Source organism: Bacillota bacterium (assembly GCA_012518215.1).
Lineage (GTDB): Bacteria > Bacillota > Dethiobacteria > DTU022 > PWGO01 > JAAYSV01.
In genome coordinates this window covers 1-55275 of the sequence record JAAYSV010000055.1, presented here as the reverse complement: position 1 = coordinate 55275, position 55275 = coordinate 1, and the positions used below count along the sequence as shown (strand labels likewise).

The following is a 55275-nucleotide window of genomic DNA, read 5'->3' as shown; positions in this document are numbered from 1 at the left end:
GGACAACGCGCCTCCGCCCTCGTTTTGTTTATTCTCTCGCAAAATGATAATGATGTAGTTATTATCGACCAACCAGAAGATGACCTCGATAATCAAGTGGTTTACACAGAATTTATTAAAAAGCTTAGGGGAAAGAAATATGATACACAATTCATTTTTGCAACACATAATGCTAACATTCCTGTATTAGGAGATGCGGAAAGAATAGTAGCTGCAGAAAGTAGCGATGGGATTATGCACATTTCTTCTGGAACAATAGACTCTGAAGAAACACACCAGCAAATCGTTGACATTATGGAAGGAGGATATGAAGCCTTCAAACGACGTAATGTTATTTATTCTACATGGGAAAAGAATCAGTAACTATATCCTGCTTATTACGAAAACCCGCTGTCAACTGAAAATGGTGCTTTGTACCAAAGTAGTATAGGAAACACTCCGGAGATGGCAGGAATCAAAACTCATATGTCGACTTGTTCCCACGAACAGATAAAAACTGTTGACCTGTTTCCGCGGACAGATAATATACATGAAAACCATGGTCGGCCTATTCCCTTGTACGGAAAATTAGTAAAATACATACCAGACATCAATCTGATAACTCCGTGCCACGTCGAGACGGTGGTATTGATGTCAAGGGTAGATATCGGCCAGATGAAGAAATAGCATAAGAAGCCATCTACAATGCCTATGAAAGGCAAAATAGATAACTGACTGTTTGCTTCTCGATAAATTACGGGGCAATTTGCGATAATACTGAGTATATGGAGATATTTTTAATCCAACTTGAGCAAAGAAAGGGAAAGAATATATTTTAATAAAGGTGGATTATAGTCTTGCTTGGCAATCGTTAAGTGCGAATATAAAATATTTTATTATAGAGATTTAGGAGGATGTAGATGAAAAAGATTGATTGGACTAAAATAACATATAAAGATGTTCTAGAAGCTATAAAAATTTTCAATAGAGACAATCCAGAATATCCTGAACCAAAGGTTACTTTTCTTATACATAATAAACAGAAACTACCTGCCAAACATATTAGGGGAATGGCATACAAGATAGCATATGGCAAGGAAATTAAAAAAAGTGATTATGGTGGTGGAATGGAGACAGTAAATTTTTTTGAAAGACTAGGATTTGAAGTAGATTACAAAGGGAAGTCAATAAGGGAAACAAAGATCAATATGGCAGAGATCCAGCAGATAAATAATGATGAAAATAGAACGGGAGTTAGTGAAAATAGAAATAGCTACTTGGATGAAAATGTTATTAAAATACCTACGAAGGGTGTTATAGAACAAAAAAATGCACTGCAATTATTGCTTAACAAAATTTACAAGGGAGATGTTGTGTGTGAGAAGACATTCCCATGGCTAAAATCACCTAAGGAAATAAATGGAGCATACATAGACATATATGAGGACCTAACAAATTATAGGGGAGATAACACTTTTGCTAAAAAAAATGTAACTTTAAGGTGTGACTTTGTATGTGAAAAAGAAAAAAACATAATTGAATATGATGAAAGGCAGCATTTTACAGAGGCTAGGAGAAGAGCCTTACTATCATACAAGGATATTAGGCTGGATTATGACAAAGAATTATGGATTAAGGCTTGTAAGGATATACAGGCCAAAGATAATCACCCATTTAATAGAGATGAAGCAAGAGCCTATTATGATAGTGTAAGGGATATAGAGGCGGGCAAAAATGGATATAAGTTATTTAGAATAATGCATGGTCAAATAGATTTTGAATCTGATGATGCAGAATTAGCCTTGAAAAAAATATTAGGTTTAGATGATGTTAATAAAACAAAAGAATTAAAGGAACGAAGCAAAGATGGCCTTAAGTTGGGCTTATATTTGCAAACAGATGAATTAAAAAACAAGGATGATTTCAATAAGGCTATAGAAAAAGTAAAAAGTTCTGAATTTGATATATTTGTCTTACCAGAATTCTCTTATTTTCCTTTTGTTTCTATGGTTGTAGAATCAGATGTTGCAAACAAAGAAGATGTAGATAAAATCTACGAAGCAAGTCTTGACTTAAGTGAAGAAATAGGAAAAGCAATTATAATTAGTAGTGTAGATAAATTTGGTACAATCTTTAGTCTATATGCCAATGCTTTTGCAGATGAAAATGAAACAGAAGTAGCTCTATATATAAAGCATACAATGACATCCCACTCTGCCTTTGATTTTGAGAAATATGATGAATTGGCTAAAGCTATGTTTGAGCCAATATTGTTCAAGGGCCATAGGATTGGAATGACTATATGCTATGATTGCAATCATTCTCTATTTAGTAGAGTATATGGATTGCAAAATATAGATCTTATCATTAATAGTACAGGTGGGAATGTAGTTTATGACAAATGGTACAAGTATAATAAGGTTAGAGCCATAGAAAACTACTGCTTTAATTTCGTTACAATGGGTGGAGATGGACTAGCAACAAATCCTAAGACATATGTCTATGGATTCAATCCAAATGGTAAAGAGTTAACAGCTATTAATGGAGATGAAATAAGCACAAAAGATAATTGTCCAGGTAGTATATTTATTTATGACATAGGTTTAGATGATGGAGAATCAAGTAGGGAACTAAGCATCAATCAAAAGAAATCTATAAATAAAAATTATCAATTGAAATTTCCTGTTGGAAGGTCATCGGAAATTTTGAAGGACGCAAAGAAGTTAACGGAAACCATATATGTGCAAGAAAAAGGAAATTTAAATATCATTTATGTTTTAGTAGAAGGAGATGATATTTTCAAACCTGAAAAAGTATTGTCTTTACTATACTCTAAGAAGCTCAGGGAGTTGCATAATAAAAGATATATTATAATTAATAGATATGAGACTATAGATGAAGAATTTTTTCAAAACAAGCTTTCTGTTGTACTTAAAGTACGTTCAATGGAAAATTTTTGCGGAGTAATATTGGAATCAAAAAATATAAATAATTGCTATCAGTCAGGTAAAAATAGAACAGCACAGGTCATAGATACTATTGATGGAGAGTATAGGATAGATTTAAGCAGAACAACAGGTCCAGAAGCGATTTGGAAAAATAAAGATGGAATGAGAGCTTCCTGGAGAAATAATTTTGAGTGGTTGATAAATAAGATTTCCAAGGAGAATATGTTCCAATTGTGGTTCAATGTCGTAAATGTTTCTACGATAGCAGAAAAAATATATGCGACAGATGATTTACATTTCTGGTATCGTAGAGAATTTGGGGACTAAAGAAAATAGACTGACTTATTTCCACATACTGATTTTCAAAAAGTGGCGAGGACTTATTTCCCATTACCAATATAGTAAGAGAATGAAAAATACAGTGAAAAAGCTATAAGATATCAATCCGACGGGGTCGGTGCTGATCCACGGGGCATGCCCTTGCCAGCCTCGTGATGTCGAAGACGGCCTGCGCCAGCAATTTTTCTGTTCCGGCCATTGCTTCTTCCAGAGTCATGGCGTTGTTGATGCAGCTGAATGCTGCCGTGATCCCATGTTTGTAAATTTCTTCGAACCCATCGCCCAGCCCACCGGAAAGACAGATCACGGGGATGTTGTATCTGTTGGCGATGGCGGCTACACCGACGGGGACTTTTCCGTATGCCGTCTGGGCATCGGTCTGCCCCTCCCCGGTGACGACCATGTCAGCCGCCGCGATTTCTTTTTCCAGGTTGCAGATCTCGCTCAGGATTTCCATACCCGGCTTCAAAATTGCACCGGCGAAGGCAAGCAACCCGCCGGCCATTCCACCTGCTGCACCACTTCCGGGAATATCCTGCAGATCGATCCCCATTTCACGGGCTATCACCCCGGCGAATTTTTTCAATCCCCGATCAAGGAACCGGACCCCATCTTCATCGGCCCCTTTTTGCGGGGCAAAAACAGAAGCGGCACCTTCCGGCCCGTAAAATGGATTGTTCACGTCACAGGCGCCAACAATCCGCGTCTCCTTCAGGCGCGGATCGATATTGTCCATGCTCATGGTTGCAACCTTCTCCAGATCCTCTCCCCTCCCGGAGCCGATCTCTGCACCGCATCGGTCATGAAACACAACACCGAGAGCGCGAGCCATCCCCATGCCACCGTCATTGGTGATACTACCGCCCAGCCCCACGATGATTTCCGAGCATCCTTCATTGAGGGCCTCAAGGATGAGTTCACCCACCCCGTGGCTGGTGGCCAGAAGCGGGTTTCTGCTTTCCCCGGGAACCAGCCCCGGGCCGGCAGCGGCGGCGATTTCGATTATGGCCGTTGGGCCGTCTTCCAGTACTCCGAAGAAAGAAGGGATGCGTGTACCCAAGGGGCCGGTAACCGAGGTCTCGATAATTTTCCCCCCGGCTGCTTTCAGCACGGCTTCCACCGTTCCTTCTCCACCGTCGGCGATGGGAACCATCCTGACCTCGATCTCCGGGTCGGCTTTTTCGATTCCCGCCCCGATACATTCTGCCACCCGGGTGGCCGATAGACTGCCCTTGAAAGAATCGGGCGCCACGACTATCTTCATCTTCTACACCCCCGGCATCGTTCACATTTCCCTTATTATAAACGTAATTTCCGCCATGATCCATGTATGGAATAAAGAATTTGGCCCTGTACAGGCAGGCAAAAAAATCTTTTACGGGCTGGATGGACAATATGGTCGGAAAATATGGGGGGCAGGCCGGGTGCAAAAAAATATAGAAAACGGGAGGAAAAAAATATATAATATAGAGTGGGAATAGGTAACTGGCTTGTTTGCCCGTAAATTCTCCTGGAATGTAACGGGTCAGTTCTACATATCGTCATATGAAAATGGGGGTGGGCGCCGATGAAACCATCCAAGAGAATTCTTCTGTTGTTCTTTCTGACCCTGGCATTTTTTTTGTTCGTGGGTATCGGCGGCCTGCCGGCGGAAACCATGGGCGACGAGCCGGACGAATTTCTGCTCTTCACTTCCCTGGGCCCAACGGAAAGCCCATCGGCAGACATGATCTGCCCTTCGGCCATCTCCCCCAAACAATCGTGGGTGGTGGAAATGAATGAATTGCTGTTCACCGGCAAGGTCAAGAAGGGTGACCGCCTGATCTTTGATTTGCCCGGTGAAGCTGCGCATTCTTTCAGCGTGGACCGCATCAATGTTGACATCAACGGCACGTCGACCATCCGGGGCAGGCCCGCGGATGATGACTTTGGTTACCTGCTGTTGACATGGGATGAAGGCAGGGCCCTCTCTTCCATCAGAAACTATGGTGAGCAGAGGGAATATACCATCAATTACGACCCCTCCCGTGACCGGCATCTGCTCCATGAGGTGGCCTCCCGCGATGCCGATGTCATCGAAAACGGCCCGCCCCTGATCCCTCCCGGGGAGATAGGTCCGCAATCTGTGACCCCGACCCTCCCGGAGATCGACGAGGAGGTAACCATCGACGTGATGATCGTTTACACCCCCGCGGCCAGAGATCATGCTGCGGAAAGTACCGGTATCAATACCTTCATCGCCCAGGCGATGGAACTGGGCCAGCTGGCCCTGGACAACAGCGATGTGGGGGTTCAGTTGCGGCTGGTTCATTCCGCGGAAGTTGAATACACCGAGTACAAAAACGGTATGGGAACAAGTACCGATCTGGCACGTTTGAAGGGAAAGAATGACGGCTACATGGATCAGGTCCATGCATGGCGTGATCAGTACGGCGCCGACCTGGTCAATCTTTTCACCCTGTGCGAAGATGTCGGAGGCCTTGGTTACATGCTTACCAGTGAGACTCCCAGGCCGGAGTCCGGTTTTTCCATTTCCCGTGTACAGCAGGCCTGCTCCTGGACTACCTTGCATGAATTCGGGCATAACTGGGGGTTGCACCACAGCAAAGAACAGGGGAACGCTCCCGGGCCGGGGATCTATTCCTATTCTGCAGGGTGGCGCTGGACAGGAAATGATGACGAGTTGTACGCCTCGATCATGGCCTACGGGGAAGGGGTATATGAAATCGTGCCCCATATCTCCAACCCCGATATCTGGTACCAGGGGGCACGCACGGGAGACAAGAAGAATGGCGATAATGCCAGAACCACCAGGCAGACCAAAACTATCGTTGCCGGTTACCGTCCCGCCGTTATGGAACTTATTACAAGTTTCAGCTTCCCCGAGCAGACAGGCCCGGCAGTTATCGATGCGGAGAATCGAACGGTGTGTATCGAGGTAGAGCGCGGAACCGATCTTGCCGGGCTGAAAGCCGAATTTACTCTTTCCGAAGGCGCGACGGCCTATGTGAATGAAATAGAACAGCAATCCGGTGAAACGGAAAATGATTTCAGCAATCCCGTAATATACACGGTGAAGGCGGAAGATGGCAGCACTGCCGACTGGGTGGTCACGGTAACGGAGAATTATATTCCGGTAGAATCCCTGCACCTGAATGTGGACAGGATCATCATCAGGGAAGGGGAGACCGTGGAACTGATGGCCACGGTGGAGCCCGGGGATGCCAGTGATCGCGGGGTTACCTGGTCTTCCGATGAAGATGGCATAGCTGAAGTGAATGAAACAGGCGAGGTTTCTGCCCGGAGCGAGGGAGCGGCGACGATCACCGCCTGCACCGTGGATGGCCATTTCACGGCGGAATGCGAGGTTCTGATCATCGGCCGGGATTGGGATCTGGAGGAGTCCACCGAGGTCCAGAGGATCATGCCCGGTGAAGGGGGGATGGCTACCGCCAATTTCCCGGCACTGCAGGCCCTGTTGCGCATCGAGACCGCGGATCATGCCGGAGTGGCTGCCCTGACCCCTTTCGACAGCGGCCATCTGGACTTGCCCCCTGCGCTGCTGCCCATCGGGTCCTATATTGTACCGGAAATAAGTGACAATGTGAATTACACGGCCGTGGAGCTGGGAATGAGTTACGTCCTGCAGGAACTTCCCGAAACGGCCGTGGAAAGCGAATTGCGGCTCTTTGCCGATAATGACCGTTCCGGAATATGGCAGGAGGTTCCCGATCAGCACATCGACACCGGGAAGCGGACGATTACAGCCCGCCTGGAAGGTTTATCTCCGCTGGCCATATTCGATGAGGTGCTCTTCGGTGATGCCAATCTTGACGGAAAGGTGGATGTTGCCGATGCGATCACGATCCTCCAGGCAATAGTCGGGCTTCTGGACCTCTCCCCGGCCGGGATGAAACGTGCCGATGTCAGCACGGGTGACGCCTCCTTTCCGAATGTAGCGGATGCGATCCTGGTATTGCAGAAAATTGTCGGCCTGATAGGCGACTTCCCGGTGGGGCTGAACCAATGACCGGGCTAAAGCCTTGGCTGGTGCGCCCTGTTTCTTGAGCGGGCGATGGCCCCGATCACCATTCCCATCAGAAAGCCGCCAACATGTGCCCACCAGGCTACCTGCTGGGCTTCCAGTGCCATGTTCTGTGCCATCAGGGCATTGAATAGCTGAAGCAGAAACCAGAGGGCCAGGAAAAGGACGGCGGGGACATGAACAAAAGTGATGAAAAACCCCAGGGGAAGAAGTGTCAGTACCCGCGCACGCGGATAGACGAGGAAGTAGATTCCGAGGACTCCGGCGATCGCCCCGCTGGCACCGATGATCGGTACGGTGGAATGAGGGTTGAAAAGAATATGTGCCAGGTTGCCCCCTGCCCCCATGAGCAGATAGACCACCAGGTAGCGCCATGATCCCAGGCGCTCTTCCACATTATCGCCGAAGACCCACAGGTAGAGCATATTACCCAGAAGATGCAGCCATCCCCCGTGGAGGAAGATGGCCGTGAACAACGAGGCGAATGTGCCCGGAACAGGCCCCGCCAGGTTTTGCACCCCATTCAATGGATAGAAGATGTTCTGCAAAAAATCCTGCGGTATCAGGCCATAAAGATAAACAAAACGGTAGGCTTCCTCGGACGGCAGCCGGATCTGGCAGAAAAAAGCCCAGAAGTTGGCGATGATGAGAGCGATATTGACAAGCGGGAACTTGCGCCTGCGGATATTGTCCTTCAAGGGAATCATGATTGACGATACCTCCATGTTAAATTATACCCTTCTTTTTTGGAACCTTCCATCTGTTGATGCTTTCAAAAGAAATATTCTCGTTGTAACTCATTGCTTTTACAATAATGGCCGGTGGCCGGGCAAAAAAGTTGCGTTTTGCAGTAGATGTACAAGAAATGAACAATATGCTCTTTTTATATATTTTCTGTTTCATGAAAATAGACCCGGTGCAGAAAGGCAATTCGGCTGCCGTTGCGTTGGAACAGGGTCTTTTTTTGCTGTACAAACAGGGGTAAAATGGGAAAAAGGATGCAAAAAAAGTATTTTGCAGGGAGGATTATAAACAATTTAAAGAGAATATTAATAAATCGGACAAATTCGCCTTTTGAGAAATTTGTATCATTATGTCAACAATATGTTTTCAAGAATTAGGAGGAGGTAAGTATGTGGGTTGAGAGGCTTGACGAAGGGTTGCAAGAAATTTTCAGCAGGTTCGAGGGGAAACAGGACAATCTGATACCGCTGCTTCAGGCCACCCAGGATTATTACGGTTACCTGCCCATGGAGGCGATGCAGGCGATCGGCAGGTATGTTTCTGTTTCTGAAAGCAAGGTTTACGGGGTGGCCACCTTCTATGCCCAGTTTCATTTTTCCCGCCGGGGTAAACACGAGATCAAGGTGTGTTATGGCACGGCATGCCATGTCCGCGGAGGGGGCGGAGTGCTGGACGCCTTTGAACGGGAACTGAAGATCAGTTGCGGGGAAACCACGCCGGATTACGAATACAGCCTGGAGAGAGTGGCCTGCGTTGGGTCCTGCGCACTTGCGCCGGTCGTGGTCGTCGATGAAACGGTGTACGGCCAGATGGAAGCGGGAAAGGTCAAGAAGATCTTTTCCGATGGCGAGAAAAAGAAGGAGAACTGAACAATGTTATCATGCATTGTTTGCGGAACCCGCTATTAAACAAGGAGGTAGGGATTTGATGCAGATTAAATCACCGGAATCACTGGCGCAGATCAGAGAAGATTACAAAAAAGCCTTTAAAAGACAGAAAAATCGTTTCCTGGTCTGTGCGGGAACGGGGTGTGTGGCCAGCGGATCTCTGGGAGTCTTTCAGGAATTTGAAAGGATCTTGAAGGAGAAGGGCCTCTACGGCGACGTGGAACTGGTATTCGAGGGGAAAGAAGTCCAGACCGGCGTGGCAAAGAGCGGCTGCCACGGTTTCTGTCAGATGGGACCCCTGGTGCGCTTCGAACCCGATGGAATTTTTTATACCAAGGTGACGGTTGAAGATGTTGCGGAAATTATCGAAGCTTCCCTGGAAAAAAATACCGTTGTGGAGAGGCTTCTTTACGAAAACCCGGATGGTACGCATAGCCAGACCGAGCATGAAGTTCCTTTTTACAGCAACCAGCTGCGGATCATTCTCGGCAGATGCGGAATGATCAACCCCGAGGACATCCGCGAATACATAGCTGCTGACGGTTATCAGGGGTTGGCTGACGTGTTGAGCGGTTTTACACCCAAAGAGGTGGTCGAGGCGGTTGAAAAGTCGGGCCTGCGTGGCCGGGGTGGCGGCGGTTTCAGTACCGGCAAGAAGTGGTCCTTTGTTTTCGAGGCGACCGGATCTCCCAAGTACGTTGTATGCAACGGAGACGAGGGAGATCCGGGCGCATTTATGGACAGGTCCGTCCTGGAAGGGGATCCCTGCGCCGTGCTGGAGGGGATGACCATTGCCGCCTATGCCATCGGCGCCAGCCGCGGTTTTATCTATGCCCGTGCCGAATATCCCCTGGCCATCAAACGTCTCAAGATTGCCATTGAACAGGCCAAACAGTACGGCCTGCTCGGCAAGGGGATCATGGGCACCGATTTCGACTTCGATATCGAGATCTTCCAGGGTGCGGGAGCTTTTGTGTGCGGAGAGGAGACGGCATTGCTGGCATCCATCGAGGGTAACAGGGGGATGCCGCGTCCCCGTCCCCCTTTCCCGGCGCATGAGGGGCTCTGGGGCAAACCAACCCTGCTGAACAATGTAAAGTCCTTTGCCTGTATCCCTCAGATTATCAAAAGAAGCCCGGAATGGTTTGCCTCGACCGGGACCGAAGGGAGCCCCGGCACGGCTGTTTTTGCTCTGACCGGAAAGGTCAGGAACTGCGGCCTGATAGAGGTGCCGATGGGAATCAAGGTTAGAGATATTATCTTTACCATCGGAGGGGGCATGTTGGACGGCGGGGAATTCAAAGCCGTGCAGACGGGGGGGCCCTCCGGAGGATGCCTTCCGGCTGCCCGCCTCGATATGGAGGTGGACTTTGATTCGTTGCGCAGTGCCGGCGCGATGATGGGCTCGGGTGGTATGGTGGTCATGGATGAAGGTTCATGCATGGTCGATATCGCCAGGTATTTCCTGGAGTTCACGGTGGATGAATCATGTGGAAGATGTGTTCCCTGCCGGGAAGGTATAAAGCAGATGTACAACATTCTGGTCAATATCACCAAGGGGAAAGGAAGGCCGGAGGACCTGGATCTGCTTGAAAGTATCGGAAACAATGTGGTGAAGGGCGCCATCTGCGGCCTGGGGAAAACTGCTCCCAATCCGGTGTTGAGCACCCTGCGATATTTTCGCGAGGAATACGAAGCCCACGTCCGGGACCATGCCTGCCCGGCGCTGGTCTGCAAGGAACTGATCGCCTATTATATCGATCCCGAGAAATGCAAGGCCTGCGGAAGATGTCGCAAGGAGTGCCCCGAGGGGGCCATTTCCGGTGAGAAGAAGGTTCCCCATGTCATTGATCAGTCAAAATGCAGCAAATGTGGAATCTGTTTGGAAACCTGTCCGGACAGGTTTGCCGCGGTGACGCGCGTAACCGGAGAGCAAAAAATGATCTTGGAGGGGAAAAGTCAATGATACGCATGACGATAGATAACCGGGAGGTCATGGTTCAGGAAGGGACCACGATACTGGAAGCTGCCAGGGAGGCGGGCATTTACATACCCACGCTCTGTTACCACCCGGATCTTACTGTATTTGCCGGATGTCGTGTCTGCATGGTGGAGGCAGATGGGAAACTGGTGACCTCCTGCAACACCGAGGTTGCAGAAGGGATGAATGTTCTGACCGACACCCCGGAAGTATCCGAATTGCGCCGGGTGCTCGTGGAGATGATCCTGGCCAGTCACCATCCCGATTGCCAGAGCTGTGCCGCCAACAACGACTGTGTATTGCAGGAAGTAACCGCCTATGTGGGAATAGACGAGGACCGACTTGAACTGCTCGGGCGAGATTATTCAAAGGTTCCGCCCGACACATCCAATGCTTTTTTCAATGTTGATCATTCACGCTGCATTCTATGTGGCATCTGTGTGCGCACATGCAATGAAATCAACGGCGTTGCGGCCATTGACTTTACCTTCCGTGGAACCAACACCATGATTGCACCGCTGGGGGCCATGCCCATGGCAGAATCACAATGTGAATCCTGCGGGGAGTGCGTGGAACGTTGTCCTACCGGTGCCCTGACACGCAAGAGCAGGGAGATTCCCTCGCGGGAAGTCAAATCCATATGCACCTATTGCGGCGTGGGCTGCGGAATCATCCTGGGAACCAAGGGCGACAGGGTCGTCAAGGTGACAGGAAACCGCGAGAGTCCCGTCAACCGGGGACACCTGTGTGTCAAGGGGCGCTTCGGCTTTGAATTCATCGATCACCCCGACCGTCTGAAAATGCCACTGGTGAAGAAAGACGGTGAATTCAAGGAAGTGAGCTGGGACGAGGCCCTTGAAGTGATCGTTGACAAATTGAAATCGATCAGGGAAAAGAATGGGGCCGATGCCATCTCCGGGCTTTCCTCGGCGCGGTCATCGAACGAAGCCAATTATCTTTTTCAGAAAATGCTTCGTTCCCTCGGAACAAACAATGTTGACCATTGTGCACGTGTCTGACACGCCCCCACCGTGGCCGGTCTGGCCAGAGCATTCGGCAGTGGGGCAATGACCAACAGTATCGGAGAGATTCCCGGGGCTGACACCATACTGGCCCTCGGTTCCAACGCCACGGAAGCACATCCGGTCATCGGATATCGAGTTCGCGAAGCGGTTCGCAAGGGCGCCAAATTGATCGTTGCCGATCCGCGGGAGACATGGTTTGCCAGAGCGGCCATGATCCACCTTCGGTTGAAGGCGGGGACCGACATCGCCCTGCTGAACGGAATGATGAACGTGATCATCTCCGAAGGGCTGGCCAATGAAGATTTTATTGCCACCCGCACGGAGGGTTTTGCCGATCTCAGCAAGACCGTGGCCAGGTATACCCCGGAGTATGCGGCGGAGATAACCGGTGTCCCCGCGGAATTGATCCGTGAAGCGGCCCGGGTCTATGCCACCTCGGAGAGGGCTTCCATCCTCTACACATTGGGAATAACCCAGCATATCTGCGGAACGGAAAACGTCATGGCCGTGGCCAATCTGGCCCTGGCCACCGGGAATATCGGCAAACCCTCGACCGGTGTCAATCCCCTGAGGGGGCAGAACAACGTTCAGGGAGCCTGCGATATGGGAGCCCTGCCCGACGTCTACACCTCCTACCAGAAGGTGGAGGATCCTGCCGCCCGCGAAAAATTCGAGAAGGCATGGGGGGTCGAACTCAATCCCGAACCCGGCCTGACTTCGCCGGAGTTTATCGATGAAGCATGTCAGGGCAAGGTCAAGGCCATGTTCATCATGGGAGAAAACTCGATCGTTACCGATGCCGATACGAATCATCTCATCAAAGCACTGGAAAACCTCGAATTGCTGGTAGTTCAGGATATATTCCTCACGGACACGGCAGAATACGCCGATGTGGTTCTGCCGGCGGCCTGCTTTGCCGAGAAGGAAGGAACTTTTACAAATACCGAGCGCCGGGTCCAGATCTTCGAGAAGGCCGTCACCCCTCCCGGGGAGGCCCTTCCCGACTGGCAGATAGTGACCATGCTGGCTCGGAAACTGGGGCTTCCATGGGACTACAGCAGCGCGGAAGAGGTCTTTGCGGAAATGGCCTCACTGTCGCCTCTCTATGCGGGGATCTCCTACGAACGGTTGAGGAAAGAAGGGCTGCAATGGCCCTGCCCGGATGCGGATCATCCCGGGACGCCCTATCTGCACGTGGATCGGTTCAGCCGGGGCCTGGGTCTGTTTCACGCCCTGGAATACCGTCCGCCGGCAGAGTTGCCGGATGAAGAATATCCGTTTCTTCTCAACACCGGGCGTCACCTTTTCCATTACGGGACGATGACCCGTTTCTCGCGTGGGCTGGATCTGAGCCGCCCCGAGGAACTCCTCCAGGTAAACAGTGCCGATGCCGCCCGGCTGGGAATAAAGGAAAAGGATATGGTCAAGCTGACTTCACGTCGCGGGGAAGTGGATGTCAAGGCAACGATAACAGATATAGTTCCGCCCGGCACTCTCTTCATGACGTTGCATTACCGTGAATCGATGGTCAATCTCCTTACCATCAGCGCTTTTGACTCCATTACCAGAACCCCGGAGATGAAAGTCTGTGCCGTGAAGTTGACCAGGAACTGAAATTGAATGACAGGAGGTAAATAATAGATGATATCAGCGCAGAAACCATGGCTCAAGTATTACGGAGATGTACCCCATGAGGTGGATTTTCCCCGTTGTACCATGTACGAGGCCGTGAAAAAAACAGCTGGAATCTATCCGGATCGGATTGCTTACGACTTCATGGATTATACGGCCACCTACCGCCAATTCCTTGAGCAAATTGATGGCTGCGCCGATGCTCTGGTGGCGCTGGGGTTGAAAGAAGGGGATCGGATGACGATTTCCATGCCCACTTCCCCTCCGGGAGTCATCTGCTTCTATGCTCTCAACAAGATAGGGGCCGTGGCCAGCATGATTCACCCCCTTTCCACGGAGAGCGAGATCGAATTTTACCTTGAGGTCAGCCGAAGCCGGTTTGCCCTGACCATGGATATTTTCTACGATACATTCAAGAAGGCGGCGGATAAAACCGGCCTGGAACTTCTGCTTATCGCCAGGATCCAGGATTACCTGCGGCCGATCAAGAGCATCCTTTACTGGGCTGCCAAAGGGCGGAAGGCACCCAGGATTCCTTCGAGCCAGAAGGTTAAATCGTGGAAAGATGCAGTCTTGCGCGGCCGTTATCCCCGGGCTCCGCAGGGCAAAGCAGGCCCCGATGATCTGGCCGCAATACTTTACAGCGGGGGAACAACGGGAACGCCCAAGGGTATCATGCTCTCCAACTACAATTTTGTCAGCCAGGGCATGATGTGTGCGGAATGGGTGGGTATGGATGAAAACATCTCTGATATCCTGGCCATGCTGCCCATCTTCCATGGTTTTGGCCTGGGGGTATGCGTCAATGCTGCATTGATGAACGGAGGCAAGAGCATCCTCGTGCCACTCTTTGAAGCCGATATGGCGGCGGATCTGATCAAAAAAAGGCCCAACTACATCATCGGGGTGCCTACCCTTTTTGAAGCATTGAACAGGAATGAGAAGTTCAACCGATCCGATCTCAGTTGCCTGTATGCCTGTTTCAGCGGTGCCGACACTCTACCGCGCACGGTAAAGGAACGTTTTGAAGAGATCGTGCAACGGCAGGGGGGAAAAGTGAAACTGCTGGAAGGTTACGGGCTCACCGAGGCGGTAACGGCCATCATGGCCCTGCCCCTGGGAGAATATCGGGAAGGAAGCATCGGCATCCCCTTTCCCAATATGCTGGCCAAAATTGTAAAACGTGGCACCATCGAGGAAGCCGATATCGGGGAAGAAGGGGAAATATGTGTCCATGGGCCGGCGGTGATGATGGGTTACCTTGACCAGCCCGAGGAGACAGCTGACGTGCTGAAGACTCATGAAGACGGAAAGATATGGCTACATACGGGAGATATCGGAACCATGGACGGGGATGGTTTCTTTTATTTCAAATTGCGGGAAAAACGCATGATCAAATCCTCGGGCATGAACGTATACCCTGCCCAGGTGGAAGCGCAGCTTTACAAACATCCCGAGGTACTGGAGGCCTGTATCATCGGTGTTCCGGACAGGGATCAGATAGAACGGGTCAAGGGTTTTGTTGTCCTCAAGGATAAAGCCAGGGCCGGCCCCGAAATGGAAAAAGAACTGATCGATCATTGTCGCAAGGATCTGATCAAATGGAGCTGCCCCCGCGAAATAGATTTCATCGATGAGTTGCCCAAAACCAGGGTGGGGAAGATCGCCTTCAAGGTGCTGGAAGAACAGGAAATAGCGCGGCTCAGGGCCGAGGGCAAATATACCGGGGAAGAAGCAGGTTGAAACCGGGCATCCACAATAAAAACCGGGGCTCTGTTCCTGAACGGCATCGGCCGGGGCGATGGTTGTAAAAAGAGGGCGGATATTGTATCCTAGCTCCGGAAACGGAGCTTTTTTTTCAAGAATTGCCGGAACGGACGGTGGGCTGTTGAAAGAATTCAGGAAGAAAACGGTGCTGATGCTCAGGGACGGGAATACAGACGAAACTGAAGACAGGGTTGTCTGCGAGCAGCCGATTACGATCTATCTGAATGAAGAGGAGCTGGTGACCCTTCTTTGCACGCCGGTGAACCTTGACTGCCTGGCCCTGGGATTTCTGCGAGCTGAAGGTTATATAACGACCAAGAAGGATGTGAAGGACCTGCAGGTTGATCTTCAGCGAAGTGCGGTTTCGGTCTTGCTTGAAATCCCCCCCGGGGGAGTGCCGGCAGCGACAGGCAGCCGAAGCGGAACCATTGCCACGGGCCCCGGTGGCGGCGCTGCTCCTATCAATGCCCTGGATTCATTGCCCCCGAGGCCTGCTACCGACAACTTCCGGATCGCTTCATCCCGGATCCTGATGTTGATGCAGCAGATGCAGGAGAGGGCTCAGATCTTCAAGCAGACCGGGGGTGTCCACAGCGCCTCGCTCTGTGACCGTGACAGAATCCTTTTTTTCTGTGAGGATATCGGACGTCACAATGCCATCGACAAGATAGTCGGGGAGAGCATCCGGCACGGGGTTGACATAAAGGACAAGATACTGCTTACCAGCGGCCGCCTATCGGCGGAAATGATGTTGAAGGCAGCCAGACTGGAAGTGCCACTTGTCGTTTCGCGCTCTGCTCCAACTACCCTGGGAATTGAAATAGCGGAGAGAACATCGATCACCATGATCGGTTTCGGCCGCGGAAGCCGTTTCAATGTCTACACCTGCCCCCGGAGGATCATCTTCGATTCGCAGTGAAACAATCTGGCGACCGGGGTGGGTGAAATTTGTTGATGGCTGGATGTCAAGTTTGGAACTTTCCCCATTTTTCGGCATTTGGCCGAAAAAAAACAAAAGTTATTGTTGACGAAACGGGGATAGATAATTTATGATTGAAGTTAGTATATTTTTACACACGGATGGCAATCGCGGTACTGGACCAAATATTGAAGGGAGATAAGCCATGGGCAGGATCGTATTTGATATTGAACGTTGTAAAGGATGCGGCTACTGTGTTCAGGCATGTCCCCGAGGGCTTATCGTTATCAACAATACCTACAATCGCAAGGGTTACCCGGTGGCTGCATTCAAGGGAAAGGGCACCCAGGAATGCAAGGCATGCAAGCTTTGTGCCGAAGTTTGCCCGGATGTGGCCATAGAAGTTTACAGGGATTACGAGTACAAAGAAGAGCGGTGATCATTGATTGCCCTCCTTCATCTTTTGATATTTTATTCAGATCTATGATGCAAACGAAATGTGGGAGTGAATCCATTTTGGAGGGAGAAAGGCTTCTTTTGACGGGCTGTGTAGCTCTGGCCCGTGGGGCAATCGATGCGGGATGCCGTTATTATTTTGGATATCCGATTACACCCCAGAATGATATCCCCGAGTATCTATCCGCACATCTGCCCGATGTGGGCGGAGTATTCATCCAGGCGGAGAGCGAGCTTGCCTCCATCAACATGCTGATGGGCGCTGCTGCTGCCGGAGCCAGAGCGATGACTTCATCCTCGGGCCCGGGGATTTCCCTCATGCAAGAAGGCATTTCCTACATGGCCGGGTCGGAGCTTCCCGGCGTGATTGTCAATATCACCCGCAGCGGTCCCGGGCTGGGGGGGATCGCGCCTACCCAGGGAGATTACAAGCAAGCTGTACATGGTGGCGGGCATGGTGATTATCGCCTGATCGTCCTTGCCCCGAACTCCGTCCAGGAGATGTACGACCTGGTCGGCGAGGCCTTCCGGCTTGCCGACACCTACAGAAACCCGGCCATGATCCTTGGCGACGCTATCCTGGGCCAGATGAAGGAACCGGTGATAATAGATTCCTTCCCGCTGGAAATCCCGCCGAAACCGTGGGCATTGAAAGGGGCCGAAGGAAGGCCCCCGCAACTCATCAAATCACTCTATCTGGGTGACGGCGAGATGAATGTGCATAACTGGAAACTCCATGCCAAGTATACCGAACTGGCGCAGAAAGAGGCCCGCGCCGAAGTCGATCTTCCCGATGATGTATCCCTGGTGCTGATCTCTTTCGGTTCGTGTTCCCGCATTGCCCAGACGGCATTGAAAAGGGCAAGGGAGAAGGGGCTCAAGGTTGGCCTGGTCAGGCCGATCACCCTCTATCCTTTCCCGCAGGAAGAGATCGGCAGAGCGGTGGAAAAAGCCGGACGCGCCCTGGTGGTGGAGATGAATACAGGCCACATGCTGTATGACGTACGCCTCGCTGTGGATGGCAAGGGGGAAGTGTTCTTTGCAGGGTATCCGGGCGGAGCCATGCCCACCCCTGCGGACATCCTCTTCGAGATAAAGAAAATATATGAAGGCGGGGATAGAAAATGACACCGATCACCGAGAAAAAAATATTTGGCAAACCATCCTGTTTGCTGCCCAACCCCTTCCATTTCTGTCCCGGTTGTCACCACGGAGTGATACACCGTCTCATTGCCGAGGCGATTGACTTTCACAACATTGCTTCCAGAACCATCGGAGTGGTAGGAGTGGGCTGTGGTGTCTTTCTTTATGATTACATTGCCGTGGATTGCTGCGAGGCGTCCCATGGTCGGGCCCCGGCGACGGCAACGGGGATCAAAAGGGTTCTTCCCGACCGGATCGTCTTCACCTACCAGGGGGACGGCGATCTGGCAGCGATCGGCACTTCCGAGATAATTCATACTGCCAACCGCGGAGAGAATATCACCGTCTTCTTCATCAACAACAGCGTCTACGGGATGACCGGCGGACAGATGGCACCGACCACCCTTCCCGGCCAGAAGACGACGACCACACCCCGGGGGAGAAAGCCGGTCGGGGACGGTTTTCCCATGAAGATATCGGAGATGGTCTCCCTGCTCGAAGGAACCGCCTACGTGGAAAGGGTTGCCTGCCACACGCCCGCACATGTCCGCAAAGCCAGGAAAGCGGTTTTCAGGGCCTTTGAAATGCAGATGCAGGGCAAGGGGTTCTCCATGGTTGAATTTGTCTCTGCTTGCCCGACCAACTGGAGGCTATCACCCGTGGAGGCGGCGGAAAGGATCGAACAACAATCTTTGAAAGAATATCCGTTGGGGGTCTTCAAGGAACCGACGGGTGATCGATAAAAGCTGTACGGAACGGTATCATTATTGCAGGACGATGATCGTATTACCGTTCCCGTTTTGCAGAAGCAGAAGTCTGGGGGGCACCGTTTCATGTACTATTCTGTAATCATGTCCGGTTTCGGTGGGCAGGGGGTCATGCTCATCGGGGAACTTCTCGCTCATGCGGCCATGAAATCCGGCCTGAACGTAACCTGGATGCCTTCTTACGGGGTTGAGATGCGCGGGGGCACGGCGCGCTGCACCGTGGTGGTTTCGGATGAAAAAATAGGTTCGCCGATCGTGGAAGAGCCTTCGGCAGTCATCGCCATGAACATGCCCTCGCTGGAAAGGTTCCAGAACCGGATTGTAACCGGAGGACTGCTCATGGTCAACAGTACAATTGTGCAATCTTTTGACCCCTCGCGGGAAGATATCGAGATCATAAACGTGCCTACACAGGAAATCGCCAGAAGTGTGGGCAGGGAGAGGATGGCCAATATCGCCATGCTGGGCGCTTTCCTGGCGCGGAGTGGAATACTGCCCCTGGACCTGGTTGAAGGATCTCTGGACACATTTCTCATCCCGTCCCGCAGGAACCTGATCCCGGAATTTCAGAAGACACTCCGTGCCGGCAAAAAATTCATCGAAGAAAATCTCGGGGCCTGATCAGAATCCCCTTCCCGGGGCTGAATACGGCGGGTATCAAAAACAGGAGCATCTGGATATGCTCCTATTTTATTTCGGGGAATAGAATAGTATCAATGAGAAAGTAAAAAAGGGGGTTTCATCTTGCCCGGAATGCTGGACGGTTCCGATATTCTGGCCCCGGTTTCCAAGGTTGCCACCCTGGGAAGATATGTGCCGCAAAATCTGGTTCCGATCCCCTCATTTTTGACCTTGCGGAAGATCTATCTGCGCGATGATGTCCTGCCCCCCCTGGTAAAGATGTGCTGCCATGCACGGGCGGACAACATCAGCCTCCTTGTTTTATCTGCATACAGAAGCTATGATTACCAGCGGCACCTGTTCGAGCGCCAGACAGAACGGTATGGCAGCGAGGCGGAGGCCAACAGGTTCTCGGCCCGGCCGGGGCAATCCGAACACCAGCTGGGTACGGCGATGGATTTTGGTGGTACAGATCATGACTGGACGCCTGAATTTGTCCACACCCGGCCGGGGCAATGGTTGCTGCGCCACGCTCCCGAACATGGATTCGTGATGAGTTATCCACGGGGGGCGGAGGAGGTCACCGGGTATGCTTTCGAACCCTGGCATTACCGCTATATCGGGGTTGATGAGGCAGCCGGGTGGCTAACCAGCGGGTTGGTTCCGGGCGAATATCTTCGGCGGAGAGCACTGCGGGAAGAATGACAGCCGGAACGTTGTTCACTCTTTTGTATCGGGAAGATCCAGGGCCAGTTTTGAAGCGCTCACGTTGATCCGATTCATGTACAATCCGGTCATGTATTCTACATTATCCTTGAGCATCGACTGCAGAGCGGCCAGGGAACTCTTCATGTTGGGTTGCAGAAGCATGGTCAACTCGAGATCCATGGTCACGCCGAGGCGGTCCGATTTGATCTTTACCTTGTTGACCCTGCTGATTCCCGGCATGTCCTGGCACAGATGGGTGACCAGGTTGATGACCACATTCTCGGCGATGGAGAAGTTCCCCAGGGAGCTGTAGATGGGGCGGACGATGGAACGTTCCATCGTTATTTTTTTCTGACCGCCGCCGGAACGGGCGAAGATGGAGTAAAGAGGGGCGACAAGATAGCCCGGGAAATCTTTCTTGATGGCAAATGTGGGCAGGGGCACGACGTGGCGGTTTTTTTCCTTCCTTGCTTTCAAAGCCTTCCTGATCACCTCTTTGGGGACAATATCTTCTATCAAGATATAGTGTTCGGGTTGGGGGATATCAAGGATCTCGGAGAGTCTTTGCACCATCCTGCGGGAAGTTCCGATCAGCAAGATCTTCTCCGGGCCGAATTCCCTGATCTTCTCCCTCAATGCCCTGGCATGATCCGGATCGGTCAGCAGGGCACGTTTGGCTGCCCCGATCTTGGTCAGTTCGCGTTTGGCCGACCGTCCGGCGATGACGCGGTGGTTGTGGATGAGCAAACCGTCATCGAGGATCATACGGATGTCATTTTCGAAGGCCAGAAGCGATGCATGGTGGCTTTTGCCCGTGCCGCTTGCACCGACCAGAGCATAGACGATCATGTTATCAATATCCCTTCTCCGCGCTGGAAGCAGTTTTTCCTGCCTTGCGGCTCCGCCTGTTTACCGGTCTTTTATTATAGCATACTCCCGAAAACTTATCTGCAACAGGGCCGAGGCAGTGCTTTGTTCCCCGGTGGTAATAAAGGTTTTTACGTTGTCATTCAGAACAAGCGGTGCTTCGTGGGTACACGGGCATTACGCTTCGGGGAAAAAGAAATGCGGGAGCGCCAATACCTGTTGGTACAAGTAGCGCAGCGTGGAATCCATTTTTTTATATGTTGGCATTGGCGACTGGGCCAGGGGAAAACAGGAACCAGCTTATGGCAGTGGTGGGGTGTGTATGAGGAGGGGATTCTTCGGTCGCCCTAAAGAACAGGGCTCTCTCAGAATGGACAGGCAATGCACTGTCCACATCACGTCGGCAGTCCCGTTTCGCTTCCTCGCCTTCACCGGCTATGGCAACCATTCACTCTACGTCGCATACGCCAACATATCGGTACGAGGAAAAGATAAAAGCTAGGAACCAGTTTATGCCGAAAGTAAGGTGTGTACGAGGAGGGGATTCTTCGGTCGCCCTGAAAAGCAGGGCTCCCTCAGAATGACAGGTTGTACTTCCTTTTTCCCTTGCAGCGGGGGGTGTGAGGAGGGGATTCTTCGGTCGCCTGCAGTTCCCTCTGAATTTTCACGCGTTACCCGCACCTCGAAAAACGGAAGCTATTCCTTCCGGGTGCATATTTATGCTGGAGTTCATTTATTTCCATAGCAATGACAGGTAGACCACAATGTCAGGGGCTCCGGGGTTCCCATCTTTGCTTTTTATGCACAGTTGTATAATAATATTACAAGATTGTCCATACACTGGAGAGAATAAACAGATGAATCTGTACGAATACATGGGCAAGGAACTCCTGGCCCGTTACGGCATCCCCATTCAATCCGGCCGGCTTGTCGAAACGCCTGCCGAAGCCATCGAGGCCAGCCGGAATCTGGGAGGGGAGGTGGTGCTGAAGGCGCAGGTTCTGTCGGGGAAGAGGGGCCGCGGTGGAGGCATTGCCTTTGCCACCGATCCGCCGGAAGCAGGGAACGAAGCGGAACGCCTCCTGGGGTTGGAGCTCAACGGTGAGAGAGTGAAACGGCTCCTGGTGGCTGAAAGAAAAGAAATTGACCATGAATTCTACCTGGCAATCACCATCGATCAGCGCAGGCGCTCTCCCCTCGTTCTTGCTTCGGCGCATGGCGGTATCGATGTGGAAGACTTTCCGCCCGGGAAGATGATCCGGTTGCCGGTTGATCTGGCCATCGGCTACCATGCCAATATGGGCAGGGAGGCCGTTTCTGCTATCGGTTTGCCGGAAAAAGTGGCCGGGCAATTCAGCCTTGTTCTGGATCGTCTTCTGACCATGTTCAGGGAGATTGATGCCGAGCTGGTCGAGATAAATCCGCTGGCCCTCTGCGGGTCGGAACTGATCGCCATCGATGCGAAGGTCACCATCGATGACGATGCGCTTTACCGCCAACCCGACCTTCCCCGGGTTGAAGAACGGACGGGGCTGGAGGGGAGGGCATACCGGAAGGGCATTGTTTATCTTTCTCTGGGAGGGGACATCGCCGTCATGGCCAACGGAGCGGGCATCACCATGGCCACCGTGGATATGGTGCAGCATTTCGGAGGCTCGCCGGCCAATTTTATAGATCTGGGGGGAGGGGCCGGTATGGAGAAGACCTTGCAGGCCCTGGAGATACTGCTGGCTGCCGATCCCGAAGTCATCCTCATCAATATTTTCGGGGGGATCACGCGGTGTGACGATGTCGCCCGTGCCCTGGCAGAACTGAAAGAATCCGGCAAAATTGACGTTCCATGCTTCGTCCGGCTGGTGGGAACGAACGAGGAACGTGGGCGCGAGATCCTCCACGGGCATGCTGTGGAGGTTTATCATTCCATGGAGGAGGCGGTCCACCGGGCGGTGGAAGCTTCGCCGAAAGCGGGGAAATAAGCGATGGCCATCATCATCGACGAGGAAACGCCGGTTCTGATTCAGGGCATTACCGGCAACCAGGGTTCTTTTCATACAGCGCGGATGTTGGAATATGGCACCAGGGTGGTGGCGGGGGTCACCCCCGGCAAGGGGGGGCGGCGCGTGGAAGGGGTACCCGTTTACAATACCGTCGCCTCTGCCCTGAGGGAACACGAGGCCGGGGCAACGATTCTGTTCACACCGGCACCCTACACCCTGGATGCGGCCATGGAGGCATTGGAGGCCGGTATCGGGATCATGGTGGTGATAACGGAGCATATCCCCGTGCACGACGCCATGGAAATCCTGGCCTGTGCCGACAGAAAGGGGACCATGGTTGTCGGCCCCAACACATTTGGCCTGGTCTCCGCGGGTAAAAGCAAGATCGGCATCATGCCCAACCATATTTTCACCCCCGGCCCGGTGGGGATCATCTCCCGCAGCGGGACTCTCTGCTACGAGGTTGCCGCCCGCCTGAAAGACGATGGGTTGGGAACGAGCACGGTGGTCGGCCTTGGAGGAGATCGGGTGGTGGGACTGAGCTTCACGGATGTTTTGAAGGAGTTCGCATCGGATCCACAGACCGAAGTGGTGGTCATGATCGGGGAAATTGGCGGCAGTGCGGAAGAGGAGGCGGCTTTTTTTGTACGCGATCATATTGCTTTTCCGGTTATCTCCTTCATCGCCGGGAGAACGGCGCCCCCGGGCAGAAGGATGGGGCATGCCGGCGCCATTATCGAGAGAGGGCGCGGCAGTTACGAGGGGAAAGTTGAAGCTCTTTCTTCCTGCGGGGTGAAGGTGGCCCGTTTTTTTACAGAGATTCCGGCCCTGGTCAGGAAAGAAATGGGCCTGAACGGAAAATGAGCGTAAATGTGGTATAATATTCTCATTAGCCCAGGAGGTGGCAGCTGTAAAAATGGATAACAAGCTATCACAACTAGAAAAACGTCGTAAAATAACGATCATGGGCGGCGGTGATGAAAGGCGCCGCAATCAGCATGAAAAAGGTAAAAAAACGGCTCGTGAGCGTCTTGATAGAATCCTTGATGAAAACAGTTTCGTGGAACTGGGGGTCTTCTCCCAGGGAGGCCTTACCGATGCAAGCTTGCAGGAGATAAAGAATCCCGGCGAGGGGGTGGTGACCGGTTACGGCACCATCGATGGGCGTACGGTCTATATCTTTGCTCAGGATTTCACGGTGGCCGGCGGTTCCCTGGGCGAGGTGCATGCTGCCAAGATATGCCGCGTGCTTGATCTGGCTGCCAAAAACGGCACTCCCGTCATCGGGCTCAACGATTCCGGCGGAGCGCGTATCCAGGAAGGCGTCCATGCTCTCAACGGATATGGAGAAATTTTTTACCGCAACACGATCTATTCCGGGGTCGTGCCCCAGATATCGGTCATTCTGGGGCCTTGCGCCGGCGGGGCTGTCTATTCTCCCGCTCTTACCGATTTTGTTTTCATGGCCGAGAAAACAAGTTACATGTTCATCACCGGCCCGCAGGTGGTCAAGGCGGTGACCGGTGAAGAAGTCAGCCAGGAGGAGCTCGGCGGGGCGGAGACCCACAACCAAACCAGCGGAGTGGCGCATTTCTCTGCCGGGACAGAAGATGAATGCCTTCAGAAAGTAAGGAATTTGCTGAGCTACCTGCCGTCCAACAATATCGAAGATCCTCCCCGGTGTGAACCGGAGGAACCGCAGCTCGATTCTGCAGAACTGGATACCCTCGTCCCCGGGGACGTCAACAAGGGATATGACATCCGCGAGGTTATCGGAAGGATCACCGATGGGAGCAGATTCCTCGAGGTCCACCAGGATTATGCCCGCAACGCGGTGGTCGGTTTTGCCCGCATGGGGGGGCAGTCGGTGGGCCTGGTTGCCAACCAGCCCCTGGCGATGGCCGGTTGCCTGGACATCAATTCCTCGGACAAGATATCCCGTTTTGTTCGTTTCTGTGATTGTTTCAACATCCCCCTGATAACCTTCGTCGATGTGCCCGGCTACCTGCCGGGGGTGGAACAGGAATGGGGTGGCGTCATCCGCCATGGGGCCAAGATACTGTATTCCTACGCGGAAGCCACCGTGCCCCGGATCACAGTCATCCTGCGCAAGGCATACGGCGGGGCCTACCTGGCCATGGACTCAAGGTCTCTGGGTTCTGATATATCCCTGGCCTGGCCCACCGCGGAGATAGCGGTCATGGGACCCGAGGGGGCAGTGAATATCATCAACCGCAAGGAAATAGAGGCGGCTGCAAACCCCGCGGAAGAAAGGCAGCGGTTCATCGAGGAATACCGCCGGAAATTTGCCAATCCCTTCATAGCGGCGGGGAAAGGCTGGGTTGATGATGTGATCGAACCGCGGCAGACACGCTTGCATCTTCTCCGTTCCCTCGAGGCGCTGCGCTCGAAAAGGGAGAGCCGCCCCCTGCGCAAGCATGGAAACATGCCGCTTTAGACCCCGGAAGTCGAACAAGCATGAACCGGGATGCGATCGATGTTCCCCGGAAGAAGATGCCTGCGTGTTACGTGGCAACGGTTGCCTGCCTGACAGGGGGGGTGAGCCCTTTTCTACTACTATCTTTCCAGCGAGCGGCTGCGTTTCTACTACCTGTCATTCCTGTCTGTTATTGCTATGGAAATAAATGAACTCCAGCAAAAATATGCACCCGGAAGAAATAATTTCCGTTTATCGTGGTGCGGGTAACGCGTGGAAATTTAGAGGGGCCGCAGGCGACCGAAGAATACCCTCCTTGAACACCGCTTACTACCTGCCTGATAAAAGTGGTCTACCTGTCATTCAGAGGGAGCCCTGCTTTTCAGGGCGACCGAAGAATCCCCTTCTAGTGACTTTCCACCTTGCAAACGGAGCGGGTGAAATGTTCAGATCGGGCTTGCAATCTGCAGACACAAGTGATAAAATGTTTTACATCTTTACATTTTAAAATAATAAAAAAACATCAATGACGGGGAGAGTAGCATCCCCAGACGGGCCAAGCGAGCCGGGGAGGGTGGAAGCCCGGTGCCTGTCCGGATGTCGAAGCGCACCCCCGAGTAACTCTGCCGAAGCCATCACGGTGTGTAGGCAGACGTCGGCGCTTGCCGTTATCAAGTTTTATCCGCCGCTATCTGTGGCCGGGTAAAATCGAGGGGGTCACGGGGGAAGTCATCTTCTCCCGGGCCAATAAAGGTGGTACCGCGAGCAAGTCTCTCGTCCTTTGCAGGAGAGAGGCTTTATTTTTATTGCAGGAGGAATGAGATGGCTGAAGAAAAAATGATCGGGAAGAAAAAAATAGCGGTGCTGGGGGTAACCGGTTACACGGGTATGGAGCTCATGCGCCTGCTCCTTGCTCACCCCGGCGCGGAAGTTGTCTTTGTCAGTTCGGAGAGATTCAAAGGGCAGAAGCTTGATGCTGTTCACCCCCATCTGTCGGGGGCGGCGAAACTGACCTGCTCGGGATTGAAGGTCGATGATATTCCGGCCGAAACGGATCTGGTCTTCTGTGCCCTGCCACATGGCAAATCCATGGAAGTGGTACCTGCCCTGCTGGAACGCGATTTCCGCGTTGTCGATCTCAGCGCCGATTTCAGGCTCAAGGACGCGAGTCTCTATCCACAATGGTATGAGCGAACGCATCCCTGTCCCGAGTTTCTGGAAGAGGCCGTTTACGGGATGCCGGAGCTTTACCGGAAAGAAATTGCCGCGGCGAGGCTGGTGGCCAACCCCGGTTGTTATCCCACCGGGATCATCCTGGCACTGGCCCCGTTGATGGCCGCTGATCTGATCGGCACGGATGATATTATCATCGATGCCAAATCGGGTGTGTCCGGAGCGGGAAGGTCTCCCCGCCAGCCATTTCATTATCCCGAGTGCAACGAGAACTTCAAGGCTTACCGCATAGCCACTCACCAGCATACGCCCGAGATAGAGCAGGAACTGGCCTCTGTACGTTTGAACGGGAAAGATATTGACGGGGGTGCCTCTCCGGATGGGCGCGGGCCGGTACAGATCCTGTTTACCCCCCATCTGGCCCCGATGAGCAGGGGGATCCTGTCAACCATCTACGTTACCCCGCGCGGGGAAGACGATCCGGGGAATTTCCTTGACGGCTACCGTTCATTTTACCGCGGGGAACCGTTCGTGAAGGTGATGGAGCCGCCCCTGTTGCCCGAAACCCGCTGGGTGCAGGGCAGCAATTTCTGTTTTCTCTCCCTGTGCAAGGACAGCCGCACGGGGAAACTGATCCTGGTTTCAGCCATCGATAACCTGGTCAAGGGGGCCTCCGGGCAGGCGGTGCAGAACATGAATATCATGTGCGGCTGGCCCGAGGAAAGCGGTTTGCGGAACACGGCATTGACCCCCTAGCGGATGTCCGGTTGTGTCCCACACCGTGAAAGCGAGGAGAAGAAATGAACGCAGACTTCAAAATCAAAAAAATACCTGACGGGGGGATCACCTCTCCCCGGGGATTCAAGGCTTCCGGTATTTACTGCGGCCTGAAGAAAGACAACGGTTCCAGCAAGGATCTGGCCCTCATATTTTCGGAGAAGCCGGCGGCGGCAGCCGGTACCTTTACCCGCAATCTTTTCAGGGCGGCACCGGTGGAGATCAGCCGGAGCCGGATCGGTAATCCCATCAGTGCCGTGGTTGTAAACAGCGGCAATGCCAACGCCTGTGTGGGCGATGCCGGTTACCGCGATGCCGAGGAGATGGCGGCCCTCGCTGCTGCGGAACTTTCCATACCTGCAGATGCAGTGCTCGTTGCCTCCACGGGGGTTATCGGCCAGCGGCTGCCCATGGAGCGGATCCGGGAGGGGATCGGGCATGCGGTTGAGAAATTGAATGCCACCACCCGGGGCGGGGATGATGCTGCCCGGGCCATAATGACCACGGACAGGGTGGAGAAGAAAATGGCTCTGCACCTGCAGATCGGTGCAAAAAAGGCGGTTGTCGGAGGGATGGCCAAGGGTTCGGGGATGATCTGCCCCGACATGGCGACCATGCTTGCTTTTATCACCACCGACATCTCCATGCCGGGCGGCCTGCTGCAGAAAGCCTTGCTGGAGGCAGTGGAGCGCACTTTCAACCTGGTTTCGGTTGATGGAGATACCTCTACCAACGATATGGTTCTGCTTCTGGCCAACGGCGCTGCGGGCATCAATATTGAAACCGAAGGCCCGGAATATGATCTTTTCCGCGAGTCATTGCTGCAGACCTGCCGCTCCCTCTCCTATCTCATCGCCGCCGATGGCGAGGGGGTTACCAAGGTGCTGGATCTCACGGTGAAAGGGGCGGCCACATTTGAAAATGCGCGTGCCCTTGCCCGGGCCGTGCTCAATTCCCTTCTGGTCAAGACCGCCTTTTTCGGGGAAGATGCCAACTGGGGCAGGATCCTGGCGGCGATGGGCTATGCGGGAGTTGATTTCAATCCGCGGGAGGCGGAACTGTATATCGGGCCTTTCAAGGTCGCTGCCGCCGGGCAACAGGCGGATTTTGACGAGAAGGAACTGATCGGGTATCTCCGAAGAAAAAAGATCGCCATGACCATAGACCTTCATGCAGGTTCGGAGGAGATCCGCACCTGGGGCAACGATCTCAGCCACGAGTACGTCAAGATAAACAGCTGTTACCGAACCTGAATGATGTGGAATCATGTCGGGGAAGGATTGCCGAATGGGATGCAAGATAAAACGGAGGGATGGAATAAAGATGGTGCCTGTGGAGAAACTCATTGCCAAAGCCGAGGTGCTTGTGGAGTCGCTGCCTTACATCCGTAAATTTGCGGGAAAAACCTTTGTGATCAAGTACGGCGGCCATGCCATGATCAATGAAGAACTGAAAGAGAAGGTGGCCGTGGATATCATCCTGCTGAAATACATCGGGATCAACCCCGTCCTGGTGCATGGCGGGGGGAAGGAAATAAACAGGTGGAGCAGGAAAATAAACAAGGAATCCGTCTTTGCAGGGGGGCTGCGGGTCACCGACGCGGAGACGATGGAACTGGCCGAGATGGTGCTCAGCGGCAAGGTGAACCGCGAGATCGTCAGCCTGATCAACAGCCATGGTGGCAAAGCCGTCGGTCTCAGCGGCCGGGATGCCAACATGTTTGTTGCCGACCGCCTGCCACCGCAGAAGATCACCGTGAACGGAGAAGAGGAGCTCGTCGACCTGGGCCTGGTCGGGGAGATCAGCACTGTGAATGCAGATATCATTGATGCTCTCATCCGCCAGGACTATATCCCCGTGGTCTCCTCCATCGGGGTCGATAGCAAAAGGCACGAAGGATTGAATATAAATGCTGATTGCGCCGCCGGCGAACTGGCGTCGGCATTGAAAGCGGAAAAACTCATACTGTTGACCAACATCGAGGGGATCATGGCTGACCCCAACGGGGAACACCAAAACCTTATCTCCATTCTTGACAGGAAGTCCGCCACACAGATGATCGCCGACGGCCGTATCAACGAGGGGATGATCCCCAAGGTTCAGGCATGCTTGAGGGCACTGGAGAACGGTGTTTTGCGCACTCATATCATCGATGGCCGCACGCATCACTCCCTTTTGCTGGAGATCTTTACCGATGAAGGGATCGGCACCATGGTGGTAGGAGAAAAGCACGGAAAGGATGAAGAATTGTGATGAAAAACAAATTGTCTGCGATCAAGGATCTGGAAGCCCGGCATATGATCAATACATATCGGCGGGATCCGGAACGAAATATCCTCATTACCAGGGGTCGCGGAAGCTATGTATGGGACGAATCCGGCCGCAAATACCTTGATTTTGTCAGCGGGCTGGCCGTCAATTCGTTGGGTCATGCTCATCCGGCCATCGTCAAGGCCTTGCAGGATCAGGCCGGAAAACTGATCCACACTTCCAATCTCTACTACAGCGAGCCCCAGGTTGAACTGGCAGCCTTGCTGGCAAAACATTCTTTTGGCGACCGCGTTTTCCTGGCCAACAGCGGGGCGGAAGCCAACGAGGCGGCCATCAAGCTGGCACGAAAGTACAGCAAGAAAAAGTGCGGCGACCACAAATACAAAATCATCACCGCGGAGCGTTCTTTCCACGGGCGCACCCTGGCCACGGTCACTGCCACGGCCCAGGATCGCTATCATGAAGGTTTTCATCCGCTGCCCGGCGGCTTCATGTATGCCCGGTTCAATGACATCGCCTCGTTCGAGCAACTGGTAGATAAAGACACCTGCGCAATAATGATCGAGCCGATCCAGGGCGAGGCGGGTGTATATCCGGCGGATGCCGATTTCCTGGGCAAGTTGCGCAAACTGTGTGACAATGAAGGAATTTTGCTGATCTTCGATGAAGTGCAATGCGGCATGGGGCGTACCGGTTCTCTCTGGGCTTATGAAGGTTACGGGGTGGAACCGGATATCATGACCGCGGCGAAGGCCCTTGCCGGAGGTGTTCCCATCGGGGCCATGATCGTGCGCGAAGATCTGGCGCAGGGGCTGGGGCCCGGCGATCATGCCTCCACTTTTGGCGGCAATCCTCTGGCTTGCCGGGTGGCCGTGGCCGTCTTGCAGACTATGCTGAAGAAAAACTTTTTGCAGGAAGTTACCCGGATAGGGGGGCTCTTGCAGGAATACCTGCACGGGCTCAAGAAGAAAAATCCCGATCTGATCGCGGAAACAAGGGGGAAGGGCCTGATGTTGGCCATGGAACTCACCGTTCCCGGGGCGGTGCGCATCCAGAGGGAGTGCCAGGAGAAGGGGCTGCTCATCAATGCTATCGGGGAATCGATCATCCGCCTGCTTCCCCCCCTGATCATCGACGAGGAAGACCTGGCACTGTTCATGGATATCTTCAACGGTGCCCTTGCGGCCATAAAGTGACGGGAGGAGATGGAAAGGATGTCTTATCATGAATATCGGGTGCAGTTGCAGGGCCGGGATTTTCTCAGCCTGCAGGATTTCTCCCCGGCGGAGATCGGCGGGATACTCTCCCTGGCTGCAGATCTGAAAAATGAGCGAAAGAACGGGATCCCTCACCGCTTTCTTGAAGGCAGAACGCTGGGTATGGTCTTCCAGAAACCATCAACCAGGACACGTGTGTCATTCGAGGTGGGCATGTTCCAGCTCGGGGGTTTTGCCCTTTTCCTGAGCACCCAGGATCTGCAGATGGGGCGGGGGGAACCCATCCGGGATACAGCTCACACCCTCTCCCGCTATCTTGACGGGATCATGATCCGTACTTTTGACCACGGTGAAGTTGTGGAACTGGCAGAGTGGGCGTCCGTTCCGGTTATCAACGGGCTGACCGATCTTTTCCATCCTTGCCAGGCACTGGCCGACCTGATGACCATCATCGAACACAGGGGTGCCCTGAGGGCGGGCAAGATTGTTTTCATGGGCGACGGGGGCAGCAACGTGGCTCATTCCCTCCTGGTTGCTTGCAGCAGGATGGGTATGCAGATAACGATCTGTGCGCCGGAGGGTTACACGCCGTTGCCGGAAATACTGTCGTGGGCGCGTGAAGAGGGCGAGAAAACGGGGGGAGAGATAGAGGTTACGGACAATCCGCAGGAAGCAGTCCGCGGGGCCGGGGTTCTCTACACCGATGTCTGGACCAGCATGGGGCGGGAAACCGAGCAGGAAGAACGCCGGAGAAGATTGCAGCACTACCGGCTTGACCGGGCCCTCCTTGACAGGGCCGAACCCGGGGCTATCGTCATGCACTGCCTGCCGGCCAACCGTGGCGAGGAGATCACCGCCGAGGTGCTGGAATCATCTTCATCGGTGGTCTTCGATCAGGCCGAGAATCGTTTACATGTTCAGAAGGCATTGATGGCGCTCATCATGTAAGAAAAAACGGAAGGCGAAAAAATATAAACAGAAAAGATGAATGACAGAAGGGCCGATTTGCAGGGGAATGGTTGCGGAATCGACCCGGGGCGGGGCGGGAATTTACCCCCTGAAAGGAAAGGAGATGGCAGAAGATGAAGCGTGAGAAGGTGGTTGTTGCCTATTCGGGAGGCCTTGACACCTCGGTAATTTTGAAATGGCTCGAAGAGCATTACGGTTATGATGCCGTTGCCGTTGCCGTCGATGTCGGCCAGGGCTCTGCCGAACTGGAGGGATTGGTGGAGAAAGCCCTGCGTACCGGTGCCGCCGAAGCATACATTGAAGATGTCCGTGAAGAATTTGTAACCGATTTCATATACCCGATGCTCAGATCGGGAGCTGTCTACGAGGGGAAATATCTTCTGGGAACGGCCATCGCGCGGCCGGTTATCGCCAGGAAACTTGCGGAAGTGGCCAGACGTGTGGGGGCGACAGCCGTTGCTCACGGGGCCACCGGCAAGGGGAATGACCAGGTGCGCTTCGAGCTGACCCTGAAGGCGCTGGCCCCGCATCTGAAGATCATCGCTCCCTGGAGGGAATGGACGATCCGTTCCCGCAGCGATGCCCTGGCTTACGCTGCTGCGCATGAAATACCCGTGCCCGTGACTGCTGCCAAACCTTACAGCATGGATCGCAACCTCTGGCACCTCAGCTTCGAGGGGGGAGTGCTGGAAGACCCCTGGAACGAACCGGACGGGGAGATGTTCCTGCTCACCTGCTCACCGCAGGAGGCTCCCGATGAACCGTGTACAGTGGAGATCGAGTGGGAAAAAGGCATCCCGGTTTCCGTGAACGGTCGGCGGGAGACGCCGGTGGCGATGATCGAGGGGCTCAACGAACTGGCGGGCAGGCATGGGATCGGACGGGCCGACCTGGTGGAAAACAGGCTGGTGGGGATGAAGTCGCGCGGTGTCTACGAGACCCCGGCCGGCACCCTTCTGACCTTTGCCCACCGGGAACTGGAGCATCTCTGCATCGACCGTGACACATTGCATTTCAAGGAACATCTGGCCCTGAAATATGCCGAACTGATCTACTACGGACAATGGTACAGCCCCTTGCGGGAAGCCCTGGATGCTTTCTTCAATTTTACCCAGGAACGGGTAAGCGGCACCGTCAAGCTGAAACTCTACAAGGGGAATATCATGGTCGTGGGCAGGAAGTCGCCCCATACCCTCTACAACCCCGAGCTGGCCACATTCGAAGAAGATTCGCTCTACGACCAGAAAGATGCCGAGGGTTTTATCAACCTTTTCGGCCTGCCATTGAAGATATGGGGTATGCATAGAGAGAAAGAAGAATGAAAGTTTCGCAAGGGGCAGAAGGAGGCGATTGTCATGAAAAAACCGTGGGGCGGTCGTTTTGACCGCCAGACCGATCCCGAAGTGGAGAGGTTTTCCGCCTCCATCCACTTCGACTGCCGATTGGCGGAGGTGGATATCGAGGGCAGCCTGGCACATGTCGATGCCCTCGCCGCAGCGGGGATCATCACCGCGGAGGAGATGGCCGCCATCTCCGGCGGGCTGAAAGAGATCAGGGCGGAGATTGAAGCGGGAGAATTTGAAGCGGATCATTCTTACGAGGATATTCACATGTACATCGAGAACCGCCTCTGCGAGAAAATCGGGGAGACGGGGGGCAAATTGCACACGGGGAGAAGCCGCAACGACCAGGTGGCGCTGGATATGCACCTTTACATCAAGAAAGAAACAGGGTCTATCGATCGACTCCTGAATGAATTGCAGCAGACGATCTGCGATCTGGCCGCCGTCCACATCGGGACGTTGATGCCGGGATACACCCACCTGCAGCGAGCCCAGCCGGTGCGTTTCGCCCATCACCTTCTGTCCTATTTCTGGATGTTTCAACGGGACCGTGAGCGGCTGCGCGGGGCTTACCGGCGGGCGGACATCATGCCCCTGGGAGCCGGTGCCCTGGCCGGAAGCGGTTTCCCGCTTGACCGGGAACGGGTGGCTGCACGCCTCGGATTTGCGGAACTTTACGAGAACAGCATCGATGCCGTCAGCGACCGCGATTACCTGCTTGAATTCCTTTCATTTGCCTCGATATGCATGATGCACCTGAGCCGTATCGGCGAGGAACTGGTACTCTGGTCGTCGGCCGAATTTGGATTCATGGAGATGGACGATGCTTACGCCACCGGGAGCAGCCTCATGCCCCAGAAGAAGAACCCGGACATCGCCGAGCTGGCAAGAGGAAAAACCGGCCGTGTTTTTGGCAGCCTCATCGGATTGTTGACGACGATGAAGGGATTGCCCCTCAGCTACAACCGGGATATGCAGGAGGACAAGGAAGGAGTATTCGATGCCATCGACACCTTGAAACCGGCCCTCTTGCTGACCCGGGAGATGCTGCGCACCGCCCGTTTCAACACGGCAAGAATGGAAGAATCGGCCCGGGATGTGTCGGCCATGGCAACGGATATTGCCGATTACCTCGTTACCCGCGGGGTTCCGTTCCGGGACTCCCACCATCTGGTGGGCAGGATGGTCGCTTACAGCCGGGAGCATGGCAGAACCCTGGGTGAATTGACCACCGATGAACTGCACCGCTTCCATCCCTCTCTCGATGCTGACAGAATGGGGAAACTTCTTGATCCGTACATGAGCACCGAAGCCCGTTCGATCAGGGGCGGTGTGGCCGAGGCGGCTTTGAAAAAACAGCTGGCTGCCGCCCGCGAAGCGTTTCTTCCTTCACTCGAACAATCCGATCCGGAATAGATGAACCCGATAGCCCCGGCCATTGTGTTCTTTCCCCCGAGGTGCGAAGCCTCTGACCCGGCCTGGACGAATCGGGAAAACCGCCGGGTAAGCTCTCCCTGCCGATCATGCTGACGGGAACAATTTTGACGTTTGGAGAACATTTTGGTTTAATTTTGTCCCCTGATATGATATTATTCTTAAATGGAGCAAGATAAACCATAATAAACTTGTTTAATAGTAGCATTTACCAGCAGGAGGTATGCTTAGCCATGAAGATACTGGTCAGCGATCCTCTTTCTGCCGAAGGGATCGAGATCCTGAGACAGCGTGCAGAAGTTACCGAGGGGGATTACAGTGACCCGGAGGAATTGAAAAAAGTCATAGGTGATTATGATGCCCTGATTGTCCGCAGCGGAACCAGGGTCAACGCCGAGGTCATCGAAGCAGGAAAAAAACTGCGCGTTATCGGCCGGGCCGGGGTTGGTGTGGACAACATCGATGTCCACAAGGCCACGGAAAAAGGCATCGTGGTCATCAATGCACCCGAGGGAAATACCATTTCTGCTGCCGAGCACACCGTCGCTCTCATCACGGCGATGGCCCGCAATATTTTTGAAGCGAACGTTTCCATGAAAAAGGGTGAATGGAACCGCAAACAATTCCTTGGCGTGGAACTGAATCGCAAGGTTCTGGGGATCATCGGCCTGGGGCGTATCGGCAGCGAGGTGGCACGCCGTTGCCGGGCCATGGGCATGAATATCATAGCTTACGATCCTTATATCTCTTCCGAACAGGCGGAGAAGATCGGGGCGAAGATGGTGCCCCTGGAGGAAGTATACCGGCAATCGGATTTTATCAGCCTGCACCTTCCCCTCAACAATTCAACTTACCACCTCATAGGCAAAGAGCAGCTGGCGATGATGAAACAGGGAGTGCGGATCATAAACTGCGCGCGCGGCGGGCTCATCGATGAAGAGGAACTATGCCGGGCCCTGGAATCGGGCCATGTTGCCGGCGCCGCCCTCGATGTGTTTGAAATGGAACCGCCGAGCCGGTGCCCCCTGGTGAACTATGACAGCGTGATCATGACCCCGCACCTCGGCGCTTCCACGCGGGAGGCGCAGGTGAATGTCGCCGTCCAGGTGGCCAGACAGGTTCTGGAAGCCCTGAACGGCGGCCCCGTATGCTGTGCGGTCAATGTCCCCATCGTCCTGCCCGATGTGATGGCCGATATAAACCCGTTCATGCCTCTGATGCGTCTGATGGGCAGTCTCTACATGCAGGTGTTTGGCGGCTCCATCGAGGAAGTGGAGATCCATTACAGCGGCGAGATCGCCGACAAGACGTTATCACCCCTGACCACCTCATGCCTGATCGGGATACTGGAGGTCATGGTCGGCAACCAGGTCAACTATGTAAACGCTCCGGTGCTGGCCCGGGGCCGGGGGATACGCATCAAAGAGGTATCGACCAGCAATGGAGGCCATTTTTCCAACCTTATCACCCTTTCCGTAACCACGGGCGGGGAAAAAAACGTGATTTCCGGCACACTTTTCAATCAGGAAGATATGCGCATCGTGCAGATCGGCAATTTCCGCATCGAGATGGTGCCCACCCACTACATGCTCATCTGCAATTACAAGGACAAGCCCGGAGTGATCGGCAAGGTGGCAACGGTTCTTGGAGATCATGGCATCAACATTGGCAGCATGCAGGTGGGGCGGCAACATGCCGGCGGGGAAGCGGTCATGGCCCTGCAGCTCGATGAACCGGTTCCGCATGATGTGTTGAAAATATTGCAGAAGATCGATCTCATCATAAATATGCGTTTCGTGGTGCTGCCGGGAAGAAAATAGGACATGTCGGATATCGGCCGTTCCCCCGGGTCAACAGGGTTTTTTCCGGTCCCCACCATGACCGGGAACGGTATCATCTACGAGGAGGGAGAACAAACGATGCCCCTTTACGAATTTTTCTGTGCAAAGTGCAACCGCCGTTTCGAAAAACTTTGCAGTTCGAGCCGCAAGGAAGGCATTGAATGCCCGCAATGCGGTTCCGAGGCAAAAAGAGTTTTTTCCACTTTCAACTGCAAGACCGGCTCCGGAGGATCTGCTTCCGCTGGAGGAAGCAGCTGCAGCACCTGCAGTTTGACGGATTGCACTACATGCCGCTAGAAACGATTTCATCCTGCACTACATTCAATCCCCGATCATCACCCTTTTCAAAAGGTCGACAAACATTCCTCCGCCTGCATAATCTGCCATCCCTTCGCAAAAAATAAAGAACCGGAATTTATTTCAACGGTTTCAAATCTCATGCGGCGGGAGGAACTGTTTTCGATGTTTCCGCAAGCACCCGTGATCAGGATGGTAACGATTGTCCCCATGTTGATCTATCTTTTTCTCGTTCACCGCGTCCTGAACAGGATGCGCATCGGTCCCGTGGAATCGTTCTTTCTCGTCATGGCCATGCTCGTCGGCGGATTCCTGCCCGCGATACCCGTCTGGAGAGGCCTCTCCGTGAATGTGGGGGGGATGTTGATCCCCCTGGCCATATCCATCTACCTGATAGCCACCGCCGATGAGCCCCGGGAGAAGGTGCGCCCCTTGCCGGTGGTTCTTCTTGCCGGGGCGGTTGTCTGGGGGCTGGATCGCGTTCTGCCCAGCACCCCCCCGGGAACATTCGGTTACGAGCTCGATCCCCTTTATATTCCCGCCGTCTTTGCCGGAATCATCTCTTACATCCTGGGCCGTTCCCGCCGTTCTTCTTTTGTCGGTGGGATCGGGGCTATCCTGATGTTGGATCTCTTCGCCTGGGGAGAGACTATCATCCGCAGCAGCTATGTGGTCTTGGTAACCCTGGGCGGGGCGGGCGTTTTTGATGCAGCCCTGATTGCCGGAGTATTCGCCGTTCTCCTGGCGGAGATAGTGGGCGAACTGCGCGAACGTGCGGAGAGGGAAAAATCGTAGAGGGGAAAGGTCGTGTTCTTCGTGCACTGGAAACGGTATCTGATCGTCTTGCTGTCCCTGGTATGCCTGACCGGACTCCTGAATCCTGCGGGGAAGGCCCCCTATCATCATCTTGCCGCTTGCAAGTGGCTGGAGAGGCGTTATCTGCCGGAAGAGTTGACCCCGAAGGAGATGCGGCAGAATAAATATTTCCGCCTGGAAGATGAAGAAGGGCGGATCATACTGGAGACCGGAAGGCGTGTCCGGACGGGAGATTCATTCCTGGCCGAGGACAACCGTCTTTACAGGGTATTCGAGGTCAGGGACAGGGTGGGGATGGTGCGTTACGTGGAGACGGTAAAGATCGACGTTGACCTTCCCCGTTCCCTCGAGCCGGAAGGAAGACAGCACCCCACTGCTTCGCAGCACCGATCAGGGGAGACGGCGCGGGCATGCGGGGGGGAGGCAGCCCCGGAAGACAAAGACGGCGATGGAGACGATGATGTCGAGGGCGATGAGGAACCCGAACAGCCGGACAATGGGGATAAGGATGAAGATGAAGACAGGGGTGAGCAGGAGGAGGATACCGATACGGAGGAAGAACAGGCTTCCTTTCTTATTGCCCTCTATCATACGCACAATGATGAATGTTATGTCCCTACCGATGGGGTGGAGCACAAGTACGGCCCCGGGGGTGTCCACGCCGTGGGCCGGGCCATGAAGGTTGCCCTGGAAGCAAAGGGCATCGATGTCATCTACTCCGATGACCTGCACCTGCCGCATGACCGGGGGGCTTACCGGCGCTCCCGGCCGACAGCGTGGAAACTGGCCCAGCGTGAACCGGACGCCATCTTCGACATCCATCGGGATGCGGCTCCCGCCGAAATTTACGAGCATGAAATTGCGGGCCGGCCGGTGGCGCGGATCATGATTGTCGTGGGCCGGGCCAATCCAAATCTTGCCGTCAACCGCGAATTTGCCTATGATCTCAAGGGATATGCCGACAGGGTTTACCCCGGGTTGCTGCGCGGAGTTTATGTTGCGGAGGGAAGTTACAATCAGGACCTCTTCCCCCTGAACCTGCTGCTGGAATGTGGCAGCCACAAGAACTCACGCGAGGATGCGGAGCGGGGCGTAACCTATTTTGCAGATGTCGTCAGCTATTATTTTTACGGCCCGGAATTCATCGACATAGAGGAGCGGAACGGCAAGGAAGCGAGGGAGAGAGCCATACAGGAGCGGGAGGCGGAAGATGGCACACCCCCGGCACAGCGTGAGGAAGTAGCGGGAAGCACCACCTCTGCCGTGTCGGGCACGGTGGTAGGGCTCATGATTGCCGCCCTGCTGGTTCTGCTCGGTTTCTTTTTCATCAACAATCCCGCGGAGGGCCGCAGGGTCAAGCTCTGGCTGAAGCATCTTCCCGCCACGGTTCGCACCTTCCATCGCCGGAGCGCCGACCGCCTCAGAAACCTTCCCGCCATTTTCCGCTCCATGAGGGAAGAATTCCCGCATAACATGCGCTCGGATTTCCGCCAGCTGGCAGAAGAGGCCAGGGAGATGCCGGGAAATATCTCCGGTTTTGCCGATGATACCCGCGAGCGCTTTCGTGCCGGGATCATGGCTGTCCCGGAAAAGATCGAGGATTTCCGTTTCAACTACCGTGAAGCTTTTTCCTCGCTCCGCGAGGAAGCCGGGAATACCTACGAGCAGTTCCGGCAGATTTTCATGAACAGGAACAACGATGACGGATAAAGAAGGGCTGCCGCACCGGACAGGGAGACACATATTTTCACCCCCATTTCCACCCGCCGCAATTTTTCTTTACCCGCTTGTTCCGGCCTCCGGTGACATTCCATCCGCCGCAGATAGTTTTCCGGCAAAAAAGGAATTGCCCTGATTATTGTTGAAAATTAAAGAAAAGGATCTACTGCAACATGGGGCCATGGCGGGTCCGCGCCCGGTCCACGGATGACCTGTGCCGGAGCGGGTCCGTTACGGAGCCACAATCACCAACATTCATGATATTGCCGGGCAACGCCGGATGATGCCCCGGCGCATGATCGCCGCAGCAAATTTCTGTCAGGGGGGTGTCTGCATGCCGATTGAAATCAAGGGCAGTTTTCTGGAACCGACAAAACATTCGCGCCCCCTGGTGCGCTGGTGGTGGCCGGGTATCGATGTGGAGGAAGAACAGCTTCTCCGGGAACTGGCGGAAATCGATGAACAGGGCTTCGGGGGTGCGGAGATCCAGCCCCTGGCTCCGGGCATGCCCCGCCAACTGCATCGGGGCCGTGGACGTTACGAAAGAGTACACCGTTTCATGCAGCCGTACTACTACGAGATGGTGGGAACCGTGCTTGATGAAGCCCGGAAACGGAACCTGATGATCAACCTTGCGGTTTCTTCCGGTTGGCCCACGGGTGGCAGCTATGTAAAAAACGAGGAAGCCCAGCAGAATCTGCTCATCGGCTACGCCGCCGTGATGGGGGGGCGGTACCGCGGCCCACTTCCCCGGGCAGAAATATTGCCGCCGGAAAAAAGCGGACGCTTTGCAAGGCGCGCGGGAATAAAACAGATCTTGGCGCATGGCGGATCCAAACCCGTACTGAAATATGTGGTGGCGGCCCGGCCCCAAAGAAGATGGGATGCGGCCAGAAGCCTGGGATTCCTCCGCCCCCGGGCAATTCATCTTGACCCGGCGCACCTCATCGATCTGACGGAATATGCCGATGAAGATGGATTCCTCGAATGGGAATTCCCCCGCCGCGGGCTCTGGTACATATTTGCCTTCTATACCCGGGTGATGGCACCGGACCATCTGATAGCGGCTTCCGCGGAAGACCCGGAGAAAGAAGGCCTGGTCATCGACCACCTCTCGGCTCTCCCTCTGGAGAGATGGTTGAACCATCACTTCGATCGTGGCAAGGCCCATTTCGGGGATCATTTCGGCCGCCGCCTCTACGGCTACTTTGTCGACAATCCGCAGCTTGCCGGGGAAGAGGCGGGACTGTTGTGGACCGCCGACTTCAAAAAAGAATTCAGGAGAAGGCGCGGATATGACATCACCCCCTTCCTTCCCGTACTTTTCACCCCGGTCCGGGATTACTATCATACCTTTGCCCCGGCAGCGGACAGGGATGCGCCCAACTTTGACATCAGGGAACAGCGCATCGGGGACCGCGTGAGATACGATTATCATCTGACCGTCTCCGATCTGTTCAACGACCGTTTCCTGGGGACACTTGCCGGGTGGGGCAGGGAAAACCGCCTGCGCAGCAAGGTGGAGGCCCACGGTTTCAGGGCTGACCTCCTTGGGTCGCACGGTTCCGTGGATCTCCCCGTTACCGAGCAGGATCATGCCGGCGGGGAGATGGACTTTCTCAGGATCGCCGGCTCGGCGGCGATCATTCATGACAAACCGCTGGTGGCCGCCAGGGCCATGGGCTGGCGCGGCCGCGAATACAAGACCACACCCCTGAAGTGGAAAGTCGCTGCCGACAGACTCTTTGCCGCCGGCGCCAACCAGCTCATCTATCATGGATTTCCCTACCGGGATCCTGCGGCGGAATGCCCGGAAGCATATCTCTTCTCCGACCCCCATCTGCCCACATCACGATCCACTTCCACCAATTTCAGCCGCATCAGTGAATTCTGGGAATTCTATCCCATGCTGAACGACTATGTTACCCGCTGTCAGCATATTCTTCAACAGGGGAAGGTGGTCTGCAATGTGGCTCTCTTCTTCCCGTTGCTGGGCTACCCCGACATACCTCTGGGCCGGGAGGAACTGAGTTGCGGGTATCTGGATGAGGACGATGCGCCCCTTGAAGATCTGGATGGGGCTGCCAGGGACAGATGGAAACGGGTTGCGGCCAGGAAATGGTTGAAGGCAAAGCGCAGGTGTACCGACAACCTGAGTGCCAACGGTTACTATTACACCCATATCAACGAGGACGCCCTCCTGCGCGGGCTGGTGGAAGGCGGGAAACTTCTCGTCGGCATGGCCGAGATCGAGGCGGTCATCTTCAACCAAATCGAACATATCTCGTTGCCGCTTGCCCGGAAGTTGGAGGAGATGGCCGCGGGCGGTGTCAGGGTGATTTTCATGGGTGCGTTGCCGCAGCAACAGCCGGGTTACGAGGGGTGCAAGGATAATGATCCCCGCATAAGGGAGATGATGCGGGCCTTGAATGAAAAAGAAAAGGCCTTTGTCAGGGAAGAGATGCCTTCTCCCGTTTTGAAGGCCAAGGGAGTTCTGCCCAACGTCGTCTTTGAACGCGAACAACGCACGATCCATTATATCCACAGGCGGACGACGGACACCGATTACTACTTTCTGCGCAGCGGCAGCCCCCATCCCCGGCGGGTCAGGTTCTCGCTGCCGCATGGGTACAGAATACCCTGCATACTCGATCCTTTTACCGGAGAAACCGAGGAGGCAGCGGTCTATGAAGCAGTCAGGGACCAACTTTTCATGGAACTTGATTTTGCCCCTTACGCTTCTTTCCTGCTGGAGATGAAAGATGCTCCTTCGGCAAGGCGACATCATCTCTTGCGTGGCCCGCCGCTCGAGGCAAGAAGGGAAAGAAGCCGCCTGGTGGCATACGCGGCGAAGCCGGGGGAGTACCGTTTCCTGTCAGGTAGCGGCGAGATAAAAAAAGTTGTCCCGCCGACGCTGCTGCCGGAGCCCCTGTCCATAAACCGGTGGCAATTTTCCACAACCAGCAAGGATCTGCGCGGCAATGAACAAAAAATCGAGTTGAAGATGCAGAGGCTGGAGGACTGGCGGGCGATCCCCGCGCTGGAATACTGCTCATCCCGGGGGCATTACGAGGCGGAATTCGACGTGGACGAAAGCTACCTGTCCGCCGAACTGAACCTGCTGCTGTCACTGGGGCGGGTGGGCGATGTTGCCATCGTAACCTGTAACGGCCATCGGCTAAAACCGCTTCTGCTGCCGCCTTACGAGGCAGACGTTACTTCCCACATACAGGTCGGGAAAAACAACATCACGATAGAGGTGATCCCGACACTGAACAACCGGTTGGTCGGCTTTGGCCGGCAGGGGGGTGTGGCTTACAGGAACCATCGGCACAAAAAAAACCTGATGCCTTCGGGCCTGATCGGGCCGGTCAGGATCATCCCCCGCTACAGGATATTCATAGCCTGACCCGTGTGGCCGTGCCGCGCTCACGCTGGATGATCGGGCATGACAGGAAAGCATGTGTAAACAAAAAAATATTGATACGGGAGGTTGACTGACGATGGTTTTGTTGAACCCCAAAAAACATGATCGGGAATACCCCGACGAGCGATCCCGCCGGATCATGCTGGACACCATCGCCTTCTTTGAAAACAAGGGCAAGAACAGGATCAAGGAACACGACCGCGAACGGGTCTGGTACGAGGATCTGCTTGAATTCAACCGCAAGAACGAGATATTTTACACACTACTCACCCCGGAAAAGTACGGGGAGAAGGACTGCCGCTGGGATACCTGGCGCAACTGCGAATTCAACGAGATTCTTGCCTTTTACGGCCTGCACTACTGGTACACCTGGCAGGTTTCCATCCTCGGGCTCGGCCCCATCTGGATGAGCGCCAACGAGGAGGCCAAGCGCCGTGCGGCGCGGCTGCTGAAAGAGGGGCAGGTCTTCGCTTTCGGCCTCTCGGAACGGGAGCACGGTGCCGACATCTACTCCACGGAGATGGCCCTGGAAGCGTTGCCCGATGGCACCTACAGGGCCAACGGCGAAAAATATTATATCGGCAATGGCAACATCGCCGAGATGGTCTCCACCTTCGGCAAGATGAAAGGCGGCAAGGAATACGTCTTCTTCACCGCCAACTACAAACACAAGAACTACGAGCTGGTAAAGAACATTGTCAACTCACAATCGTATGTGGCCGATTTCAAACTGCGTGATTATCCCGTGAAGGAAGAGGAGATACTCTCCCGTGGCGATGAGGCCTGGGACGCCGCCCTGAACACCGTCAACGTGGGCAAATACAACCTCGGCTGGGCCTCGATCGGGATCTGCACCCATGCCTTCTACGAGGCGATCAACCATGCCTCCAACCGCAACCTTTACGGTATCTACGTGACCGACTTTCCCCATGTGAAGCGGATGTTTGCCGATGCGTACTGCCGGCTGGTGGCCATGAAACTCTTTGCCCTGCGCGCCGCCGATTACATGCGCACCGCCTCCGCCGATGACCGCCGTTACCTCCTTTACAACCCCACGGTCAAGATGAAAGTCACCACCCAGGGCGAGGAAGTTATCAATCTGCTCTGGGATGTCATCGCCGCCAAGGGATTCGAGAAAGACACCATATTCGAGATGGCCGCAAGGGATATCAGGGCCCTGCCCAAACTTGAAGGCACGGTCCACGTGAATATCGCACTCATCCTCAAATTCATGCCCAACTATTTTCTGAACCCACAACCCTTCCCGGTCATAGCAAAGCAGTCGCAAGCCCGCAACGATGACTTTCTTTTCAACCAGGGGCCGGCGCGCGGGCTGGGCAAGATCTGTTTCCATGATTACCGGACTGCATACGGAATTTACGACCTGCCCAATGTCGACCTCTTCCGCGAACAGATCGATGTTTTCAGGGAATTCCTGACCAACGCGCCGCCCGACGAGAAGCAGCAGCGCGATATCGATTACCTGATGTCCGTGGGCGAGATCTTCACCCTGATCGTTTACGGCCAGCTCATCCTTGAAAATGCGGAGATATACAGGCTGGAAGAAGATATCGTCGATCAGATCTTCGATTTCATGGTGCGGGACTTCTCCAAATTTGCCCTGCAGCTCTACTGCAAGCCCGGCAGCACCGAGCAGCAGATGAGCCACTTCATGAAGATGATCCGCAAGCCGGTAGCCGACGAGGAACGTTTCCAGCGTCTGCTCAAGAACCATGTTTATGCCCTCAACGGGGCCTACGAGATGAACAGTTGACGTGGCATGAAACGAGGTGAAGAAGAACATCCCTGCTCTTCACCCCTGATATGTTCCGGGGCGGAAGGAGGACGGTTCAGGCAGGAGCTGCCCCCGTGAATACAGGCGGAACAGCCCGGCACCGCTTCCCCCGCCCCGAAACGGGGCAGCCGTCGGAAGGCATGAATCGGATGCACACGTGTAGCGGCTGCCGGCAAGGTGCATCATAATACAGAGAAGTGCACGTGCACAACCTTTGCCCCGGCAGGGACAACCCGGAGGGGAGATGACAGCATTCATGAAACTTGCCAATTCCGGAGCCCGGATATTCGTACCCGACGGCTCCACACCCGAAGAAGCACTCGGAAGAACAACGCACATGGGCATCGTCGCCCACCAGGATGATCTGGAAATAGCGGCTTACCACGGCATCCTGCAGTGCTATGAAGATGACAGGAAACATTTTTTTGGCGTGGTCATCACCGACGGCCGCGGTAGCCCACGTGAGGGAGAATATGCCTCCCTGAGTGACGAGGAGATCAGGCGGATCCGCATGGAAGAACAGATGGAGGCCGCCGTCATCGGCAAGTATTCCGGCCTGGCACTTCTCGATTACCGCAGCGAACGGGCCAGGGACACCGGAGACGAAGGGCCGGACACCGACCTCGAAACGCTGATCTCCGCTGCCACCCCCGAAACGATGTACACGCACAACCTGTTCGACAAACACGACACTCACCTGGCCGTTGCACTCCGGGTGATCACCACCCTGCGCCGCCTTCCCGCCCGTCTCCATCCGGCCAGACTCTACGGTGCTGAAGTCTGGAGGGGGCTGGAATGGTTGCCCGGAAAGGACAGGGTGGCTCTCGATGTTTCGGCCCGGCCGGAACTGGCGGCGGAGCTCATCCGTGCCCACGATTCCCAGATATCCGCCGGCAAGCGGCTCGACCTGGCCACCGCCGGGCGGCGCCTTGCCAACGCCACCTATGCCGATGCCCACTCCGTCGACCGGGCAGAGGCGTTGATCTATGCTCTGGAGATGATCCCCCTGATTCAGGACAGATCGTTGGAAATCGACACTTTCATGCAGCAGATCATTGCCCGATTTTCAGCCGAGACTATCGAAGCGTACCGGAAACTCTCCTCGCAGTAAGAATCACGCACCCCACCTTTCGGCTTACCGCCGGAGGTGCAAAAAAGCACTGTGCAACCCCGCATCACCCTGATCCGGGTGATGCCCCCGCGGGTTCGGAAAACAATCGGAAAGCGGACAGATACTCCCCGTGCAAGAAAAAAATAAGCCCCCTGTCAGCGACCACCCTGACAACATGCTGTCAGCAATTGATTTCCTGCCGTTGTTAAAAAACCAAGAAACTGTTAAAATATGTTTAAATATGCAGAATAGAAGCAATATTGTGAAAGGAGGCAAGGACTGCCTGTGAACAATTACGAATTATTTTTCCGGGAGGCAACCGGCCATCAGCCTTTTCCCTACCAGGTCAAGATGGCTACTTCGGAAGAATTACCATGTTTTCTCGGTGCTCCTACCGGGTCGGGAAAAACCTACGCAGTCATATTGGCGTGGCTCTGGCGGCGCCTCAAGTATTCCGATCAAACAGCACGCGATGTGTTGTCGCCTGACTCGGTCAGACGGGGTTTTCACGAAATAATAGAACCGGGTGAAACTCATGGCCGTGTACCGCGCCGCCTGGTTTACTGCCTGCCCATGCGCACGCTGGTGGAACAGACCTACCGGGACTGCAAAAAGATGTTGGAGAACCTGGAAAAAGCGGGGATGATCCCGGAAAGGATCGGGACCCATATCATCATGGGTGGAGAAATTGATGAAGAATGGCTTCTCTATCCTGAAAAAACACAGATAATTATCGGCACTCAGGACATGCTTATCTCACGTGCTCTCAATCGCGGTTATGCCATGAGCCGTTTCAAATGGCCGATGGCCTTTGGGCTTTTGAATAACGATTGTCAGTGGGTCTTCGATGAGGTGCAGCTGATGGGCTCGGGGCTGGCTACGAGCGCACAGCTTGCGGCTTTTAACAAAACAATGCCTACTTGCAGGCCCAATAAATATCTGTGGATGTCCGCGACTATCGACCGACGCTGGTTTGAAACCGTTGACTTCTCCCCGATTGCAGCAAGTCTATCAACATTCGAACTTGCGGATGAAGACCGTCAAGTTGAGAGTTTGAAAAAACGTCTCACGGCGAGGAAGACAGTCAGGAAGTTGGAGATCGCGGCCAGGAAAAATAGTGCGAAGTATTATAAAGAATTATCTTTGAAGATTATCGCATCCATGGAAGAGGGAGATCAGATATTGGTGATCGTTAATCGGGTAGCCCATGCTCAGAAGATTTTCAGAGCATTGCAGAATGAACGGGCTCGAACGAGGGAAAATGATTTTGATTTGTTGCTGGTTCATTCGCGTTTCAGGCCTGCAGAAAGAAAACAAATCAATAAAAGAATTCCGGAAAAACATGAACGAAGAATCATCGTGGCTACCCAGGCAGTGGAGGCAGGCGTGAACATATCATCACAAACTCTTTATACCGAACTCTGCTCGTGGCCGGCCATGGTGCAGCGCCTGGGGAGGTGCAACCGTTTCGGAGAATATGATGAGGCCCAGGTTTACTGGATAGACGTTGAAGACAGGGATGCTTCCCCTTACAGCCCGGAGGAAATGGCGGAAACGCGGACACTTCTGGAAAAATTGAAGGGCGGATCGGCATCGCCCGCTGGATTGCCCGGCGTGGAGACGGGGCTTGCTTTCCGTCATGTCATTCGTCGGAAAGATTTTATTGAACTGTTTGACACTGCCCCCGACCTTTCAGGTAGTGACATCGACGTGTCTCGTTTTGTGCGTGATACAGAAGACATCGATGTTCATTTTGTCTGGCGGCACTTGGACAAGAAGGGGGAGCCTCCGGCAGATCTGGAAATTTTTCATCAAGATGAACTCTGTGCTGTCAACATTGGTACAGCGAGGGCTTTTGTTTCCAGGATGGAGGGGAACGTCTGGCGCTGGGATTACCTTGATGGAAGATGGCGGAAGGTAAATAGCAACGAGATCCGACCCGGCATGACCATTCTTCTGCCGGCGGCAGCCGGCGGATACTCGCCGGATAGGGGCTGGCACGGAGAGAAGGGGAAAGAAGTAGAACCTGTTGCTATCGTTCCGGCCAGTATCAAGACCGATGATACCGAAGAAGATCAATATTCATTCAGCCAGGGTGGCTGGCAGACGCTGAGCGAGCATACCGATGAAGTGGTGGCCAAACTCGAACAGATTACCGAAACTTTATGGTTGAAACCGACCGAACGCTGCATGCTCTTGATTTCGGCCCGATATCATGATGCTGGCAAAGCACACGAGGTTTTTCAAGAAACCATGCATAGAAGCAATCAGGATGGCAACTTGCCCCGGGATGGCATGATCTGGGCCAAATCGCCCGGGAACAAGCGTCATCGGCAACGTTACTTCAGACACGAACTGGCCGGAGCACTTGCTTTTTTGCAGGGCGGAACATTTCTGGCGAAATCCTTCCCCATGGAACTGAATCTGGTAGCTTTTCTTATCGCTGCCCACCATGGCAAAGTGCGGCTCTCGGTGCGTTCCCTTCCCGATGAGAGAGTTCCGGAAGGATTGCCGCCTGAAACACGGATAACCAGAGGGATCTGGGATGGGAGCACCGTTTCTCAGGCCGATCTGGGTGGAGGCGTATCCTTGCCCGAGACGGTACTGGATCTTTCCATGATTGAAATGGGGCGGGATGGCGAAAGGGGCGCCTCCTGGCTGGAAAGAATGCTCAGACTGCGTGATGCATTCGGAGTGATAAAACTTTCTTTCCTGGAAACCTGTCTACGTGCGGCAGATATCAGAGCCAGCATGGGCGGGAAGAAGAAAAAGGAGGTGTGAAATATGTCCGGTAAATTCCAACAACATACGCATATGCTTACGGGTTGTAGTCCGGAACCCCTGCTCCATTATCTCAAATCTCTGGGAATCCTCAGGCTCGTTGCCCGACAGAAAGACAAAGGCGTGCGCGGCTGGTGGGAGAACGGAATGTTTTTTCTTTCCACCACTCTTTCCGAAGAAGAGCTCCTTGAATTTTTCATCGATGAATATATTCCCACGCCCATCATTGCTCCTTGGAATAACAGAAGCGGATTTTATGGCGACGCTGCCCTGAGGATTCTTGAAAGCATATTTTATTCCGAGGAGGAGCGCTACCGGGAATATATCGATGTCATTGCTGGAAGCAAGGACATACTGGCGGCTCTGGGGCTCGAATACGGCAAGAAACAGCAGAAAAAGCTAAAAGAAGTCAAGACATCGTTGATCGAACGTTGCCGGTCAGAAATGCCCGATAGTTTTGTGGAATTGATGGATGTGGTACTGGCCCTGAGCGATGATAATCCTTCTTTCGCACCGTTGATGGGAAGCGGCGGCAACGATGGAAACCTTGAATTTACCGCCACACACATGGGATATCTCCAACAAGTTATCCCCGTGAGCAAAACGGATGTGGACGACAAAAAATACAAGCAAAATCGTGCTCTGAATCTTTCCCGCCTGCGTAGTGCACTTTTTCAACCGGGGGCGGTAAAAATCGAAAAAGGTTCCTCCGGGCAATTCTTGCCGGGAGGTTCGGGGGGGCCCAACAGCAGTACCAATGGCCATGGTGGGGTGAACCTGGTCAACCCCTGGGATTATATTCTGGCCATGGAAGGATTGTTCTTGTTTGCCGGTTCCGTATCGCGCCAGCTGGAACATCAGATGCGCGGTTCCTCCTTTCCTTTCACCGTCAGGGGTACATCTGCTGCCGGCTGGGGTACAGTCTCGACCGATGATGCTGATAAAGGAAGTCGTGGAGAAATATGGCTTCCGCTCTGGAAAAACCCGGCATCCCTGCCGGAAATCAGCTACCTATTTTCCGAGGGTCGTGCCCGCGTAGGTCAGAGGACGGCGCGGAATGGCGTTGATTTTGCCCGGGCCGCGGCCTCGCTGGGGATAGACCGGGGCATCACTTCCTTCCAGAGAATAGGTTTCCTCTCCGGATCCCGCAGCGGAAATATGTACTTCGCTTCTTCTCTGGGGCTCTTTCCGGTTACTTCCAGGCCCACGGTCCGGCTGCTGGATGAAACCGACTGGTGGGTGGATCGTCTCAGGCGAGAATGTCACAGCAAAGGAACCCCTGCCCGCTATCGAAATACCCTGAAAAACATCGAGGAAGCGATATTTTCCTACTGCCGTTACGGTGGCCCGCGGCGTCTTCAGGAGATAATCATGGCCCTGGGGCAGGCCTCGCAGGACGTGGCTTTAAACGGGGTTATGCAGAAAAACATGCCGCCGCTGACCATCTCACCCCGCTGGATCATACCCCTCGATGATGGCAGCGCGGGATATCGTATCGCCGCCTCCGTATCTTCCATCCATGATTATGATGGTGAGGGAGGAAGCATCCGCGAGAACCTGGAACCGGTAGCAGTGGACAGGAGCGGAAGGCTGGCATGGGAAGAAAAAAATTACAATGTCGGCATAACCGACCTACCGCGAACCCTTTCCGCCATTCTCGAGAAACGTTTTCTGCGGAAAGGCACCGAAACAAGCCAGCTGCCATTGGGCAGCAGGTTCCGGGCGGAACTTGCCGATGTCAGATTATTTCTTGATGGCAAACTTGAGGAGAAGCGCATTCTTGCCCTTCTGATCGGCATGTCTCTGATAAGGTGGCAGTATGCCAGAAAGGAGGATCTCCCTGAACGGGCTGTTACCGGCCGCGACGAACCCTATCCGGTTTATGCGCTGTTGAAACTGGTTTTCTTGCCCGGCCCCCTGCGCTGGCCCCCGGAGGCTGAACCAATTCATGTAAAGATTGACCGGGCCATGCTGGGAAGATTGCGTGCCGAAGATTTCGATTCCGCGACAAGGATGGCATTGAGGCGACTTGCAGCAAGTGGTTTTGCCCTTCTTGTCAGCCCCCGGGAGGCTCATTTTATCGTTTCGCCGGAACTGAAAAAGCGGCTGGCAGCCTCGATGATCATTCCGGTGGGTGGCTGGTCCAGGCTCGCCGGCAAAATACTTGTAGAACCTGAATTGGAAAATCAAAAAATGGAAGGAGTTGTTCTGTAAATGTCTGTTGATTTGTCGGGTTTGAAAGATGTACGCAGTCTTCTACTGGAGGCGGATCTGGTCCCCCTTCAGGGCAGTCGTTTTCAGCCCACGGGTTTTCCCAACCTGGGGGCGGCGACCTTTTACAGCCCCGATGGCTACGAGATGCTCCTCGTCGAGTCGGCTCAATCAATGGCCAATCGGCTGGAGGCAGTCTGCTGGGATGAGGCAACTGAAGAAGTAGTTGGGCCTCTGACCGGGTTACCCTACGTCAAGGTTGTCGATCGTGACGGGAGGAATGTTACCAATTCTATTCTTGAATCGCATCGCCTGAATTCCCCCTACATACTGGAGGGGACTGACACCTCTTTTCTGGAAAAATTGATCGAGGAAACCGGAAGCATGGAGGGGTTGCCCGTTGATCTGCGCAAGCTTTCAAGGATAGTCTTCAAATATGATCCCAACACCCTTCTGCATGGTGTATTTTTCTCCAAGAAGGATCTGGCCGGCGGCCGGCTCCGCCTCCAGCGGCTGATTTCCTCTTTCATAGAAGCGATCAATATCAGGCCGGTTGAAAGTGGTGGTGCAAAGATTGACCGGGTTAACCCATCGGCCACAACGGCAGAAGTTGCCGTCGGATTCGGCAATGTACCTTTTCACCGCACCGAGTTCACCGCGGAAAAAATAACCGCCTACTTCAACCTTGATCTGGCTACTATGAGGAGTTATGGGCTTGGGGAGAATGTCAACCGGTTTCTGACCATCTTCTCGCTCTGGAAAATCAGGCGTTTCCTGAATTCAGGGTTGCGTTTACGCACTGCTTGCGATCTGCGGTGTACTTCCCTGACTGTCTCCCGACCGGAAGGTTTTACCGTACCCGACGAGGAAGAGCTGGAAGAACCTTTGAAAAGCGCCCTTTTGAATTGTCGCAACGAGGGTCTGTTCGCCGAACCGCCCGTAATGGAAATAATTTACGAGAAAAAAGCCGTGAAGAAAGAAAAAACCGATGAGAAAGGCGAGGATGAAACAGAATGATCGCTATAAATTTCAGCATGCTTTCCGGCCGCTACCACAGTACCCCATGGGGCCGCAACGTCAACGAAGGTTTCCCGGAATGGCCTCCATCTCCCTGGCGATTACTTCGTGCGCTTGTTGCTTCATGGAGGAAGACCCTGCCCCTGGTCGATGCGGAAGAGATAGAAGCCCTGTTGAAAAAAATGACGACTCTGCCGAGTTTCTTTCTGCCACCGGCAACCATCGGGGGCACCAGGCAGTATATGCCCATGAGAGAAGGGAGGAAAGAGGTGCCAAGAATGATTTTCGACACGTTCTTGCAACTGGGCAGGGAGGCACCCCTGATGGCTTGCTGGCCAGAGGTAGAGCTGGCAGGTAAGGAAAGGGACCTGCTCGGAAAATTGCTTTACGGGATGTCCCATCTCGGACGGGCTGAATCGTGGGTTGAAGCTACCCTATCAACAACACATCAGTTTTCCCGGAACTGTTTTCCTGTCATGGAAGAGGGTATTCCGGATGGTTATGAGGCGGTCAGGGTGCTGGCTTCCCGGGAAGACAATCCGGACCTGCTGGACAGGTTGCAGGTTGATACTGCCGATCTGAGAAAAAAAGGATACGCTGACCCGCCGGGATCACGGTGGGTTTACTATGCTCTGCCCGACAACTCTTTTGCATATCAGCCACGCCATTCCATACGGCGAAAAGAAGAAAAACCCATCTCGGTAGTCCACTACGCTCTTTCGGGTAAACCCCTGCCGCGTATATACGAGACCATAAAAGTAGCCGAGGTGGCACGGCTGGCTGCAATGGCAAGGTATGGAAGGATCCATGGAGGGGGAAGAAGCTCGATTCTCTCCGGCAAGAAAGAGGATGGGCGGCCTCTAAAGGGTCATCGCCATGCTTTCTACCTGCCGACTGACGAGGATGGGGATGGGTTTATTGAAAGTATCATGGTCTATGCTCCCGGGGGATTTTCAGATATGGAGCGGGAGGCGCTCATGTCTATAAAGAACCTATATCCGGGGGGGGAGAAACATAAAATCAACCTGGTCGTTACCGGGGTGGGCACCCCGGAAGATTTTGCTGACAGAACACAACTGTTTGCCTCATCCTCTTGCTGGCGATCTTCCACACCATTTGTTCTGGGGCGTTTTCCCAAGTATTATCGCGATGGCCGGCCAAAGAAAGATGCCGGCGGTATCCAGATAGACGGGCCCGAATATCAGGCCAGGCGTGAATGGGGTTTGCGTAGAGAAGGGCAGCCATCGCTACCACTTCTTGAAAAGGTCGAATTCATACCCGGCTGCCCCCTGAAAGGAAGCGAAGCAGGTTGGCATAAATTTCGCTTCTGGCGGCAGGGCAAAAAACGGAAAGGACCGGGGTTACTGTATGGTTTCCGCTTGCTTTTTGCAGCCCCGGTGAACGGGCCGATAAACCTCGGTTATGGTTGTCATTTCGGTATGGGCAATTTTTTTCCGGAAACATAGGAACTCAGCAGAGAATTGCCATTATCAAAATAATGAAAGAAAAATTGAGCGATGAACAACGATATAAAGATGAATAAAACTGAACATAAAAATTCCCGGGTAACGGTTGATGAAGGACTGCCGGATTATATCCCGGCGCGCATGCTCAATGAATTTACATACTGCCGCCGGCTTTTTTATCTTGAATGGGTGCAAGGTGAATTTGCCGAAAGCGCTGACACCCTTGAGGGACGTTTCAAGCATCGGCGGGTTGATCGTGAAAGGGGAGATCTTCCGGACCATGATGACCTTCCTCCGGAGATTGTGCAAGCCCGTTCGGTTTTGATTTCCAGTGAGAAATATCGTCTGATCGCCAGAATAGACCTTCTGGAAATAGAACCGGAAAGGGTAGTTCCGGTTGATTATAAACGGGGAAGTATGCCCGATCTTCCCGAAGGCGCATGGGAACCGGATCGTGTTCAGCTCTGTGCCCAAGCTCTTATTCTGCAGGATCACGGTTATAGATGTGACCATGGCATAATTTATTATGCAGGATCCAAAAAAAGAACCATGGTGCCGATAGAAGATGAATTGATTGAACGGACGCTTGCCTTGAGAGATGAATTGATTGAAACAGCACTTGGAGGTAGCATACCGGAACCATTGAAGGATAGTCCGAAATGCCCGCGTTGTTCCCTTGTTGGCATCTGCTTGCCTGACGAAACCAACCTTTTGTTTGAGAAAGACATGAAAGGCGGAGAAAACCGCCGTCTAATTCCTGCCAGGCAGGATGCCCTGCCTGTTTATATCCAGGAACAGGGGGTTTCTGTGGGTAAAAAAGGTGACCTGCTGACCATCAGGCGTAAGGGAAAGATTTTGAAAGAAGTACGGCTGATGGACATATCTCAACTATGCGTTTTTGGCAATATACAGATTTCCACGCAAGCTTTGCGTGAATTGAATACGCGTAACATACCTGTATGTTATTTTTCCTACGGCGGATGGTTTTATGGTTACAATACGGGGATGACCCACAAGAACATTGAATTGAGGATACGCCAGTTCAGGGTTGCTGCCAATCAGGAACAAAGCCTCGATCTGGCCAGAATATTTGTTAATACCAAGATAAGAAATTGCCGCACTTTTTACCGGCGCAATCATCCTTCTCCCGACAAAAAAACAGTTGATGAATTGTATCGATTGTCAACCAGGGCCAGGCATGTCAAGAGCAGTGACATATTATTGGGAATTGAAGGTGCGGCAGCCAAGGTCTATTTTTCAAAGTTTGCTGAGCTGGTGAAGGCGGAGGAATACAAAAAAGACGTATCCTTTATCTTCAAAACTCGCAATCGCCGCCCACCCAGGGACCCCATAAACGCATTGCTGTCTTACGCCTATTCACTGTTAAACAAAGATCTGATGGTTACCCTCCTTGCAGTTGGATTTGACCCATACCTTGGCTTTTATCATCGGCCGCGCTACGGCCGGCCGGCCCTTGCTCTTGATCTGATGGAAGAATTCCGGCCCATTATCGCCGACTCTGTGGTTTTAACAGCTATTAATAACAATGAAATAACCAGGGAAAATTTCATTTTTCGAGCAGGAAGCGTAGCGCTTGATGGCGAAGGACGCAAGAAATTCCTTGCTACTTATGAAAGGCGTATGGACACGCTGGTTACACATCCGGTCCTGGGTTATTCTATCAGCTACAGAAGGGTTCTGGAATTGCAAGCGAGGCTACTGGGGCGTTATTTGAATGGTGAAATCAAAACTTATCCTGCTTTCCTTGTAAGATAAAACCAGATTGATCAAGGAGAAAAGATATGCGCAACCGTTATATAGTCTGTTACGACATTTCCGACGCAAAAAGATTGACGAGAATGTTCAAGAAAATGCGCGGGTTTGGTGACCCCCTGCAGTACTCCGTGTTTTCCTGTGAACTGTCAAGGCAAGAGAAAGTAATTCTAATTTCGGCCATAACGGACATTATCCATCACAAAGAGGATAGAGTGATGATCATTGACACCGGTCCGGTGAAGGGGCGGGGAAAAGAGGCTTTTGAATTTCTTGGGCGTTCTGTTGATTTTGAGGAATCGACTGCAGTAATAGTCTAGAAAGCTAGATTTTGACGTTCTTTGACAATAAAATACATATATAAGGCTCAAGTTTCCTGGTAATATAGGGATGCGAGAGGCTGTGTGGTGAAGAAAGAAGGAATGATTGGCCATATTTGATTGAAACCTTTGCAACTCAAGTGTTATTTGTATATAATTATAATAGAATTAATTGATGAAAATGGCCTTGAAAAGAGTACCTCTCGCATAATGGCCTATAAAGCCCTGTAAATACAGGCTTTAGCACGGGTACGG

39 protein-coding genes are annotated in these 55275 nt (G+C 53.4%); 36 read left to right on the top strand and 3 right to left on the bottom strand.

What is annotated here, in order from left to right; translation table 11 throughout:
* The coding region (locus tag GX364_09395; GenBank protein NLI71063.1) for an ATP-binding protein at window positions 1-363 on the top strand (363 nt) is incomplete at its 5' end.
* Between the two features lie 536 nt (window positions 364-899).
* Entirely contained in the window at window positions 900-3254 is a 2355-nt protein-coding gene (locus GX364_09390) for a hypothetical protein (protein ID NLI71062.1), read from the top strand.
* 103 nt (window positions 3255-3357) lie between these two features.
* Here GX364_09390 and GX364_09385 read toward each other — a convergent pair whose 3' ends face one another.
* The gene (locus tag GX364_09385; protein NLI71061.1) at window positions 3358-4530 is read right to left on the bottom strand and encodes a glycerate kinase; all 1173 of its coding nucleotides are present in this window, start codon (window positions 4528-4530) and stop codon (window positions 3358-3360) included.
* Window positions 4531-4833: 303 nt separating this feature from the next.
* Here GX364_09385 and GX364_09380 point away from each other — a divergent pair, with 303 nt between their 5' ends.
* Window positions 4834-7296 carry a hypothetical protein gene (locus GX364_09380; GenBank protein ID NLI71060.1) on the top strand — a complete coding sequence of 821 codons (2463 nt, stop codon included), beginning with the start codon at window positions 4834-4836 and terminating at the stop codon, window positions 7294-7296.
* A 5-nt stretch (window positions 7297-7301) separates the two neighbouring features.
* Here the strand turns inward: GX364_09380 and GX364_09375 are convergent, their stop codons facing one another.
* Window positions 7302-8018 carry a rhomboid family intramembrane serine protease gene (locus tag GX364_09375; GenBank protein ID NLI71059.1) on the bottom strand — a complete coding sequence of 239 codons (717 nt, stop codon included), beginning with the start codon at window positions 8016-8018 and terminating at the stop codon, window positions 7302-7304.
* A gap of 426 nt (window positions 8019-8444) precedes the next feature.
* Between GX364_09375 and nuoE the strand changes: the two genes are divergently transcribed.
* The 10 genes from nuoE to GX364_09325 all read left to right on the top strand — a co-directional run bounded on the left by nuoE (window position 8445) and on the right by GX364_09325 (window position 19958).
* Window positions 8445-8924 carry an NADH-quinone oxidoreductase subunit NuoE gene (gene nuoE / locus GX364_09370; GenBank protein NLI71058.1) on the top strand — a complete coding sequence of 160 codons (480 nt, stop codon included), beginning with the start codon at window positions 8445-8447 and terminating at the stop codon, window positions 8922-8924.
* Window positions 8925-8982: 58 nt separating this feature from the next.
* A complete protein-coding gene (locus GX364_09365) occupies window positions 8983-10908 on the top strand; it encodes an NADH-quinone oxidoreductase subunit NuoF (GenBank protein ID NLI71057.1) in 1926 nt (641 codons plus the stop codon).
* Window positions 10905-13562, top strand: coding sequence for a formate dehydrogenase subunit alpha (gene fdhF / locus GX364_09360; protein NLI71056.1), 2658 nt, complete (start codon window positions 10905-10907; stop codon window positions 13560-13562). The genes GX364_09365 and fdhF overlap by 4 nt, the downstream gene beginning before the upstream one ends.
* Window positions 13563-13589: 27 nt before the next feature.
* Window positions 13590-15323: a long-chain fatty acid--CoA ligase gene (locus GX364_09355; GenBank protein NLI71055.1), complete on the top strand. Its 1734-nt coding sequence runs from the start codon at window positions 13590-13592 to the stop codon at window positions 15321-15323.
* Between the two features lie 82 nt (window positions 15324-15405).
* The gene (gene fdhD / locus GX364_09350) at window positions 15406-16266 is read left to right on the top strand and encodes a formate dehydrogenase accessory sulfurtransferase FdhD (GenBank protein ID NLI71054.1); all 861 of its coding nucleotides are present in this window, start codon (window positions 15406-15408) and stop codon (window positions 16264-16266) included.
* Between the two features lie 205 nt (window positions 16267-16471).
* Window positions 16472-16705 (top strand): ferredoxin family protein, encoded by a 234-nt coding sequence (locus tag GX364_09345; GenBank protein ID NLI71053.1) that lies wholly within the window; start codon window positions 16472-16474, stop codon window positions 16703-16705.
* Between the two features lie 47 nt (window positions 16706-16752).
* Window positions 16753-17850, top strand: a complete 1098-nt coding sequence (gene vorB / locus GX364_09340) for a 3-methyl-2-oxobutanoate dehydrogenase subunit VorB (protein NLI71052.1) — start codon at window positions 16753-16755, stop codon at window positions 17848-17850.
* The gene (locus tag GX364_09335) at window positions 17847-18608 is read left to right on the top strand and encodes a 2-oxoglutarate oxidoreductase (protein ID NLI71051.1); all 762 of its coding nucleotides are present in this window, start codon (window positions 17847-17849) and stop codon (window positions 18606-18608) included. The genes vorB and GX364_09335 overlap by 4 nt, the downstream gene beginning before the upstream one ends.
* A gap of 90 nt (window positions 18609-18698) precedes the next feature.
* Window positions 18699-19253, top strand: a complete 555-nt coding sequence (locus GX364_09330) for a 2-oxoacid:ferredoxin oxidoreductase subunit gamma (GenBank protein NLI71050.1) — start codon at window positions 18699-18701, stop codon at window positions 19251-19253.
* A 123-nt stretch (window positions 19254-19376) separates the two neighbouring features.
* Entirely contained in the window at window positions 19377-19958 is a 582-nt protein-coding gene (locus GX364_09325) for a M15 family metallopeptidase (GenBank protein ID NLI71049.1), read from the top strand.
* A gap of 15 nt (window positions 19959-19973) precedes the next feature.
* Here the strand turns inward: GX364_09325 and GX364_09320 are convergent, their stop codons facing one another.
* A complete protein-coding gene (locus GX364_09320) occupies window positions 19974-20810 on the bottom strand; it encodes a hypothetical protein (GenBank protein NLI71048.1) in 837 nt (278 codons plus the stop codon).
* A gap of 875 nt (window positions 20811-21685) precedes the next feature.
* On the opposite strand from GX364_09320, the gene GX364_09315 reads away from it, so the two are divergent.
* The 23 genes from GX364_09315 to cas2 all read left to right on the top strand — a co-directional run bounded on the left by GX364_09315 (window position 21686) and on the right by cas2 (window position 55020).
* Window positions 21686-22804 (top strand): ADP-forming succinate--CoA ligase subunit beta, encoded by a 1119-nt coding sequence (locus GX364_09315; GenBank protein ID NLI71047.1) that lies wholly within the window; start codon window positions 21686-21688, stop codon window positions 22802-22804.
* A 3-nt stretch (window positions 22805-22807) separates the two neighbouring features.
* Window positions 22808-23689: a succinate--CoA ligase subunit alpha gene (gene sucD / locus GX364_09310; GenBank protein NLI71046.1), complete on the top strand. Its 882-nt coding sequence runs from the start codon at window positions 22808-22810 to the stop codon at window positions 23687-23689.
* Between the two features lie 52 nt (window positions 23690-23741).
* Window positions 23742-25283: a methylmalonyl-CoA carboxyltransferase gene (locus GX364_09305; GenBank protein ID NLI71045.1), complete on the top strand. Its 1542-nt coding sequence runs from the start codon at window positions 23742-23744 to the stop codon at window positions 25281-25283.
* Window positions 25284-26099: 816 nt separating this feature from the next.
* The gene (locus GX364_09300) at window positions 26100-27191 is read left to right on the top strand and encodes an N-acetyl-gamma-glutamyl-phosphate reductase (GenBank protein ID NLI71044.1); all 1092 of its coding nucleotides are present in this window, start codon (window positions 26100-26102) and stop codon (window positions 27189-27191) included.
* A gap of 44 nt (window positions 27192-27235) precedes the next feature.
* Window positions 27236-28465, top strand: coding sequence for a bifunctional glutamate N-acetyltransferase/amino-acid acetyltransferase ArgJ (gene argJ, locus GX364_09295; GenBank protein ID NLI71043.1), 1230 nt, complete (start codon window positions 27236-27238; stop codon window positions 28463-28465).
* Window positions 28466-28535: 70 nt separating this feature from the next.
* Window positions 28536-29465, top strand: coding sequence for an acetylglutamate kinase (gene argB, locus GX364_09290; GenBank protein ID NLI71042.1), 930 nt, complete (start codon window positions 28536-28538; stop codon window positions 29463-29465).
* Window positions 29465-30679, top strand: coding sequence for an aspartate aminotransferase family protein (locus tag GX364_09285; protein NLI71041.1), 1215 nt, complete (start codon window positions 29465-29467; stop codon window positions 30677-30679). Before argB ends, GX364_09285 begins: the two co-directional genes overlap by 1 nt.
* A gap of 18 nt (window positions 30680-30697) precedes the next feature.
* Window positions 30698-31648 (top strand): ornithine carbamoyltransferase, encoded by a 951-nt coding sequence (gene argF / locus GX364_09280; GenBank protein ID NLI71040.1) that lies wholly within the window; start codon window positions 30698-30700, stop codon window positions 31646-31648.
* 134 nt (window positions 31649-31782) lie between these two features.
* The gene (locus tag GX364_09275) at window positions 31783-32991 is read left to right on the top strand and encodes an argininosuccinate synthase (GenBank protein NLI71039.1); all 1209 of its coding nucleotides are present in this window, start codon (window positions 31783-31785) and stop codon (window positions 32989-32991) included.
* A 33-nt stretch (window positions 32992-33024) separates the two neighbouring features.
* On the top strand, window positions 33025-34428 hold the full coding sequence (argH, locus tag GX364_09270) for an argininosuccinate lyase (GenBank protein ID NLI71038.1): 1404 nt from the start codon (window positions 33025-33027) through the stop codon (window positions 34426-34428).
* Window positions 34429-34679: 251 nt separating this feature from the next.
* The gene (locus GX364_09265; protein NLI71037.1) at window positions 34680-36266 is read left to right on the top strand and encodes a phosphoglycerate dehydrogenase; all 1587 of its coding nucleotides are present in this window, start codon (window positions 34680-34682) and stop codon (window positions 36264-36266) included.
* A 99-nt stretch (window positions 36267-36365) separates the two neighbouring features.
* Window positions 36366-36584 carry a zinc ribbon domain-containing protein gene (locus GX364_09260; protein ID NLI71036.1) on the top strand — a complete coding sequence of 73 codons (219 nt, stop codon included), beginning with the start codon at window positions 36366-36368 and terminating at the stop codon, window positions 36582-36584.
* A gap of 165 nt (window positions 36585-36749) precedes the next feature.
* Complete coding sequence (locus GX364_09255) at window positions 36750-37379, top strand: DUF1614 domain-containing protein (GenBank protein NLI71035.1); 630 nt, start codon at window positions 36750-36752, stop codon at window positions 37377-37379.
* A gap of 12 nt (window positions 37380-37391) precedes the next feature.
* Window positions 37392-39110 (top strand): hypothetical protein, encoded by a 1719-nt coding sequence (locus GX364_09250; GenBank protein ID NLI71034.1) that lies wholly within the window; start codon window positions 37392-37394, stop codon window positions 39108-39110.
* Between the two features lie 223 nt (window positions 39111-39333).
* The gene (locus GX364_09245) at window positions 39334-42528 is read left to right on the top strand and encodes a hypothetical protein (GenBank protein NLI71033.1); all 3195 of its coding nucleotides are present in this window, start codon (window positions 39334-39336) and stop codon (window positions 42526-42528) included.
* A gap of 94 nt (window positions 42529-42622) precedes the next feature.
* Window positions 42623-44320, top strand: coding sequence for an acyl-CoA dehydrogenase (locus GX364_09240; GenBank protein NLI71032.1), 1698 nt, complete (start codon window positions 42623-42625; stop codon window positions 44318-44320).
* A gap of 277 nt (window positions 44321-44597) precedes the next feature.
* The gene (locus GX364_09235; GenBank protein ID NLI71031.1) at window positions 44598-45452 is read left to right on the top strand and encodes a PIG-L family deacetylase; all 855 of its coding nucleotides are present in this window, start codon (window positions 44598-44600) and stop codon (window positions 45450-45452) included.
* 285 nt (window positions 45453-45737) lie between these two features.
* Window positions 45738-48233, top strand: coding sequence for a CRISPR-associated helicase Cas3' (gene cas3, locus GX364_09230; protein ID NLI71030.1), 2496 nt, complete (start codon window positions 45738-45740; stop codon window positions 48231-48233).
* A 3-nt stretch (window positions 48234-48236) separates the two neighbouring features.
* A complete protein-coding gene (csx17, locus tag GX364_09225) occupies window positions 48237-50447 on the top strand; it encodes a type I-U CRISPR-associated protein Csx17 (protein NLI71029.1) in 2211 nt (736 codons plus the stop codon).
* On the top strand, window positions 50448-51461 hold the full coding sequence (gene cas7u / locus GX364_09220) for a type I-U CRISPR-associated protein Cas7 (protein NLI71028.1): 1014 nt from the start codon (window positions 50448-50450) through the stop codon (window positions 51459-51461).
* On the top strand, window positions 51458-52927 hold the full coding sequence (gene cas5u6u, locus GX364_09215; protein NLI71027.1) for a type I-U CRISPR-associated protein Cas5/Cas6: 1470 nt from the start codon (window positions 51458-51460) through the stop codon (window positions 52925-52927). The genes cas7u and cas5u6u overlap by 4 nt, the downstream gene beginning before the upstream one ends.
* Window positions 52928-53068: 141 nt before the next feature.
* The gene (gene cas1 / locus GX364_09210) at window positions 53069-54703 is read left to right on the top strand and encodes a CRISPR-associated endonuclease Cas1 (GenBank protein NLI71026.1); all 1635 of its coding nucleotides are present in this window, start codon (window positions 53069-53071) and stop codon (window positions 54701-54703) included.
* A 26-nt stretch (window positions 54704-54729) separates the two neighbouring features.
* Window positions 54730-55020, top strand: a complete 291-nt coding sequence (gene cas2, locus GX364_09205; protein NLI71025.1) for a CRISPR-associated endonuclease Cas2 — start codon at window positions 54730-54732, stop codon at window positions 55018-55020.
* Window positions 55021-55275 lie beyond the last annotated feature (255 nt).

What these genes read in the sequence shown, in the direction of transcription:
- GX364_09255 (NLI71035.1), top strand. Translation starts at nt 36,750, where the DNA reads ATGTTTCCGCAAGCACCCGTGATCAGGATGGTAACGATTGTCCCCATG.
- argJ (NLI71043.1), top strand. Translation starts at nt 27,236, where the DNA reads ATGAACGCAGACTTCAAAATCAAAAAAATACCTGACGGGGGGATCACC.
- GX364_09375 (NLI71059.1), bottom strand. Translation starts at nt 8,018, where the DNA reads ATGATTCCCTTGAAGGACAATATCCGCAGGCGCAAGTTCCCGCTTGTC.
- GX364_09260 (NLI71036.1), top strand. Translation starts at nt 36,366, where the DNA reads ATGCCCCTTTACGAATTTTTCTGTGCAAAGTGCAACCGCCGTTTCGAA.
- GX364_09345 (NLI71053.1), top strand. Translation starts at nt 16,472, where the DNA reads ATGGGCAGGATCGTATTTGATATTGAACGTTGTAAAGGATGCGGCTAC.
- cas1 (NLI71026.1), top strand. Translation starts at nt 53,069, where the DNA reads ATGCTCAATGAATTTACATACTGCCGCCGGCTTTTTTATCTTGAATGG.
- nuoE (NLI71058.1), top strand. Translation starts at nt 8,445, where the DNA reads ATGTGGGTTGAGAGGCTTGACGAAGGGTTGCAAGAAATTTTCAGCAGG.
- GX364_09385 (NLI71061.1), bottom strand. Translation starts at nt 4,530, where the DNA reads ATGAAGATAGTCGTGGCGCCCGATTCTTTCAAGGGCAGTCTATCGGCC.
- GX364_09365 (NLI71057.1), top strand. Translation starts at nt 8,983, where the DNA reads ATGCAGATTAAATCACCGGAATCACTGGCGCAGATCAGAGAAGATTAC.
- GX364_09285 (NLI71041.1), top strand. Translation starts at nt 29,465, where the DNA reads ATGAAAAACAAATTGTCTGCGATCAAGGATCTGGAAGCCCGGCATATG.
- GX364_09265 (NLI71037.1), top strand. Translation starts at nt 34,680, where the DNA reads ATGAAGATACTGGTCAGCGATCCTCTTTCTGCCGAAGGGATCGAGATC.
- GX364_09390 (NLI71062.1), top strand. Translation starts at nt 900, where the DNA reads ATGAAAAAGATTGATTGGACTAAAATAACATATAAAGATGTTCTAGAA.
- GX364_09315 (NLI71047.1), top strand. Translation starts at nt 21,686, where the DNA reads ATGAATCTGTACGAATACATGGGCAAGGAACTCCTGGCCCGTTACGGC.
- cas7u (NLI71028.1), top strand. Translation starts at nt 50,448, where the DNA reads ATGTCTGTTGATTTGTCGGGTTTGAAAGATGTACGCAGTCTTCTACTG.
- cas5u6u (NLI71027.1), top strand. Translation starts at nt 51,458, where the DNA reads ATGATCGCTATAAATTTCAGCATGCTTTCCGGCCGCTACCACAGTACC.
- sucD (NLI71046.1), top strand. Translation starts at nt 22,808, where the DNA reads ATGGCCATCATCATCGACGAGGAAACGCCGGTTCTGATTCAGGGCATT.
- GX364_09275 (NLI71039.1), top strand. Translation starts at nt 31,783, where the DNA reads ATGAAGCGTGAGAAGGTGGTTGTTGCCTATTCGGGAGGCCTTGACACC.
- GX364_09320 (NLI71048.1), bottom strand. Translation starts at nt 20,810, where the DNA reads ATGATCGTCTATGCTCTGGTCGGTGCAAGCGGCACGGGCAAAAGCCAC.
- argB (NLI71042.1), top strand. Translation starts at nt 28,536, where the DNA reads ATGGTGCCTGTGGAGAAACTCATTGCCAAAGCCGAGGTGCTTGTGGAG.
- vorB (NLI71052.1), top strand. Translation starts at nt 16,753, where the DNA reads ATGCAAACGAAATGTGGGAGTGAATCCATTTTGGAGGGAGAAAGGCTT.
- csx17 (NLI71029.1), top strand. Translation starts at nt 48,237, where the DNA reads ATGTCCGGTAAATTCCAACAACATACGCATATGCTTACGGGTTGTAGT.
- GX364_09235 (NLI71031.1), top strand. Translation starts at nt 44,598, where the DNA reads ATGAAACTTGCCAATTCCGGAGCCCGGATATTCGTACCCGACGGCTCC.
- cas2 (NLI71025.1), top strand. Translation starts at nt 54,730, where the DNA reads ATGCGCAACCGTTATATAGTCTGTTACGACATTTCCGACGCAAAAAGA.
- GX364_09335 (NLI71051.1), top strand. Translation starts at nt 17,847, where the DNA reads ATGACACCGATCACCGAGAAAAAAATATTTGGCAAACCATCCTGTTTG.
- GX364_09355 (NLI71055.1), top strand. Translation starts at nt 13,590, where the DNA reads ATGATATCAGCGCAGAAACCATGGCTCAAGTATTACGGAGATGTACCC.
- argF (NLI71040.1), top strand. Translation starts at nt 30,698, where the DNA reads ATGTCTTATCATGAATATCGGGTGCAGTTGCAGGGCCGGGATTTTCTC.
- GX364_09330 (NLI71050.1), top strand. Translation starts at nt 18,699, where the DNA reads ATGTACTATTCTGTAATCATGTCCGGTTTCGGTGGGCAGGGGGTCATG.
- GX364_09300 (NLI71044.1), top strand. Translation starts at nt 26,100, where the DNA reads ATGATCGGGAAGAAAAAAATAGCGGTGCTGGGGGTAACCGGTTACACG.
- GX364_09240 (NLI71032.1), top strand. Translation starts at nt 42,623, where the DNA reads ATGGTTTTGTTGAACCCCAAAAAACATGATCGGGAATACCCCGACGAG.
- GX364_09380 (NLI71060.1), top strand. Translation starts at nt 4,834, where the DNA reads ATGAAACCATCCAAGAGAATTCTTCTGTTGTTCTTTCTGACCCTGGCA.
- argH (NLI71038.1), top strand. Translation starts at nt 33,025, where the DNA reads ATGAAAAAACCGTGGGGCGGTCGTTTTGACCGCCAGACCGATCCCGAA.
- GX364_09305 (NLI71045.1), top strand. Translation starts at nt 23,742, where the DNA reads ATGGATAACAAGCTATCACAACTAGAAAAACGTCGTAAAATAACGATC.